At 71.6% G+C, this 55,666-nt stretch carries 56 protein-coding genes, 1 tRNA gene and 1 other RNA gene (2 of these 58 only partly in view); 23 read left to right on the forward strand and 35 right to left on the reverse strand.

Annotation, left to right across the window (positions count from 1 at the left end):
- Window positions 1–644, forward strand: the 3' portion of a protein-coding gene (locus GFH29_RS12845) for an IS30 family transposase (RefSeq protein WP_267128520.1). It extends 355 nt beyond the left edge of the window; the window shows 644 of its 999 coding nt (coding positions 356–999); its start codon lies beyond the left edge, outside the window; its stop codon occupies window positions 642–644.
- A 112-nt stretch (window positions 645–756) separates the two neighbouring features.
- Window positions 757–1,512: a DUF427 domain-containing protein gene (locus GFH29_RS12850; RefSeq protein WP_153324216.1), complete on the forward strand. Its 756-nt coding sequence runs from the start codon at window positions 757–759 to the stop codon at window positions 1,510–1,512.
- Window positions 1,513–1,591: 79 nt separating this feature from the next.
- On the opposite strand, the gene GFH29_RS12855 is transcribed toward GFH29_RS12850, so the two are convergent.
- Both GFH29_RS12855 and GFH29_RS12860 read right to left on the reverse strand, forming a co-directional pair.
- On the reverse strand, window positions 1,592–2,659 hold the full coding sequence (locus tag GFH29_RS12855) for a DUF2776 family protein (RefSeq protein WP_153324218.1): 1,068 nt from the start codon (window positions 2,657–2,659) through the stop codon (window positions 1,592–1,594).
- Between the two features lie 96 nt (window positions 2,660–2,755).
- Window positions 2,756–3,361 carry a TetR/AcrR family transcriptional regulator gene (locus GFH29_RS12860; RefSeq protein WP_153324220.1) on the reverse strand — a complete coding sequence of 202 codons (606 nt, stop codon included), beginning with the start codon at window positions 3,359–3,361 and terminating at the stop codon, window positions 2,756–2,758.
- A gap of 161 nt (window positions 3,362–3,522) precedes the next feature.
- Between GFH29_RS12860 and GFH29_RS12865 the strand changes: the two genes are divergently transcribed.
- Window positions 3,523–5,697, forward strand: a complete 2,175-nt coding sequence (locus tag GFH29_RS12865; protein WP_153324222.1) for an ABC transporter permease — start codon at window positions 3,523–3,525, stop codon at window positions 5,695–5,697.
- A 66-nt stretch (window positions 5,698–5,763) separates the two neighbouring features.
- On the opposite strand, the gene GFH29_RS12870 is transcribed toward GFH29_RS12865, so the two are convergent.
- Window positions 5,764–6,345: a pyridoxamine 5'-phosphate oxidase family protein gene (locus tag GFH29_RS12870; protein WP_228387472.1), complete on the reverse strand. Its 582-nt coding sequence runs from the start codon at window positions 6,343–6,345 to the stop codon at window positions 5,764–5,766.
- Window positions 6,346–6,383: 38 nt separating this feature from the next.
- A complete protein-coding gene (locus GFH29_RS12875; RefSeq protein WP_153324223.1) occupies window positions 6,384–7,256 on the reverse strand; it encodes a calcium-binding protein in 873 nt (290 codons plus the stop codon).
- 210 nt (window positions 7,257–7,466) lie between these two features.
- On the opposite strand from GFH29_RS12875, the gene GFH29_RS12880 reads away from it, so the two are divergent.
- Window positions 7,467–7,757 carry a DUF1540 domain-containing protein gene (locus GFH29_RS12880; protein ID WP_153324225.1) on the forward strand — a complete coding sequence of 97 codons (291 nt, stop codon included), beginning with the start codon at window positions 7,467–7,469 and terminating at the stop codon, window positions 7,755–7,757.
- 65 nt (window positions 7,758–7,822) lie between these two features.
- Here GFH29_RS12880 and GFH29_RS12885 read toward each other — a convergent pair.
- The 3 genes from GFH29_RS12885 to GFH29_RS12895 form a co-directional block, all read right to left on the reverse strand.
- Window positions 7,823–7,898 (reverse strand) — tRNA-Gly (locus tag GFH29_RS12885).
- Between the two features lie 69 nt (window positions 7,899–7,967).
- Entirely contained in the window at window positions 7,968–8,585 is a 618-nt protein-coding gene (locus GFH29_RS12890) for a GNAT family N-acetyltransferase (RefSeq protein ID WP_153324227.1), read from the reverse strand.
- A gap of 10 nt (window positions 8,586–8,595) precedes the next feature.
- The gene (locus GFH29_RS12895) at window positions 8,596–9,852 is read right to left on the reverse strand and encodes a lipase family protein (protein WP_228387473.1); all 1,257 of its coding nucleotides are present in this window, start codon (window positions 9,850–9,852) and stop codon (window positions 8,596–8,598) included.
- Window positions 9,853–9,954: 102 nt separating this feature from the next.
- On the opposite strand from GFH29_RS12895, the gene GFH29_RS12900 reads away from it, so the two are divergent.
- Entirely contained in the window at window positions 9,955–11,400 is a 1,446-nt protein-coding gene (locus GFH29_RS12900; RefSeq protein WP_153324228.1) for an NUDIX domain-containing protein, read from the forward strand.
- 139 nt (window positions 11,401–11,539) lie between these two features.
- Here GFH29_RS12900 and GFH29_RS12905 read toward each other — a convergent pair whose 3' ends face one another.
- Window positions 11,540–12,046 carry a hypothetical protein gene (locus GFH29_RS12905; RefSeq protein ID WP_153324230.1) on the reverse strand — a complete coding sequence of 169 codons (507 nt, stop codon included), beginning with the start codon at window positions 12,044–12,046 and terminating at the stop codon, window positions 11,540–11,542.
- Window positions 12,047–12,209: 163 nt separating this feature from the next.
- Between GFH29_RS12905 and GFH29_RS12910 the strand changes: the two genes are divergently transcribed.
- Window positions 12,210–12,905: a response regulator transcription factor gene (locus GFH29_RS12910; RefSeq protein ID WP_267128521.1), complete on the forward strand. Its 696-nt coding sequence runs from the start codon at window positions 12,210–12,212 to the stop codon at window positions 12,903–12,905.
- Window positions 12,906–12,921: 16 nt separating this feature from the next.
- On the opposite strand, the gene GFH29_RS12915 is transcribed toward GFH29_RS12910, so the two are convergent.
- The 12 genes from GFH29_RS12915 to GFH29_RS12970 form a co-directional block, all read right to left on the reverse strand.
- A complete protein-coding gene (locus GFH29_RS12915) occupies window positions 12,922–13,290 on the reverse strand; it encodes a hypothetical protein (RefSeq protein WP_153324232.1) in 369 nt (122 codons plus the stop codon).
- Window positions 13,287–13,937, reverse strand: a complete 651-nt coding sequence (locus tag GFH29_RS12920) for a signal peptidase I (RefSeq protein WP_194289088.1) — start codon at window positions 13,935–13,937, stop codon at window positions 13,287–13,289. The genes GFH29_RS12915 and GFH29_RS12920 overlap by 4 nt, the downstream gene beginning before the upstream one ends.
- Before the next feature lie 205 nt (window positions 13,938–14,142).
- Entirely contained in the window at window positions 14,143–14,763 is a 621-nt protein-coding gene (locus GFH29_RS12925) for a TasA family protein (RefSeq protein ID WP_153324236.1), read from the reverse strand.
- 62 nt (window positions 14,764–14,825) lie between these two features.
- On the reverse strand, window positions 14,826–15,494 hold the full coding sequence (locus GFH29_RS12930) for a TasA family protein (RefSeq protein ID WP_153324238.1): 669 nt from the start codon (window positions 15,492–15,494) through the stop codon (window positions 14,826–14,828).
- Window positions 15,495–15,852: 358 nt separating this feature from the next.
- Window positions 15,853–16,479 carry a TasA family protein gene (locus GFH29_RS12935; protein ID WP_153324240.1) on the reverse strand — a complete coding sequence of 209 codons (627 nt, stop codon included), beginning with the start codon at window positions 16,477–16,479 and terminating at the stop codon, window positions 15,853–15,855.
- Window positions 16,480–16,836: 357 nt separating this feature from the next.
- Window positions 16,837–17,463 (reverse strand): TasA family protein, encoded by a 627-nt coding sequence (locus GFH29_RS12940; protein ID WP_153324240.1) that lies wholly within the window; start codon window positions 17,461–17,463, stop codon window positions 16,837–16,839.
- Window positions 17,464–17,834: 371 nt separating this feature from the next.
- Entirely contained in the window at window positions 17,835–18,452 is a 618-nt protein-coding gene (locus GFH29_RS12945; protein WP_153324244.1) for a TasA family protein, read from the reverse strand.
- A 165-nt stretch (window positions 18,453–18,617) separates the two neighbouring features.
- Window positions 18,618–21,596: a bifunctional [glutamine synthetase] adenylyltransferase/[glutamine synthetase]-adenylyl-L-tyrosine phosphorylase gene (locus GFH29_RS12950; RefSeq protein WP_153324246.1), complete on the reverse strand. Its 2,979-nt coding sequence runs from the start codon at window positions 21,594–21,596 to the stop codon at window positions 18,618–18,620.
- Window positions 21,593–21,982, reverse strand: coding sequence for a hypothetical protein (locus GFH29_RS12955; RefSeq protein ID WP_153324247.1), 390 nt, complete (start codon window positions 21,980–21,982; stop codon window positions 21,593–21,595). The genes GFH29_RS12950 and GFH29_RS12955 overlap by 4 nt, the downstream gene beginning before the upstream one ends.
- 37 nt (window positions 21,983–22,019) lie before the next feature.
- Window positions 22,020–23,357, reverse strand: coding sequence for a glutamine synthetase family protein (locus tag GFH29_RS12960; RefSeq protein WP_153324249.1), 1,338 nt, complete (start codon window positions 23,355–23,357; stop codon window positions 22,020–22,022).
- A 96-nt stretch (window positions 23,358–23,453) separates the two neighbouring features.
- The gene (locus GFH29_RS12965; RefSeq protein WP_153324250.1) at window positions 23,454–25,496 is read right to left on the reverse strand and encodes an NAD(+) synthase; all 2,043 of its coding nucleotides are present in this window, start codon (window positions 25,494–25,496) and stop codon (window positions 23,454–23,456) included.
- A gap of 60 nt (window positions 25,497–25,556) precedes the next feature.
- The gene (locus tag GFH29_RS12970; protein WP_153324252.1) at window positions 25,557–26,315 is read right to left on the reverse strand and encodes a class I SAM-dependent methyltransferase; all 759 of its coding nucleotides are present in this window, start codon (window positions 26,313–26,315) and stop codon (window positions 25,557–25,559) included.
- A 104-nt stretch (window positions 26,316–26,419) separates the two neighbouring features.
- On the opposite strand from GFH29_RS12970, the gene GFH29_RS12975 reads away from it, so the two are divergent.
- The 6 genes from GFH29_RS12975 to GFH29_RS13000 all read left to right on the forward strand — a co-directional run bounded on the left by GFH29_RS12975 (window position 26,420) and on the right by GFH29_RS13000 (window position 31,553).
- Complete coding sequence (locus tag GFH29_RS12975) at window positions 26,420–26,932, forward strand: VOC family protein (RefSeq protein WP_153324253.1); 513 nt, start codon at window positions 26,420–26,422, stop codon at window positions 26,930–26,932.
- Window positions 26,933–27,034: 102 nt separating this feature from the next.
- Window positions 27,035–27,892, forward strand: a complete 858-nt coding sequence (gene panB / locus GFH29_RS12980) for a 3-methyl-2-oxobutanoate hydroxymethyltransferase (protein WP_153324255.1) — start codon at window positions 27,035–27,037, stop codon at window positions 27,890–27,892.
- Window positions 27,893–28,077: 185 nt separating this feature from the next.
- Window positions 28,078–28,998, forward strand: coding sequence for an ABC transporter ATP-binding protein (locus GFH29_RS12985; protein ID WP_153324256.1), 921 nt, complete (start codon window positions 28,078–28,080; stop codon window positions 28,996–28,998).
- Window positions 28,995–29,795 (forward strand): ABC transporter permease, encoded by an 801-nt coding sequence (locus tag GFH29_RS12990; RefSeq protein ID WP_153324258.1) that lies wholly within the window; start codon window positions 28,995–28,997, stop codon window positions 29,793–29,795. Before GFH29_RS12985 ends, GFH29_RS12990 begins: the two co-directional genes overlap by 4 nt.
- Window positions 29,796–29,820: 25 nt before the next feature.
- Window positions 29,821–30,942, forward strand: a complete 1,122-nt coding sequence (locus tag GFH29_RS12995; RefSeq protein ID WP_153324259.1) for a sensor histidine kinase — start codon at window positions 29,821–29,823, stop codon at window positions 30,940–30,942.
- A complete protein-coding gene (locus tag GFH29_RS13000) occupies window positions 30,939–31,553 on the forward strand; it encodes a response regulator transcription factor (protein ID WP_153324261.1) in 615 nt (204 codons plus the stop codon). Before GFH29_RS12995 ends, GFH29_RS13000 begins: the two co-directional genes overlap by 4 nt.
- A 68-nt stretch (window positions 31,554–31,621) precedes the next feature.
- Here GFH29_RS13000 and GFH29_RS13005 read toward each other — a convergent pair whose 3' ends face one another.
- On the reverse strand, window positions 31,622–32,005 hold the full coding sequence (locus GFH29_RS13005; protein WP_153324262.1) for a DUF6281 family protein: 384 nt from the start codon (window positions 32,003–32,005) through the stop codon (window positions 31,622–31,624).
- A 149-nt stretch (window positions 32,006–32,154) separates the two neighbouring features.
- Here GFH29_RS13005 and GFH29_RS13010 point away from each other — a divergent pair, with 149 nt between their 5' ends.
- Both GFH29_RS13010 and GFH29_RS13015 read left to right on the forward strand, forming a co-directional pair.
- Window positions 32,155–33,372 (forward strand): PQQ-dependent sugar dehydrogenase, encoded by a 1,218-nt coding sequence (locus GFH29_RS13010; RefSeq protein WP_153324264.1) that lies wholly within the window; start codon window positions 32,155–32,157, stop codon window positions 33,370–33,372.
- Between the two features lie 25 nt (window positions 33,373–33,397).
- Window positions 33,398–33,811, forward strand: coding sequence for a VOC family protein (locus GFH29_RS13015; RefSeq protein ID WP_153324266.1), 414 nt, complete (start codon window positions 33,398–33,400; stop codon window positions 33,809–33,811).
- A gap of 13 nt (window positions 33,812–33,824) precedes the next feature.
- Here GFH29_RS13015 and GFH29_RS13020 read toward each other — a convergent pair whose 3' ends face one another.
- Both GFH29_RS13020 and GFH29_RS13025 read right to left on the reverse strand, forming a co-directional pair.
- Complete coding sequence (locus tag GFH29_RS13020) at window positions 33,825–34,097, reverse strand: hypothetical protein (protein WP_153324268.1); 273 nt, start codon at window positions 34,095–34,097, stop codon at window positions 33,825–33,827.
- A 3-nt stretch (window positions 34,098–34,100) separates the two neighbouring features.
- Entirely contained in the window at window positions 34,101–34,304 is a 204-nt protein-coding gene (locus GFH29_RS13025; protein WP_153324270.1) for a hypothetical protein, read from the reverse strand.
- Between the two features lie 24 nt (window positions 34,305–34,328).
- Here GFH29_RS13025 and map point away from each other — a divergent pair, with 24 nt between their 5' ends.
- Both map and GFH29_RS13035 read left to right on the forward strand, forming a co-directional pair.
- Window positions 34,329–35,177, forward strand: coding sequence for a type I methionyl aminopeptidase (map, locus tag GFH29_RS13030; RefSeq protein WP_153324272.1), 849 nt, complete (start codon window positions 34,329–34,331; stop codon window positions 35,175–35,177).
- 150 nt (window positions 35,178–35,327) lie between these two features.
- Window positions 35,328–35,870, forward strand: a complete 543-nt coding sequence (locus GFH29_RS13035) for a hypothetical protein (protein ID WP_153324274.1) — start codon at window positions 35,328–35,330, stop codon at window positions 35,868–35,870.
- Window positions 35,871–35,885: 15 nt separating this feature from the next.
- On the opposite strand, the gene GFH29_RS13040 is transcribed toward GFH29_RS13035, so the two are convergent.
- Entirely contained in the window at window positions 35,886–36,329 is a 444-nt protein-coding gene (locus GFH29_RS13040) for a tetratricopeptide repeat protein (protein ID WP_228387474.1), read from the reverse strand.
- 52 nt (window positions 36,330–36,381) lie between these two features.
- Here GFH29_RS13040 and rnpB point away from each other — a divergent pair.
- Window positions 36,382–36,792: RNase P RNA component class A (gene rnpB, locus GFH29_RS13045), an RNA gene on the forward strand.
- Window positions 36,793–36,996: 204 nt separating this feature from the next.
- Here the strand turns inward: rnpB and GFH29_RS13050 are convergent.
- The 5 genes from GFH29_RS13050 to GFH29_RS13070 all read right to left on the reverse strand — a co-directional run bounded on the left by GFH29_RS13050 (window position 36,997) and on the right by GFH29_RS13070 (window position 45,145).
- Entirely contained in the window at window positions 36,997–42,933 is a 5,937-nt protein-coding gene (locus GFH29_RS13050; RefSeq protein WP_153324275.1) for a DUF4011 domain-containing protein, read from the reverse strand.
- Between the two features lie 211 nt (window positions 42,934–43,144).
- Window positions 43,145–43,429 carry a hypothetical protein gene (locus GFH29_RS13055; RefSeq protein ID WP_153324277.1) on the reverse strand — a complete coding sequence of 95 codons (285 nt, stop codon included), beginning with the start codon at window positions 43,427–43,429 and terminating at the stop codon, window positions 43,145–43,147.
- Window positions 43,426–43,845 carry a hypothetical protein gene (locus tag GFH29_RS13060; protein WP_153324279.1) on the reverse strand — a complete coding sequence of 140 codons (420 nt, stop codon included), beginning with the start codon at window positions 43,843–43,845 and terminating at the stop codon, window positions 43,426–43,428. Before GFH29_RS13060 ends, GFH29_RS13055 begins: the two co-directional genes overlap by 4 nt.
- 20 nt (window positions 43,846–43,865) lie before the next feature.
- Window positions 43,866–44,294: a MarR family winged helix-turn-helix transcriptional regulator gene (locus GFH29_RS13065; RefSeq protein ID WP_153324280.1), complete on the reverse strand. Its 429-nt coding sequence runs from the start codon at window positions 44,292–44,294 to the stop codon at window positions 43,866–43,868.
- A 158-nt stretch (window positions 44,295–44,452) separates the two neighbouring features.
- Window positions 44,453–45,145, reverse strand: a complete 693-nt coding sequence (locus tag GFH29_RS13070; protein ID WP_153324281.1) for a DNA-binding response regulator — start codon at window positions 45,143–45,145, stop codon at window positions 44,453–44,455.
- A gap of 265 nt (window positions 45,146–45,410) precedes the next feature.
- On the opposite strand from GFH29_RS13070, the gene GFH29_RS13075 reads away from it, so the two are divergent.
- From GFH29_RS13075 to GFH29_RS13085, 3 genes are all read left to right on the forward strand, one after another.
- Window positions 45,411–45,767: a hypothetical protein gene (locus GFH29_RS13075; RefSeq protein WP_153324282.1), complete on the forward strand. Its 357-nt coding sequence runs from the start codon at window positions 45,411–45,413 to the stop codon at window positions 45,765–45,767.
- A 167-nt stretch (window positions 45,768–45,934) separates the two neighbouring features.
- Window positions 45,935–46,231 (forward strand): hypothetical protein, encoded by a 297-nt coding sequence (locus tag GFH29_RS13080; RefSeq protein WP_153324283.1) that lies wholly within the window; start codon window positions 45,935–45,937, stop codon window positions 46,229–46,231.
- 127 nt (window positions 46,232–46,358) lie between these two features.
- Complete coding sequence (locus GFH29_RS13085) at window positions 46,359–46,766, forward strand: hypothetical protein (protein ID WP_153324284.1); 408 nt, start codon at window positions 46,359–46,361, stop codon at window positions 46,764–46,766.
- Between the two features lie 15 nt (window positions 46,767–46,781).
- Here GFH29_RS13085 and GFH29_RS13090 read toward each other — a convergent pair whose 3' ends face one another.
- The 5 genes from GFH29_RS13090 to GFH29_RS13110 all read right to left on the reverse strand — a co-directional run bounded on the left by GFH29_RS13090 (window position 46,782) and on the right by GFH29_RS13110 (window position 52,931).
- On the reverse strand, window positions 46,782–47,435 hold the full coding sequence (locus GFH29_RS13090; RefSeq protein WP_153324285.1) for a GntR family transcriptional regulator: 654 nt from the start codon (window positions 47,433–47,435) through the stop codon (window positions 46,782–46,784).
- A gap of 93 nt (window positions 47,436–47,528) precedes the next feature.
- The gene (locus tag GFH29_RS13095) at window positions 47,529–49,103 is read right to left on the reverse strand and encodes a rhodanese-like domain-containing protein (RefSeq protein WP_153324286.1); all 1,575 of its coding nucleotides are present in this window, start codon (window positions 49,101–49,103) and stop codon (window positions 47,529–47,531) included.
- The gene (locus GFH29_RS13100) at window positions 49,100–50,473 is read right to left on the reverse strand and encodes an LLM class flavin-dependent oxidoreductase (RefSeq protein ID WP_228387475.1); all 1,374 of its coding nucleotides are present in this window, start codon (window positions 50,471–50,473) and stop codon (window positions 49,100–49,102) included. The genes GFH29_RS13095 and GFH29_RS13100 overlap by 4 nt, the downstream gene beginning before the upstream one ends.
- A gap of 70 nt (window positions 50,474–50,543) precedes the next feature.
- Window positions 50,544–51,317, reverse strand: a complete 774-nt coding sequence (locus GFH29_RS13105) for a hydroxyethylthiazole kinase (protein WP_153324287.1) — start codon at window positions 51,315–51,317, stop codon at window positions 50,544–50,546.
- A gap of 159 nt (window positions 51,318–51,476) precedes the next feature.
- Complete coding sequence (locus GFH29_RS13110; protein ID WP_153324288.1) at window positions 51,477–52,931, reverse strand: MDR family MFS transporter; 1,455 nt, start codon at window positions 52,929–52,931, stop codon at window positions 51,477–51,479.
- An 89-nt stretch (window positions 52,932–53,020) separates the two neighbouring features.
- Here GFH29_RS13110 and GFH29_RS13115 point away from each other — a divergent pair, with 89 nt between their 5' ends.
- Together GFH29_RS13115 and GFH29_RS13120 are read left to right on the forward strand one after the other, a co-directional pair.
- Window positions 53,021–53,617: a TetR/AcrR family transcriptional regulator gene (locus GFH29_RS13115; RefSeq protein ID WP_153324289.1), complete on the forward strand. Its 597-nt coding sequence runs from the start codon at window positions 53,021–53,023 to the stop codon at window positions 53,615–53,617.
- A 70-nt stretch (window positions 53,618–53,687) separates the two neighbouring features.
- Window positions 53,688–54,263: a GNAT family N-acetyltransferase gene (locus GFH29_RS13120; RefSeq protein WP_153324290.1), complete on the forward strand. Its 576-nt coding sequence runs from the start codon at window positions 53,688–53,690 to the stop codon at window positions 54,261–54,263.
- 22 nt (window positions 54,264–54,285) lie between these two features.
- Here GFH29_RS13120 and GFH29_RS13125 read toward each other — a convergent pair whose 3' ends face one another.
- On the reverse strand, window positions 54,286–55,176 hold the full coding sequence (locus GFH29_RS13125) for a helix-turn-helix domain-containing GNAT family N-acetyltransferase (protein ID WP_228387476.1): 891 nt from the start codon (window positions 55,174–55,176) through the stop codon (window positions 54,286–54,288).
- 318 nt (window positions 55,177–55,494) lie between these two features.
- On the opposite strand from GFH29_RS13125, the gene GFH29_RS13130 reads away from it, so the two are divergent.
- Window positions 55,495–55,666: the 5' end (the start) of an STAS domain-containing protein gene (locus GFH29_RS13130; protein ID WP_153324291.1), read on the forward strand. The gene runs 245 nt beyond the window's last position; only the first 172 of its 417 coding nucleotides appear in the window; its start codon is at window positions 55,495–55,497; its stop codon lies beyond the right edge, outside the window.

Below are 55,666 nucleotides of genomic sequence, written 5' to 3' on the forward strand. Positions count from 1 at the left end.
CGTTGTATGTCCAGACCCGCGGGAGCCTGCGCAAGGACCTGGCCGCGCAGCTGCTGACCAAACGCCGCGCACGCAAGCCGCACGCCGACCCCGACGGGCGCAGGAAAGGGCTGTACCGCGAGGCCTTCACCATCAGCCAACGCCCCGCCGAGGTCGCTGACCGGGCCGTGCCCGGGCACTGGGAGGGTGACCTGATCCTCGGTGCCGGCAACCGCTCCGCGGTCGGGACCCTGGTCGAACGCTCGACGCGGTTCGTGCTCTTGCTGCACCTGCCCGGTCGCCACGACGCAGAGTCAGTGGCCCAGGCGATGATCCGCGAGATGGGTCAGCTGCCGGTGCATCTGCGTCGTTCGCTGACCTGGGACCGCGGCAGCGAGCTGGCTAACTACCGCGATGTCGAGGCCGCCTTGGAGATGCCGGTCTTCTTCTGTGACCCCCACTCGCCCTGGCAGCGCGGGTCGAACGAGAACACCAACCGACTCCTCCGGTTCTGGCTAGAGAAGGGCAGCGACCTCTCAACCCACAGTGCCGACGACCTCGCCCGCATCGCCGCGACCCTGAACAAGCGACCCCGCCCTACCCTGGACCTACGGACCCCAGCCCAAGCGCTGGCCGAGCTGCTCGCCAACCCGGCAGCAGCATGACCGTTGCTTCCACCGATTGACCTCGCCGCCCCGGACCGGTGTTTTTCCCAGCAATTGCGCCGAAAGACACCTCCCCCACGCCCGTGCCACGCTGGAGGCGAGGAGGCACACGATGACGGTGCGGACCGAACCGATCGACAAGTGGGTGCGCGCCTACCTCGACGACCAGGTGGTCGTCGACAGCCGGCAGCCGCTGCTGTTCTGGGAGGACCGCTTTCCCGTCCCCGGCTACGCGTTCCCCCGCCACCACGTCCGCACCGACGTCCTGCGCCCGGCGAGCGACGAGCCGCGCGGCAAGCACCCGTTCTTCGGGCCCCACGGCCCGGTCTCGCAGTGGTACGACGTGGTGCTCGGCGACCGCACGGTCCCCCACGCCGCCTGGGTGCGCGACGACCCGGCGCTCGCCGACCTGCTGATCCTCAGCTGGCAGCCCGGGGTCCTGGACCGCTGGACCGAGGAGGACGAGACGGTCCTCATGCACCCGCGCGACCCGCACAAGCGCGTCGAGGCGCTCGCCAGCAGCCGGCACGTGCTCGTCGAGCTCGACGGCGTACGCCTCGCGGAGAGCAGCCGCCCGGTGCTGCTGCTCGAGACCGGCCTGCCGACCCGCTACTACCTGCCCCGCGAGGACGTGGCCCTCGACGCGCTGGAGCCGACTCCTACCCGCAGCATCTGTCCCTACAAGGGCACCACCGACAGCTACTGGAGCCTGCCCCGGCACACCGCCGCGACCGACGTCGCCTGGTGCTATGCCGACCCGCTGCCTGCGGTGGAGAAGATCGCCGGCCGGATCGCCTTCTACAACGAGCGGGTCGACCTCACCGTCGACGGGATCACCCAGCAGCGGCCGACGACGCCGTTCAGCTGAGGTCGCCGGTCGCCGCCCGGGTCCACCGGCCCGCCCCGGCGCCGACACGCTCGCGCTGCTCCACCCGAGCGCCGCCTCCTCACGAGTCGGAGGACGACGTACCGCTCTCCAAGATGGAGACGATGGAGTACAGCGAGAAGCAGATCGCGCCGAGCCCGACCAGCACCCTCGCGGCGATGAAGACGTTGGTGTCGGTGAGCGCCGCCTGGAACACGAACGCGGCCAGGAACAGGCACGCAAGCGCGGTGCCGATCGGGAGCAGCGGCACCCGGTTGGCCAGGGCGAAGGTGTGGCGCCAGACCAGGGCGAGCAGGCCGACCTTGCTGAGGATGCTGAAGCAGACCAGGCCCAGCCCGATCATCACGAACCCCGGGGTGCGGTAGTACGGCTCGCGGTCGAGCACGAGCAGGACGACACCCCAGACCAGGCTGAGCGTGCCCATCGCGATCACCAGCCCGGGCCATAGCGATCGGTCCCGCGGGCCGTAGTCGTCCTGGATCTGGCGCAGGATGCTCAGCACCAGCCCGATCAGGCTGGTGCAGATCATCGCGAGCCCGGCGACGACGTGACCCACCGTGAAGCGAGCGGGCGACGTGGTCATCGCCAGGTTGACGATCGCGAACCCCCAGGCCACCACGGCCAGCACCACCGGGATCGCTGCCATCACGGTGACCGCGGAGCGCGGAAAGGCACCCGCGGGCGGGGTCCGCTCCCCCACCGGCAACCGGGAGTTCGCCGGGATCAGGGAGAACTTCGTGGACGCCGTCGCGACCGTGGCCACGCAGCCACTGATCAGCCCGATCCCGAACACCACGTGCCCGGCGACGTAGTGGTCGTTCTGGCCGGCGCCCGACTCCCCGGCGAACACCGAGACGCCGTAGCCCACGGTGATCGCAGCGACCAGGTAGCCGAGCGCCGGGTAGACGACCCGGTCCACGGCGTTGAACCGCCCGATCAGCTGACGGATGATCGTCGCGGCCGTGCAGAACAGGCACAGGCAGATCGCGCCGAGCGCGGTCACGACGCGTCCCGCGACGAAGTTGCCGGGCTGGTCCCCCGCGTTCGCGACGTAGAGGCCGAAGCCGACGCACACCCCCATCATCGCGAGCGGGATGGCACGGAAGATGACGCTCACCAGATAGTTCACGCGACCACGACCCTCAGCCGGATTGCTGGATGGAGTGACCGGCCAAGGCGGCGCACCGGCCCATCCAGTGAAACACAACCGGCCGGGCCGCCCGGCTCAGTGCGTGATCGGCGCCTGGAGCATCCCGGCGATCGCGTCGCTGAGGAAGTCGGCGGCCGCCCTCCACTCCGTGGTGTCCCCGCTCTCCTGGACCCGTTCCTCGATGCGGGCACAGACCGTGGCGACCATGTGCCCCATCAGCGAGGCACGAGCCCGGACGATCCCGTGATCGAGGTGGGACAGCCGGGCCTCGATCGAGTCATAGACCTGCACCCCGGCCCGGATGAGGTCGTCGGCGTCGCCGAGCATCTCCGCGATCGCGGGGTCGTGGAAAGCCTGGTCCAGGAACCGGGCCCGCCAGCTCGGGATGGGCAGCTGCGCGAGCACCGTCGTGAGCGGCACGACGAGGGACCGGATGTCGTCCACCAGGGAGTCGGACTCCGCGATGGCGGCCTCGCGCAGCGGATCCAGGGCGCGCTGGTGACGCTCGATGAGGGCCCGCAGCAGGCCGGCCCGCCCACCGAAGTAGTAGCCGACCGCGGAGTGGTTGCTGTTGCCGGCGACCTCGGCGATCTTGCGGTCCGACACGTGAGCGATGCCCTGCTCGGCGAAGAGCCGCTCGGCGGCGTCCAGCAGGGACTGGCTCGCGTCGACTCGGGGCATTTGGGGGGCTCCTCCCACCGACCAGTGACGACGGTTACGGTACGGACTTTCCCCGTTTTACGCCATCTGACTTACTCTGGACGGGTGGGTCGCTCCAGACCCCGCTGACTCGCGACCGTCCGCCCCTCCCTCGCGGCCGGTCGCCCCCGAGGAGACGCACGTTGAGCGCAGGACCCGTCGCGACCACCGAGAAGTACCCCCCGCCCCCGCCCGAGACGCCGGCCGAGCGCAAGGGCCGCATCATCGCCCTGTTCGTGATGCCGTTCTTGATGGTCACGATGATGTACGCGACGTACATGGGCACCATGCACGAGCCGACACCCCGTGACCTGCCGGTCGCGGTCGTCGGTCAGGGCGAGGCGGCGACCGCGTTCGCCGAGGGCCTCGAGGCCGGCTCCGACGGCGCGCTCGACGTGCGGGTGGTCGCGGACGACGACACCGTCGAGGACCTCATGCTCGAGCAGGAGATCGTCGGCGCGATCACGATGCCGGGCCGCGACAACGTCGCGGCCGTCCACCAGGCGATGGGCGGCGGCGCCTCGCAGGCCTCCCTCGTCACCCAGCTGCTCTCCCCCGCCGCGGTCGCCGAGGGCTGGCAGGTCGAGACCGTCGACCACGCGCCCCTGACCGAGGGCGACGGCACGGGCACCCTCGTGCTGTTCGCCGCGATGGGCATGATGCTGGCCGGCTACGTGCCGCTCAGCGGACTGATCTCGGGCACGCCGAACCTGCTGCGCGTGCGCCGGTTCCTGCCGCTCGCGCTCGGCTGGGGTGTGCTGACCAGCTCGCTGATCTGGCTGATCCTCGGCCCGATCGTCGGCGCGGTGTCCGGGCACTACCCGCTGTTCCTCGGCATCGGCACCCTCGCCGTGGTCGCCGTGACCACCGCGCAGCTGCTGTTCACCAAGGTGATGGGCCCGTTCGCGGTGCTGCTCGGCATGCTGCTGTGGGTGGTGCTGGGCATGCCCGCCTCGAACCTCGCCATGTCCGTCGACACGATGCCGGGCTTCTTCGGCTGGCTCCACGGCGTCCTCCCGCTGCCCGCTGCCGGCGAGGCGCTGCGCTCGGTGCTCTACTTCGAGGGCAACGGCGTATGGCGTCACGTCCTCACCCTCGCCGTGTGGCTGGTCGTGTCGCTCGCCCTGGCCACGCTCAAGGAGCGCAAGTCCGGCGAGCTCGTCGTCGGCGGTCCGCTCTACACCGCCCCGGACGCTCCCCTGCCTGCGCTCGCCGGTGGCCCGGTGGCCCGCTACCGCACCCGGCTGGTCGCGGTCGCGCTCTTCCCGCTGGCGATCATGGTCACGGTCGTCACCGTCATGGGCATCTCCATGCACAAGCCGGACGTCTCCGGCCTCCCGGTCGCCGTCGTCGCCCCCGAGGCGCAGGCCCAGCAGGTCATCACCGCCCTCGAGGAGAGCATGGGCGACATCACCGACCTGCGGGTCGTGGAGTCGGTCGAGGAGGCCAACGACCTCATCATCGACCAGGAGCTGGTCGCCGCCTACGTGCTGCCGACCGCGGCCGGCGAGTCGCCGACCCTGCTGACGGCGAGCGGTGCGGGCATGAGCCAGCAGACCGTCGCGACCCAGATCTTCAGCGCGGTCGCGGCCGAGGGCGGCGCCGAGCTCGTCGTCGAGGACATCGCCCCGCTGAGCGAGGACGATGTCAACGGCAGCAACAGCCTCTACGTCGGCATGTCGTGGATCATGGCGGGCTTCCTCTTCTTCGCCGTGATGCGCGGCGGTGCCCCGGACCTGACCCGCACCCGTCGCCTGGTCCCGCTCCTCGCGGGCTGGTCGGTCGGCATCTCGGTGTGGCTGTGGTTCCTCTTCGACGTCCTGATCGGCGCCGTCAACGGCCACGCGCTGGCGATGATCGGGTACGGCGCGTTCACGGTCTTCGCCGTGGGCTGGGCGAGCGCGGTGTTCACCCGCCTGTTCGGTCTCGGCGCGCTGGTCCCGGTGATGATCGTGGTCATGCTCGCCGGCGTCCCGGCCTCCGGCGGTGGGCTCTCGATCTACATGGTCCCGGAGTTCTTCCGCCCGCTCGCCGACATCCTGCCGCTACCGGCAGCCGTCGACATCGCCCGCTCGCTGGTCTACCTGGACGGCAGCGGCGTGGGCGGCAACCTGCTGGTGCTGGCCATCTGGGGCGCCGCCGGCCTCGCGCTCAACCTGCTGGTCGTCGACCCGTGGGTGAACCGCGCCTCCGCACGACCGCCCGCCCCGATGGGTCCGCGGTACCGCCCGGAGCGTCCGAAGAAGTCGGCGGACAGCGACAGCGACGACACCGACGCCCGTCCGGGCGACACGGCGCTGGAGCCGGCCGGGGTCTGAGCACGTAGCACCACCACGAAGGGGCGGGGCCCAGCGGCCCCCGCCCCTTCGGCGTTCCCCGTGGCGTTAGAACCTCCAGCGCGTCGCGCCGTACGGCTCGACGACCTCGACGCCGTGGGCGGACGTGGTGTCGATGCCGAACACGTGCCAGGGAGGCGGGCCGGCCGACTGGGCGCTGTACGCCGCGGTGAGGGCGCCCGCGGTGGCGTCCACCTCGCACGGCCAGCCCTCCTCGGCCCACCGGGAGGCGAGGCGCTCCAGCAGCGCCGGGTCCCGCACCAGCGCCGCGCGGCCCTCGAGGACCAGGTCGAGCTCGCGCAGGCTGACCGCGAGCACGCAGCGCGGGTCACGGGCGAGGTTGCGCCCCCGGCGGGTGTCCAGCCCGGTGACGAACCAGAACCGCCCGTCCCACCAGATCGCACCCACCGCGTTGGCGTGCGGGCTCCCGTCGGCGTTGAGGCTGTGCAGCCAGCAGGTGTAACGCCGGGGGCCGCGGTTGCCCGACCGGGTCCCCGGGTCGTTCGCCGCGGGTTCCAGGTCGGACTCCAACCGCTCGCGCACCGCCTCCCAGCTGATGGTCGGTGAGTGGTAGAGCTCCGCGAGGTTGATGGTCTCCATGTCTGGGTGGACCGCACCTGCCTCGCTCATTCATCGCCGCGACGCCCGACCACGAGGACGCGGCCGGCTCAGCGGCGGCGGACGACCTCGGTCGTGAGCAGCCGGTCGCGGCCGTCGGTCCAGACCGTGTCGCGCCCGTTGCCGCCGAGGACGAAGTCGCGGCCGCTGCCTCCCCACAGCCGGTCGTTCCCGTCGTCGCCGCCGACCCGGTCGTCCCCGGCGTCGCCGAACAGCCGGTCCCGGCCGTCCTGGCCGATGAGCTGGTCGCGCCCGTCGCCGCCGTGGATCACGTCGTTGCCCGAGCCGGCCCGGATCCAGTCGCGCCCACCGCCGCCCCAGACCCGGTCGACGCCGGTGTGGCCGTTGAAGAAGTCGTCGCCGGCGCCGAAGCGCACCCGGTCGTTGCCGGCGTCGCCGAGCACCGTGACCGCGAACGAGGCCGGCAGCGTGGAGGCGTCGACGTGGTCGTCGCCCAGGCGCGGCCAGATCTCCAGCAGCACCGGCTTGCGGGAACTGGACTCGGGCAGGCGGCAGGATGCGCTGACCCCGCGGCGTACCTTGATCCGCTTGCAGGCGCCGGGCAGCCGCTTGAAGCGCTGGGTGCCGGTGTCGGTGATCCTGATCCGGTTGCCGTGCTGCCGCAGGGTGATCCGGTTGTCCTGCTGGCCGGTCTCGTAGCGGTAGCCGTGGGCGGTGCGGGTGAGCCGCGCCTGCTCCTTGAGCGGGATGAACGGGAACTGGCCCATCAGCTCGGTCGTGTAGTCGTACGGCGGACCGGCGGTGCCCACGCCGTCCGGCGGAGTGGGGGTGGGCACCTGGTCGGCTGCGGCCGCTCCCGGCACGGCGACCAGCACGGAGCCGGCGGTCACGGCGGCGAGCAGTCCGAGGGCCCGGCCACGGATTCGCGTGCGGGTCGCGGGCACGGTCAGACGTCGGGGCATGCGTTGCTCCTCCAGAGGCTGGCCACTCCTCTGAGCCGGGGCATACCCGTCCGGAGCGCCCCGCCCCCTCCGCCGCAGAGGTGGCCCGACCGGCCACGGTAACCGGGTGGTCCGCCGTACCCAAGGTGAGGGAAGCCTCTCCTGCCTGGACAGCACCGGACCGGGGGCGCACGGTGGAAGACCCACCCCGCGAACCCCGGAGGTCTCCCGATGAGCACCATGGCCGATGTCGGCACCTGCAGTGTCGAGACCTGCTCGTTCAACCACGACGGCTGCACGGCGGACGCGATCACCGTCGGAAGCACCGGCGATCACGCGACCTGCGCGACGTTCATCTCGCTCGGCGTCAGCGGCGGCCTGCCCACGGTGCGCGCCCATGTCGGGGCCTGCCAGCGCGCCGACTGCGTCCACAACCACGATCTGCTGTGCCACGCCGACTCGGTGACGATCGCCTGGGGCGGGGACGAGGCGGACTGCATGACGTACTCGCCGGGGACGTGACCGGCGCCCACGACGACCCCGAACAGCACAACAGCCCCCAGCCGACCGGCTGGGGGCTGCTGCTCTGGAGCGGACGACGAGACTCGAACTCGCGACCTCAACCTTGGCAAGGTTGCGCTCTACCAACTGAGCTACGTCCGCAGGTGCGAGGTCAATCATGCACCATGTGCCCCATCCGCCCCACATCGGGGGCACCCAACCACGGTGCGCTCAGTAGCCGAGCCGGTCGAGCACGGTGCGCAGGTCCGGGTCGTCCGCCGGACGGCCGTAGCCGTCGGGCCCCCACAGCGCGCGGGTCCAGTCCACGACCTGGCTCATCGTCGGCCCGGACGCCCCGGGCCCGGCCGCGATCACGAGCAGCTCGAGGTCGACGAGCCCCGACCCGCGCGCCAGGTCCGGGGCGGCGTACCCGGTGCAGGCGGCGAAGGCGCCGGCGCGACGGTAGAACCGCATCCGCCGCGCCGCGTCGCCGTACGCCGGGTCGGCGGCGGGACTGTCCTCGGGCTCGACCTCGAGGACCAGCCAGTCGTCACCGCGCTCCCCCGCCGCCGCGACCGCGTCGTCGAGCAGGGCGCGCCCGACTCCGCCGGAGCGCACGTCGGGGTCGACCGCGAGGTAGTCCAGGCAGGTCGCCGCGAGCGGCAGCGAGCGGAGGACCGCGCAGCCGACGACCTGCTCGGCCTCGACGGCGACCCTCAGCCGCGCCGCCCCGGACTCCAGCTTCTCCTGCAGCCGGGGCCGCGGCACCCGGAGCTCGGGTGGGAACGAGAGCTCCAGGAGCCGCGCGGCCGCGCTGAGATGACGCTGGTCTCCGGCGACGATCTGCACGCCGCCATTGTCACAGGCGACCGCACGAGGAGGCGGCCGGCAGCGAGAGGAACCGCGCCTCCAAGAACGCGTAGACCTCGGTGGCGTTGTTCAGCATCCCGCCGACGTGCAGGGGCGTGACGTTGGGGCTGAGGCGCACCTTGGCGCCCTTGGCGCACCAGTCGCGCGCCAGTTGTTCGCCCACAGCGAACGGCACCACGTCGTCGAGGCGGCTGTGGGTGATCAGCACCGGCGCGGAGGGCGTACGCCGCCCGATGCGCTGGTCGTCGATCATCGTGCGGAACGGCTCGCGCTCGATGAGGTCGGCCAGCGAGGCCCCGTCGGCGGTGTAGTCGGCGGAGCTGGTGAAGGCGCTGCCGAAGAGGTCGAAGACGCAGTTGTCGGCCATCTCGGCGTACATCTCGCGGCCCGCGTCGTTGAGGTAGGGGCCCATGTCGATGTCGTAGCTGGCGGTGAGCCCGATGATGGCGTACCAGCTGAACTCGGAGAACAGGCTGTCGTCGATGGCGCCGGGCAGCTGGGTGAGGTCGGCCGGGGCCGCGCCGGCGACGGTGCCGCGGACCTTCAGCTCGGGGGCGTACGACGAGGCGAGCTCGGCGGCCGACGCCGCGGCCGCGCCGCCCTGGGAGTAGCCGTAGAGGCCGACCGGGTTGTTGCTGCTCAGGCCGGAGCCGGGGAGGCGCTGCGCGGCGCGCACCGCGTCGAGGACGGCGCGGCCCTGCGACTCGCGGTCCATGTAGGTGTGCATGCCGGCGGTGCCGAGGCCCTCGTAGTCGGTGAGCGCGACCGCCCAGCCGCGGGCCAGCATCCCGGCCATGAAGATGCTCTCGTACTCGAAGCCCTCGCTGAGCTGGCGCGAGGGAGCGCAGGTGTCGCCGATGCCCTGGGTGCCGGCGGCGTACCCGATCACCGGGCGGCGCCCGGGGCCGATCCACGGCGCCTTCGGCACCAGCACCGTGCCGGAGACAGCGTGCGGGGTGCCGGTGCGGTCGGTCGAGCGGTAGAGCACCCGCGTCGTGCTCAGGGCGATCCGGGCGCCGCCGGCCGGGTCGAGGGTGAAGCGCATCGGCTCGCTGCGCACCAGGTCGCCGTCGGCGGCCGGGAGGGTCGCGGGGGCGCGGTAGAAGGCGGGCAGCTCCTCCTCCGCGAACGGCGCCTCGGCGGTCGGCGCCGCGGCGGCGTGAGCGGTCGTGGCGGGCAGGGAGACGAGTGGGACCAGGACGGCGGCCGCTGCGGCGGCCACCATCCTCCCGAGACGGATCGACACTGGCGGGCTCCTTCTGAGGGGGACGGGCCGGCACAGCAGACCACGTGACGCCCGTCACCGACAAGGGTCCTGGGGGCGCGGCCACGTAAGGTACGAGCGGCCATGCACACCCATCCCTCGCCCGCTCAGAGCCCCACGCCCACGTCCGAGTCCCCGTCCGGTGAGCGCCGCCTGCTGCTCGCCGTGGACGCGCCGTCGCTGTTGCACCGCCACCACCACGCGCGGGCCCACACCGACCTACGCGACCGACACGGCCGACCGGCCTGGGCGCTGCACGGGATGCTGCGCCAGATCCTCGAGGCCATCGACCTGTTCGCCCCCGACGCCCTGATCTTCGGCCTCGACGACCGGGTGACCTCGCAGCGCGAGCGGTTCTACCCCAGCTACAAGGCCGGGCGCGCGGCGAAGGACGCCACCCTCGTCGACCAGCTCGACCGCGCCGGGGCACTGCTCGACGCGCTCGGGTTCCTCACGCTGACCCCGCCCGGACTGGAGGCCGACGACGTCAACGCCTCCGCCGCGGCCTGGGCCGTCGAGCACGACTGGCGCTGCGTGCTCATCACCTCCGACCGTGACTCCTTCGCCCACATCAGCGAGCACACCCAGGTGCTGCGGCTCATCAACGGCGGCATCTCCGCCTCGCCGCTGCTGAACCCCGCCCGCCTGCAGGCGCTGTACGGCGTGGCCGCGCACCACTACCTCGACTTCGCCGCGCTGCGTGGCGACGCCAGCGACAACCTGCCGGGGGTGCCCGGGATCGGCGAGAAGACCGCGCCGCTGCTGCTCTCGCAGATGGGCTCGATGCAGGCGGTCTGGGCCGACATCGACCACTGCGGCGGCGCCAATCTGGTCGCGACCCTCGACTCCTACTGCGAGGAGCACGGCCTGCGCCGCATCGGGTCCACGCTCCTGAAGCGGCTCACCGCGCCCGGCGCCCGCGAGCGCTACCAGTTCAACCTCGCGATCATGTCCGGGCGCACCGACCTCGACCTCGGGCTCACCCCCGACGTGCCGGGCTCGCGCGGGCTGCTCCCCCTCGACCACGACCGAGTGGCACGCGTCGTGGACTTCCTCGGGGTCGGGTCGACCACGGCGCTGGCGCTGCGAGTGCTGACCGAGCCGCCGGCGTCGGCGCCTGAGCCGGAGCCGGAGCCGGAGCGGATCGTGGTGGCGGGCATGTGCGTGCGCGACGAGCGGGGTCAGCTGCTGGTGGTGCGCAAGGCGAGCAGTCAGTTGTTCCAGCTGCCGGGCGGCAAGCTCGAGCCGGGCGAGACCCCGCTGGCCGCCGGGTTGCGGGAGACCCGCGAGGAGGTGGGTCTCGAGCTCACCGGCGTCCAGGAGCTGGGCTGCTTCGAGGCACCGGCTGCCAACGAGCCCGGCGCGATCGTGGAGTCCACGATCTTCACCGCCTCCACCAGCGGTACGCCGGTCGCGGCCGCCGAGATCGCCGAGGCCCGCTGGATCGACCCGGCCTCCCCCGACGTCGCGCTCGCGCCGTTGCTGGAGCTGCGGGTGCTACCCGCGCTGCTGGCCGACGCCGTCGGCTGAGCCGCACGCGCGGCGCGTGACGGGGCGCACGGGTTTCGCCGCGGACGGGGCTGGGCAAATTTGTCCAGACACCCTGTCGCGCCGGTCGGCGTCGCAGTCCGTATCCCGGGGATGGACTGAGCGCCGGCCCGGCGGGGGGTCAGAGGTTGCCGGACCCCACGAGTGTCCGGCAAGTGATCTGCCTGATGTAGGGGGCACTCTCCCAGCCGCTGTCCAGTTTGACGGTGATCCGGAGGGTCCAGACGTCGTTGGGTGTGGGGTCGCCGACCCCCCGCGGGTCCCTCAGCGTCGTAGGAGTCCGCTGCGAGGGCAGGCTCCGCGAGGTCACCGTATCGACGACAGTGGGCTCGTCTTGCCCGTTACGGACGTTCGACAAGGTGTAGACGTAGGACCTCGTCCGGTCGGGGCCACCATCAGCGAGGCCGGTGACCTCCACAATCGGGGCCCGCACAATCGACCAACGAGCGCAATCGTAAGTCCCCGTGACGCCGCTGGGCGCCACCATCGTCGCCGTCCCGACGCTCATCACCGGCGCAGCGCTCGAGGACCCGAAGGTCGCAAACGCCAGCTGCGGACCCAGGACCAGTCCCGCGACGACCAAGACGAGCGTCATCGCCCGGCGTAGGCGGTCGGTCAGCGGGGTCATGGTCACCTCTCGGCAGCGGCGCGCACCCGGTGGTGCGGCCTGATGGGTCCACTCTGACCGGCGGTCCTCAAGTCGCCCGTGGGTCGTGCTCAAGGAATTCTCAAGGTCTGGCACGATGTGGCGAATGGGGAGCGTTGCGGGGGTAGAGCGTCAGGCACTGGTGGTGGAGGACGACGAGGACATTCGATCGCTGATCGAGTTCACGCTCTCCACCCAGGGGTTCGCGGTGACGGCAGTGGGGTCCGGGATCGAGGGCGTCGAGCACGCCCGCGAGCACGACCCGGACCTGGTCACCCTCGACCTGGGACTGCCCGGCATCGACGGCATCGAGACCTGCCGCCGCATCCGCGAGTTCAGCGACGCCTACGTCGTGATGATCACCGCCCGCGACGAGCAGATCGACCGGCTGATCGGCCTGGAGACCGGCGCCGACGACTTCATCTCCAAGCCCTTCGACGTCCACGAGCTCAAGGCGCGCGTCAACGCGATGTTCCGTCGGCCGCGCCGCGGCCCGGAGCCCGCCGCGACCGTCGCCCCGGTGAACGGCACCGGCCACGAGGTCCTCGAGCACGGACCGCTGCGCGTGGACGTCGACGGTCGTCGGGCGTTCCGTGACGGCCAGGAGCTCTCGCTGACCCGCACGGAGTTCGACCTGCTGACCGAGCTGATGCGCACGCCGGCCCGGGTCTGGACCCGCGAGGCGCTGCTGCGCTCGGTGTGGGACACCGAGTGGGCCTCCGACACCCACCTCGTCGAGGTCCACATCGGCAACCTGCGCCGCAAGCTCGGCGAGGACAAGGCCACGAAGTTCGTGCGCACCGTGCGCGGGGTCGGCTACCGCATGGAGTCCCCGGTCTGAGACCGGAGCGCGTGACTCAGCCGTCCGCCCGCTCGAGGTAGCTCCCGAGGGCATCGCGGCAGCGGTGGGCCGCGGCGTGCAACCGCGGCAGCTCAGCGGCAGCGTGGGCGAGGTCGTGGCGGCGTACGTCGTCCTCGACGCGCGAAGCGAGATCGAGCAGCTCGAGCGCGCCGATGGTGGCGGCCGAGGCGCGCAGGCTGAGCGCCGCGTCCATCGCGGCGTCGGCGTCGGCGCTCTCGAGGGAGGCGGCGATCCGGTGCAGCCGGCGCTCGAGCAGGCCCTCGAACCGGCCGACCAGCGAGGCGACGAACGCCCGGTCCCCCAGGTCGGTGACCAGGCGTTCGAGAACTCCGACGTCCAACGCGGTGTCGTCCATGACGGTCACGGCGCGCCGTCCTCGTCAGGGTCGGTCTCCTCGGAGACCTCGGACTCGTCGTCGGGGCGACCCCAGATCTGCAGGAAGCCGAGCGCGATCATGCCGCCCACGGCGATCCACAGCACGCCCTTGCTGACCCATGGGGTGTGCAGCACACGGATCGCCTTGCCGATGTGGGGCACCACCTGGTCGACCACCCACACCGTCTCGCCCTCGATGATGGCGGTCCACGGGTCGGCGCCCTTGTTGGCGTCACCCTTGGTGCGCATGGCGATGCTGCCGTCGACCTTGGTCACCTCGACCACGCGGTGCGTCTCGACGCGGTGGTCCTCGACCGGGATGCGGTAGGTGACGACGTCCCCGACCTCGAGCTCGGTGGCCGGCACCTCCTTGATCACGATGACGTCGCCGGGGGCGATCATCGGCTCCATGCTGCCGGTGAGCATGGTGGAGGTGCGGTAGCCCAGCAGGTGCGGACCGATCGCGAGGAACAGGAACCCGACCAGCGCGATCAGCAGGATCACGGTCACCAGGGCGTTGAACGTCCCGCGAATCACCCGGCGGAGGCTGCCGGCGTTCTCGGTCTCGGACGGCGTGGCCGCGGGACGCTCGGTGCGGCGGTGGCTGCCGGGGTGGACCGGTGCGGTCGTGCTCACGGCGTACCTCCTGGGGTGTGGTCGGGTGGAGCTGTTCTCTCGATGGACAGAACTCTGCCGCTTCGACCTCAAGCCGGGACCCTGCGGACCCGGGCCTTTCCCTCAAGGAAGCCGCAAGGTGATCCGCGCCTCAGGCGCCGAGACGGCAAATGACCACGACCCGGCCGCCCACCCGCAGGTGGACGGCCGGGTCGTGGCCGTGTGGTCAGAGCGCCTTGCCGCCGCGCTGCACGGCGTCGAAGGTGAACTTCACCTTGGCGCTGGCGTTCTTGTACTCGTTGCCGGCGGTCTCCGCGAGCTTGAGGGTGATCCGGAGGTACGACGTGGCGACGGCGTCGTCGTTCAGGGCGGGCAGCGCGTCCTTAAGGTCGAACCTGCCGAGCGCCGACCTGCTGGCGACGAGGTCGATCCTGCTTCCCTCGCAGATGAGCTCCGCGGTGCCCGTCTTGTCGACCCACGGGGTGCTGCACGCGTCGACGACGAGCAGGGGCCCGTTGGTCGGGTCGGTCACCGCACCCTTCACCTCGCTCACACCAGTGGTCAGCGTGAGAGACCCGAATCCCTCACTGTTCGCAGCACGGGTCAGGGTGACACGGCGCTCGATCCAGTCCCCGGGGACGAGACCGCGGACCGGCTCACTGAGCGTCGGGTTCGGCCCGTTGAGGTCGATGGTGCCGGTCGCAACCGACTGGTCGGCCGTCGTGGTGTCGGTGAAGGCACCGAAGGTGCCGAGACCGGCCACGGAGGCGGCCCCCGCGAGGAGGGCGACCGAGGCAACGACCTTGGTCGCAGTACGACGGCGGCCGGGTCGGGTGGTCGTGCTCATCGGGTGCTCCTCTTGTCTGGTCGGCCGGTGTCCGGTCGATGCGGTGTGGGTGGGACCGGTGCTCACTTCGGCTGGCCGGCGCGCTGGAGCGCGTCGAACGTGAAGGTGAGCGTGTTGTTCAGGCCCTGGAAGTCGTTGTTGGCCTCGGTGGGCAGCGTCAGGGTGATCCGCAGGAAGGACCGCTGCTCGGAGTTGAGGCGCGCCAAGGGGGCGACGAGGTCGAGACCGGTGCCGATGACGGCACGCTTCGCGATCACGGACGTCGGGGTGACCGAACAGTTCCAGGTGTTGCCCGACGCCGTCCATGCCGTGGGGCACTGCTCGACGGTCAGCTGGAGGCCGTTGGTCGAGTCGGTGACGAGCTTGTTCTGGGCACCGGCGGTGGTGCTGAGCTTGACCGAGCCGAAGGTCTCGCCCCCACCGCGGGTGAGGGTGATCGCACGCTGCACCGTGTCTCCGGGAACCAGGCCGGCGGCCGGCATGTTCATGCTGGCCGCGTCGGCGCCGAGCTTGACGGTGCCGGAGGCGACCGCCTGGCTGGCCGTGGTGGTGTCGGTGAAGGCGCCGAAGGTGCCCAGGCCCGCGACCGACGCGGAGCCGGCGACCAAGGCCACCGAGGCGACCAGCTTGGTCAAGGTCGAGTGGCGCGACGGCTTGCGTGCGGGCCGGCGGGCCGGCGTACGACGGTCGCTGTGGCGAGGAGCGGCGTGGCGCCCGGTGCTGCGGCTCATGACGACTCCCTCCTGATGACTTCTGGGTGCCGCCCTCCCGGGCGACGTTTCTTCTTCGATAGACAGAACTCTGCCGTCCCGGCCTCAAGTCGACCCGTGGAGAACCACGCCTTTACCTCAAGGAACTCGCAAGCCCCCCGACCTTCGCCGAGTCGGCTCTTGTGGCGGCGCGAGTCGGCGCTTGTGGCGGAGCTGCGCACAGGAATCCTGAGGGACGCGCAATTGGCGCCGACTCGGCAAATGGCAACGACCCGGCCGGCCACCGCGAGGGTGGACGACCGGGTCGTAGCTGGCCCGGACGAGCAGGAGACGGGGCACCCGCCCGCCCGGTGGCTGAGTGGTGAGCTGCGGCCAGATGTCAGATCGCCTTGCCGTCACGCTGGGTGGCGGTGAGGTCGAACTTCACGGTGGTGCTGAGGCTCTTGAAGTCGTTGTCAGCGGTCTCCGGGAGCGTCAGGGTCACGCGAAGGTGGGACTCCTTGCCCACCGCGTTCAGCGCCTCGGCCACTCCGGCGAGCGTGCGGTCCGCGCCGAGCACCGCTCCCGGGGCCAGCGGCGCGGGCAGGACAGACTCCGTGGGGCAGGTCATGGTCTTGGTAGCAGCGTTGACGTTCCACTTGACAGCGCACGCGTCGATGGCGAGCTGCAGACCCTTGGTCGCGTCGCTGGTGAGCAGGTTGGACTGGGCCGCGGTGGTGGTGAGCGTGACCGTCTTGAAGTCGACGCTGTCCGCGGGGCGGGTCAGGGTGAGGGGGCGCTGGATGGAGTCACCGGGGACCATGCCCGCCACGGGGTCACTGATCTGGGCCTTGAGGTCCACGAACTCGACCTTGCCGGTGGCGACCGTCTGGTCGGCGGTGGTGGTGTCGGTGAAGGCACCGAAGGTGCCCATACCGGCGACCGACGCGGCACCCGCGAGGAGAGCAACCGATGCGATCACCTTCGTGGCAGTGGCACGGCGGGCGGGGCGGGTGATCTTGCGCATCGGGTTCTCCTTGGTCTGGTGCCAGCCGGATATCGGCTGGCGTTCTCTCGATAACCAGAACTCTGCCGCCCACGATTCAAGGCAAGGACCGGAAGATCCACGCCTTTGCCTCAAGGAAGGTGCAAGCGTTTCCAGGAGATCCTTCACGCAATCCCGAGAACCCCTCCTTCGGCGCCACAAGCGCCGACTCGGCGCACCATTGGCGCCGACTCACTGCACCATTCGGGCCGACTCGGCAAATGGCAACGACCCGGCCGGCCACCGCGAGGGTGGACGACCGGGTCGTAGCTGGCCCGGACGAGCAGGAGACGGGGCACCCGCCCGCCCGGTGGCTGAGTGGTGAGCTGCGGCCAGATGTCAGATCGCCTTGCCGTCACGCTGGGTGGCGGTGAGGTCGAACTTCACGGTGGTGCTGAGGCTCTTGAAGTCGTTGTCAGCGGTCTCCGGGAGCGTCAGGGTCACGCGAAGGTGGGACTCCTTGCCCACCGCGTTCAGCGCCTCGGCCACTCCGGCGAGCGTGCGGTCCGCGCCGAGCACCGCTCCCGGGGCCAGCGGCGCGGGCAGGACAGACTCCGTGGGGCAGGTCATGGTCTTGGTAGCAGCGTTGACGTTCCACTTGACAGCGCACGCGTCGATGGCGAGCTGCAGACCCTTGGTCGCGTCGCTGGTGAGCAGGTTGGACTGGGCCGCGGTGGTGGTGAGCGTGACCGTCTTGAAGTCGACGCTGTCCGCGGGGCGGGTCAGGGTGAGGGGGCGCTGGATGGAGTCACCGGGGACCATGCCCGCCACGGGGTCACTGATCTGGGCCTTGAGGTCCACGAACTCGACCTTGCCGGTGGCGACCGTCTGGTCGGCGGTGGTGGTGTCGGTGAAGGCACCGAAGGTGCCCATACCGGCGACCGACGCGGCACCCGCGAGGAGAGCAACCGATGCGATCACCTTCGTGGCAGTGGCACGGCGGGCGGGGCGGGTGATCTTGCGCATCGGGTTCTCCTTGGTCTGGTGCCAGCCGGATATCGGCTGGCGTTCTCTCGATAACCAGAACTCTGCCGCCCACGATTCAAGGCAAGGACCGGAAGATCCACGCCTTTGCCTCAAGGAAGGTGCAAGCGTTTCCAGGAGATCCTTCACGCAATCCCGAGAACCCCTCCTTCGGCGCCACAAGCGCCGACTCGGCGCACCATTCGCGCCGACTCGGCGCACCATTCGGGCCGACTCGGCGCACCATTCGGGCCGACTCGGCAAATGACAACGACCCGGCCGGCCACCGCGAGGGTGGACGACCGGGTCGTAGCTGGCCCGGGCGGGCAGGAGACGGGGCACCCGCCCGCCCGGGGGCCTGGTGCGGCCAGGCGTCAGCGGGCCTCGCCGGCGCGCTGGGTCGCGTCGAAGGTGAACGTGACGGTGGCGTTCTTGTTCTTGAGCGCGTTCTGGTCCGCCACCGTGTTCGGCAGGGCCAGCTTGACCCGCAGGTACGCCTCGCCCTCGGCGTTCACCCTGGTGACCGAGTCGGTCAGCGCGCGGTTCTGACCGACGACGTCGGTCTCCGCGATGACGGGGGTGGTCGTGCCACCGGTGCACGTCCAGGCCTTGCCGTCCTCGGTCCACGGCACGGAGCACTCGTCAACCGTGAGCTGGAGCCCCGTGGCCGCGGCCGTCAGCCCCGCCTCGCCGACCGCGGTGGTGGTGAGCTTCAGCGACTCGAAGGTCTCACTGTCCTTGTCCCGGATCAGGGTGACAGGGCGCTCGATCCAGTCGCCCGGGACCATGCCCTCGACGTCGGCGCTGAGCTGGGCCTTGAGGTCTACGAACTCGACGGTGCCGGTGGCGACCGCCTGGTTCGCGGTGGTGGTGTCGGTGAAGGCACCGAAGGTACCGAGACCGGCGACCGACGCGGCACCCGCGAGGAGAGCAACCGATGCGATGACCTTCGTGGCAGTGGCACGGCGGGCGGGGCGGGTGATCTTGCGCATCGGGTTCTCCTCGGTCTGGTGCCAGCCGGGTGTCGGCTGGCGTTCTCTCGATAACCAGAACTCTGCCGCCCCCGATTCAAGGCAAGGACCGGCAAAACCCCCTGCGTTGCCTCACGTTGTCTCAAGGAAAGGTGAAGCACCCGAGGGAGGGCGGCCGAGGGCGCCTCAGTCCTCCCAGAACACCCGGTCGACCACGGCGCGCGCCTTGCGGGTGCAGCGCAGGTGGTCGTTGACCATCTCCTCCGACTCCCCCGGCCCGTAGCCGAGGATGTTGGCCACCCCGACCCGCTCGCGGGTGTCGCGCGGCAGCTGGTCGCTGGGCTTGCCGCGCACCAGGGTCGCGGCGTTGCGGGTGCGCGACACCCGCCGCCAGGCGTGCTCGAGCACCTCGGCGTCCCCGGCCTCGATCAGTCCTGCCTCGAGTGCGGCCGACAGCGCGGAGAGCGTGCGCGGGGTGCGCAGCCCGGGGACCTGCCCGGCGAAGCGCATCTGGATCAGCTGCACGGTCCACTCGATGTCGGTGAGCCCGCCCGGCCCCAGCTTGAGGTGGGTCTGCGGGTCAGCGCCGCGCGGCAGCCGCTCACGGTCGACGCGTGCCTTGATCCGGCGTACCTCCAAGACGTCGTCGGCGCTGATGCCGGCCTCGGGGAAGCGCAGCGGGTCGATGAGCTCGGTGAACCGGCGGCGTACGTCGGGGTCGCCGACCACCGCGTCGGCGCGCAGCAGCGCCTGGGCCTCCCACACCTTCGACCAGCGCGCGTAGTAGGCGGCATAGGAGTCCAGGGTCCGCACCAGCGCGCCCTGCCGGCCCTCGGGGCGCAGGTCGGCGTCGACCTCGAGGGCCGGGTCCGAGCCGGGCGCGCCGAGCAGCCGGCGCAGCTCGTTGGCCACCGCCTGGGCGTACGACGAGGCCTGCTGCGGGTCGGCGCCGGGCACCGGCTCGTGCACGAACAGCACGTCGGCGTCGCTGCCGTAGGACAGCTCGAAGCCGCCGTAGCGGCCCATCGCGACGATCGCCATCCGGGTCGGGGCCTCCTCCAGCCCGCGCTGGCGTCGTACGGCGGCCTCCACCACCCGCAGCGTCGACTCGAGCGTGGCGTCGGTGAGCCGGGTCAGCCCGTCGCCGACGTCGGCGACGTCGGTCAGCCCGAGCACGTCTCCGGAGGCGATGCGCACCAGCTCGCGGCGCCGGATCGCGCGGATGCGGCGCACCGCTTCCTCGGGGTCCTCCTGACGGCGCGCGGTCGCGACCATCTCGGCGGTCAGCGCCTCGGCGCCCGAGGGCACCAGGTCGCCGGCCAGCATCCGCACCCCCTCCGGCTCGCGCTCGAGCAGGGCGGTGACGTAGCGGGAGGTGGCCAGCAGCCGCGCCAGGCGCTGGGCGACCTGGCCCTCGTCGCGCAGCGTGGCGAGGTACCACGGCGTCGAGCCCAACGACTCGCTGATCCGGCGGAAGCCGAACAGCCCCGCGTCGGGGTCGGCGCCCTCGGCGAACCAGTCGAGCATCGCGGGCAGCAGCGTGCGCTGGATGTTGGCGCGGCGCGAGACCCCGCTGGTGAGCGCCTCGAGGTGGCGCAGCGCGGCGCGGGCGTCGATGTAGCCGAGGGCGCGCAGCCGCTTCTCCGCGGCCTCGGGCGAGAGCCGGACCTCATGGCCCGGGATGGACGCCACCGCCGAGAGCAACGGGCGGTAGAAGAGCTTCTCGTGCAGCCGCCGGACCTCGCGGCGGTGGTGCTCGAAGACTCGGGCGAAGCTCGCCGCGGGGTTCTTCATGAAGCCCAGGCTGCGACCCAGGCAGCGCAGCGCCTCCTCGTCGTCGGGCAGCACGTGGGTGCGCTGGAGGCGGCGCAGCTGGATGCGGTGCTCCAGGGCGCGCAGGAAGGCGTAGGCCTCGTGCATCGCCTCGCCGTCCTCGCGCCCGACGTACCCGCCGCGGGTGAGCTCGGCGAGCGCGCTCAGGGTCGTGGGCACCCGGATCCGCTCGTCGGCGCGCCCGTGCACCAGCTGCAGCAGCTGCACCGCGAATTCCACGTCGCGCAGGCCCCCGGAGCCCAGCTTGATCTGGCGCTCGGCCTCCTTGGCCGGGATGTGGTCGATGACCCGGCGCCGCATCGCCTGGGTGTCCTCGACGAAGTGGTCGCGCTCGGCGGCGCTCCACACCATCGGCGCGACCATCTCGACGTACGCCGCGCCGAGGTCGAGGTCGCCGGCGACCGGGCGGGCCTTGAGCAGGGCCTGGAACTCCCAGGTCTTGGCCCACCGCTCGTAGTAGCCGCGGTGGCTGGCCAGGGTGCGCACCAGCGGCCCGGCCTTGCCCTCGGGGCGCAGCGCGGCGTCGACGGGCCAGATGGTGCCCTCGCCGGTGTGGTCGGAGCAGATCCGGATCAGGTTGCTCGCCAGCTGGGTCGCGGCGCGCAGGGCAGCCGCGTCGGGGGCGCCCTCGACCGGCTCGTGGACGAAGATCACGTCGACGTCGGAGACGTAGTTGAGCTCGTGGCCGCCGCACTTGCCCATCGCGACGACCGCCAGGCGCACCAGGTCAGCCGGCTCCCCCACCCGCTGGCGGGCGATGGCGAGCGCGGCCTCGAGGGTGCCGGCGGCGAGGTCGGAGAGCTCCGCGGCGACGTCGTCGACCCCGACGCCGTGGGCCAGGTCGCGGGCGACCAGGCGCAGCAGCAGCCGGCGGTACTCCACCCGCAGCGCGTCCACCGCCTCCGCGTCGGGCACGCCGGCCACCGGGGAGTCGGCGTGCGGGTCGGCGCCGACGACGCGCAGCAGGCTCTCGCGCAGTGCGTACGCCGGGGGGCGGGTCGATCCCAGCAGCGGGTCGGTGAGCTCGTGCCAGTGTTCGGGGTGGTGCACCAGGTGGTCGCCGAGGGCGGGGCTGGCGCCCAGCACGGCGAGCATGCGCATCGCGGTGCCCTCGTCGTCGGCGAGGGCGTCGAGCAGCGTGGCGGCGTCCGGCGCCGCCTCGACCAGGCGGGTCAGCCCCGCGAGCGCCTCGTCGGGGTCGGCGGCCAGGCCGAACACCGAGAGCAGTGGGTCGGCCGCCTCGCCCAGGGCACGCAGACGCTCCAGCGCCACCTCGGTGTCGACGAACCCGAGCCGCAGCAGCGCGATCCTGCCGGTGGTCGGGCGGATCACGGGGTCACCGTCCCGGGCAGCAGCGCGAGCGCGAGCAGCGCCAGACCGCCGAGCGGCATCACGAACGCCACCCCCAGGCCCAGCAGCGGCACCGCGAGCACGATCAGCGCCACCCCGAGCAGCACGCAGGCGACCCGCGTCGCCCGGTCGCGGCCCTCGAGCCGGCGCAGCCCGAGCACGCACAACCCGAGGAGCACCAGCCCGACCAGCGCCCGGGCGAGCACGAGCGGGAGCCGGTCCTCGACCTCACGCCCGTCGGCGAGCACCTCCGCCAGCGCGCCCAGCGTCACCAGCGCCGACGGGAGGAACGCCGCCCACAGGGCGACGTGCAGCGCCCGGGCGCGGCGCGGTGAGTAGAGCACCGCGGCCGTCCCGTCGCTGTCCACGTGAAGTCCGTGCCCCCTGCTTCGACCCGTCGCGCTCTCAGAGCACCGGCAGCATCTGGTCGCGCTCGAAGGCGGAGACCTGGCCGCGGTACTGGTCCCACTCCGCGCGCTTGTTGCGCAGGAAGTAGTCGAAGACGTGCTCGCCCAGGGTCTCGGCCAGCAGCTCGGAGTCCTCCGCGACGTTGATCGCCTCGGACAGGCTGCGCGGCAGCGGCTGGATGCCGAGCGCCTTGCGCTCGCGCCCGCTGAGCGCCCACACGTCGTCCTCGGCCTCGCGGGGCAGCTCGTAGCCGCCCTCGATCCCCTTCATGCCGGCGGCCAGGGTGACCGCGAAGGCGAGGTAGGGGTTGCAGGCGGCGTCGACGGTGCGCAGCTCGACGCGGGTGGACTGGCCCTTCTCGGGCTTGTACATCGGCACCCGGATCATCGCCGAGCGGTTGTTGTGGCCCCAGCAGATGTAGGAGGGGGCCTCGCCGCCGGTCATCATCCGCTTGTAGCTGTTGACCCACTGGTTGGTGACCACGCTGATCTCGCTCGCGTGGCGCAGCACACCGGCGATGAACTGACGCCCGGTCTGGGAGAGCTGATATTGCGCGCCGGCCTCGTAGAAGGCGTTCTGGTCGCCCTCGAACAGCGAGACGTGGGTGTGCATGCCCGACCCGGGGTGGGTGGTGAACGGCTTGGGCATGAACGAGGCCCAGATGCCCTGGTTGAGCGCCACCTCACGGATGACGGTGCGGAAGGTCATGATGTTGTCGGCGGTGCTCAGCGCGTCGGCGTAGCGCAGGTCGATCTCCTGCTGGCCGGGGCCGGCCTCGTGGTGGCTGAACTCCACCGAGATGCCCATCGACTCGAGCATGTGGATCGCCTCGCGGCGGAAGTCCGCACCCATCGACTGCGCGGTGTGGTCGAAGTAGCCGCTGCGGTCGACCGGCTCGGGCTCGGCGCCCGGCACCGGGGTGTCCTTGAAGAGGTAGAACTCGATCTCGGGGTGGGTGTAGAAGGTGAAGCCCTTGTCGGCCGCCTTGCTCAGGGTGCGCTTGAGCACGTGACGCGGGTCGGCGTACGACGGGGAGCCGTCGGGCATCTCGATGTCGCAGAACATCCGCGCGGTGCTGGGCGAGTCACCGCGCCACGGCAGGATCTGGAACGTCGTGGGGTCGGGCTTGGCCAGCATGTCGGCCTCGTGCACCCGCGCGAAGCCCTCGATCGCCGAGCCGTCGAAGCCGATGCCCTCGGAGAAGGCGCCCTCCAGCTCCGCCGGGGCGACCGCGACCGACTTGAGGAAGCCGAGCACGTCGGTGAACCACAGCCGGACGAACCGGACGTCTCGCTCCTCAAGAGCGCGGAGAACGAAGTCTTCCTGCTTGCCCATGACCGCACCCTATCCACGTGTACGGACAGTCGGCGAAGGTGCCCACCTGTGAGCCGGCGCGGCCCGGCCGGTGCCTGGCCGGTGCTCGACGAGCGCTCAGGACGGGGGCACCGACTCCAGGTCGGCCAGCCACGCGGCCGGGCTCGCGTCGGAGGGCATCCGCCAGTCCCCGCGCGGTGACATGGTGCCGCCGGCGCTGACCTTGGGCCCGTTGGGCAGTGCGGAGCGCTTGAACTGGGAGGCGAAGAAGCGCCGGACGAAGACCTCCAGCCAGCGCCGTACCTCCCCCAGGTCGTAGGCCACCCGCTTGTCCTCGGGGAAACCGGGCGGCCACTCCCCCGCGTCGGCGTCGTGCCAGGCGTGCCAGGCCAGGAACGCGACCCGGCTGGGCCGCATGCCGTAGCGCAGCACGTGGAAGAGCGTGAAGTCCTGCAGCGCGTAGGGGCCGACCGTGTCCTCGGTGCTCTGCGGGCGCTCGTCCTCCCGGCTCGGCACCAGCTCCGGGGAGATCTCCTGGTCGAGGATCTCCTGGAGCACCTCGACGGTCTCGGCGTCGAACTGGTCGTGGCCGATCACCCACCGGATCAGGTGCTGGATCAGGGTCTTGGGCACCCCGGCGTTGACGTTGTAGTGCGACATCTGGTCGCCCACGCCGTAGGTGCACCAGCCCAGCGCGAGCTCGGAGAGGTCGCCGGTGCCGAGCACGATGCCGCGGCGCTGGTTGGCCAGGCGGAACAGGTAGTCGGTGCGCAGCCCGGCCTGGACGTTCTCGAAGGTGACGTCGTAGACCTCCTCGCCGCGGGCGAACGGGTGCCCCATGTCATTGAGCATCTGGCGCGCGGCCGGGGTGATGTCGATCGTCTCGTAGGTGGTGCCGAGCGACTTCATCAGGCGTACGGCGTTGGTGCGCGTCACGTCGCTGGTCGCGAACCCGGGCAGCGTGAAGGCCAGGATGTCGCTGCGCGGGCGGCCCAGCCGGTCCATGGCGTTGGCGGCCACGATCAGCGCGTGGGTGGAGTCCAGGCCGCCGGACACCCCGATGACGATCTTCGGGTCGCCGATGGCCCGCAGCCGCTGCTCGAGCCCGGAGACCTGGATGTTGTAGGCCTCGTAGCAGTCCTGGGCGAGTCGCGCGGGGTCGTCGGGCACGAACGGGAAACGGTCCACCCGGCGGCGCAGCCCCACGTCGCCGGTCGGCGGCGAGAGCCGGAACTCGACGCGGCGGAAACCCCGGCCCGTGGAGCGGCCGGCGAGCGAGCGGCGGTTGTCGTCGAAGGTGCCGGTGCGCAGCCGCTCCAGGCGGATCCGGTCCAGGTCGACGTCGACGACGGTGCGCCGCGCGCCGTCGGGGAACCGCTCGGTCTCCCCCAGCAGCTCGCCGTGCTCGTAGACCATCGTCTGGCCATCCCACGACAGGTCGGTGCTGGACTCGCCCTGCCCGGCCGCGGCGTACACGTAGGCGGCGAGGCAGCGTGAGGACGCCGAGCGGACCATCAGCCGGCGGTCCTCGGCGCGGCCGACCGTGATCGGGCTGCCGGAGAGGTTGGCGAGCACGCTGGCCCCGGCGAGCGCGGCCTCCGCGCTGGGCGGGACCGGCACCCACATGTCCTCGCAGACCTCGGCGTGCAGCACCAGCCCGGGCACGTCGACGGCGTCGAAGAGCAGGTCGGACCCGATCGGGACCTCCTCGCCGGCCAGCACGACGGTGCCGGTGACGTCGTCGCCGGGCGCGAACCAGCGGCGCTCGTAGAACTCCCGGTAGGTCGGCAGGTAGGACTTCGGGGCCACGCCCAGGACCCGGCCGCGGTGCACCACGACCGCGGTGTTGAGGACCCGGTTGCCGTGGGCCAGCGGGGCGCCGACGACCAGCACCGGGGTCAGGTCGACCGAGGCGCTGACCAGCTCCTCCAGGGCGCCCTGCACGGCGTCGAGCAGCGGGTCCTGGAGGAACAGGTCGTCGAGGGCGTAGCCGGACAGGCACAGCTCGGGGAAGACCGCCACCGCCACGCCGTCGTCGTGGCAGGCCCGGGCCTGCTCGAGCACGTGCGCGAGGTTGGTCGCGGGGTCGGCGACCCGGACCGGCAGGGTGACGGCGGCGACGCGCGCGAAGCCGTGGGCGTAGGCGGAGTAGAAGTCCACGCGGGTGAGTTTCGCACCCCCGGCCAGTGCCCGACCCCGGGCGACCACCCTGGACGGGACTCAGGCCTGCGCGAGGATCGACCAGGCCGAGGCGAGCACGTGGAAAGGTCCCTCGGGCAGCCGGCGTCGGCACTCCTCGCGCAACCGGTCGGCGGAGTCGCCGCGGCAGCTGGCGACGTGCGCGCCGGCCGGGCCGACCCCCAGCGTGTAGGGCTCCCACCAGTCCTCGAAGGACTCGTGGCGCACCCGGACGGTGAGCCGGTCGGCGGCGGTCACCCGCAGCCCCGCGGCCTCGACCAGGCGGGGCAGGTCGTCCTTGGCGGTGCCCGGCAGCGCGGCCTCGCCGCGCACGTCGGGCTCCAGGGCCCGCACGGCGCTCCAGAACGCCGAGACCGGACCGCTGTCCCCGGCGTGGTCCCACACGCAGGCCGCGAGGGTGCCGCCCGGGCCCGCGACCCGCGCCATCTCCCGCAGCCCGGCGACCGGGTCGGGCAGGAACTGCACCACGAGCTGCGCCAGCACCAGGTCGTACGACGCGTCGTCGAACGGCAGCCGGCTGGCGTCGCCGCGGCGTACGAGCGCCCCCGGACACCGCTCCGCGGTGGCGTCGACGAAGGCGGGCACCGGGTCGACGGCGGCCACGTGGGCGGGACCCAGACGCTGCACGAGCCGCTCGGTCAGGGCCCCGGGGCCGCAGCCGACGTCGAGCGCGCGTTGTCCGGGCTCGGCCCCGCCGGCCTCGACGAACAGCTCGGCGAGCGGTTCGGAGTAGCGGCCCATGAACTGGTTGTAGGCCTGCGCGGACACCTCGAAGGACACACCTGGCTCCCGGGACTCGGCACCTGTGTCGGGCGATGAGTTCGCCTCGTCGATCCAGTCTGACTCCCAGCGCATCCCGGCGCCACCACCCTCCTGGAGGAACGATGTCCGCTCCTGCTTCCCCCACGGCCCCCGCGACCGTCGTCATCAGTCCGTGCCTGTGGTTCGACGACGGCCTGGAGGCGGCGATGGACTTCTACACCGCGGTCTTCCCGAACTCCACGGTCGGCGACGTGCTGCGCCGCTCCGACCCCGACGGCGGTCAGGGCGGCGTGGTCGCCGCCGACTTCACCCTCGGCGGCGTGATGTTCCGCGGCATCAACGGCGGCCCGCAGTTCCGCTTCAGCGAGGCGGTCTCCTTCCAGATCGACTGCGCCGACCAGGCGGAGGTCGACCACTACTGGGAGCGGCTCACCGACGGCGGGGAAGAGTCGATGTGCGGCTGGCTCAAGGACCGCTTCGGCGTCTCCTGGCAGGTCACCCCGCGCCGCCTCTATGAGCTGCTGCGCGACCCGGACCCGGCGCGCGCGTACGCCGCCCAGGAGGCGATGCTGCAGATGCGCCGGATCGTGGTGGCCGATCTCGAGGCCGCCGCGGACGCCGCGGCACCCGCGTGAGGGCCCTCACGGTGATCGCGCCGGTGGGACCGGTCTAGCCTGAGGGCCGTCCGGGGACTCCACGAGGGAGCCTCGAGACGTCACAGGAAACGGAGCTCGACGATGAGCGAAGAGACCGCGCCGTACGGCAGCGGCGCGGCGGCCACCGAGACCGCCGCCACCCCCCGCAAGCGGATCCGCACCCACCACCTGCGCGAGCTCAAGGAGCGCGGCGAGCGCTTCGCGATGCTCACCGCCTACGACCAGTACACCGCCCAGGTCTTCGACGAGGCCGGCATCGAGGTGCTGCTCGTCGGCGACAGCGCCTCCAACAACGTCTTCGGCAACGAGACCTCGCTGCCGGTCACGGTCGACGAGCTGATCCCGCTGACCCGCGCGGTGTCCCGCTCCGCGCGGCGCGCGCTGGTCGTCGGCGACCTGCCGTTCGGGTCCTACCAGGCCTCCCCGGAGCAGGGCTACCTCACCGCGGTGCGGTTCATGAAGGAGGGCGGCGCGCACTGCGTCAAGCTCGAGGGCGGCGCGGAGATGGCCCCGGTCATCACCCGCATGGCCCAGGGCGGCATCCCGGTCATGGCGCACATCGGCTTCACCCCGCAGAGCGAGCACACCCTCGGCGGCTACCGCGTGCAGGGCCGCGGCGAGACCGCCCAGCGCATCCTCGCCGACGCCCGGGCCGTCGAGGCGGCCGGTGCGTTCGCCGTGGTGATGGAGATGGTGCCCGGCGACGTGGCCGCGGAGGTGACCCGCGAGCTGTCGATCCCCACCATCGGCATCGGCGCCGGCAACCAGTGCGACGGCCAGGTGCTGGTGTGGCAGGACGCCTTCGGACTGCGGACCGGCAAGATGCCGCGCTTCGTCAAGCAGTACGCCGACGTGCGCACCGCCCTGCTCGACGGCGCTCGCGCATATGCCGAGGACGTCCGGGCCGGGACGTTCCCCGGGCCCGAGCACACCTTCTGAGCCGCCGCGGGGTGCGCGTAACTCCGCAATTGCGCCGGGAAGCACCTCCTACCCACCGGTAGCAGTACTTTTCCGCGCAATTGCGCGGAAAAGCGCACCCCGCGCACGCACCCATGACATCCGTCATGGCCAGGTCGTGACGTCCGGGCGAGGGCGCCGGGCCGCAGCGGCCCGAGGGTGGAGCCATGACTCCCACCAGCACCCTCACCCGGACCGCCGCAGTCCGCCTCGAGGGCGTCACCAGGTCCTTCGGCGCCGTCGAGGCGGTCCGCGGGATCGACCTCACCCTCCAGCAGGGTGAGGTCGTGGCGTTCCTCGGGCCCAACGGCGCCGGCAAGACCACCACCATCGACATGCTCCTGGGACTCACCCAGCCGACCACCGGGACCGTCCGGGTGCTCGGGCACACGCCGCGCGAGGCGATCGCGCGCGGACTGGTCTCCGCGGTGATGCAGACCGGCGGGCTGCTCAAGGACCTGACCGTGCGCGAGACCGTCGCCTACGTCGCGAGCCTCTTCGCCCGGCCCCGCCCCGTCGAGGAAGTGCTCGCCGACGCCGACATCACCGCGATCGCGGACCGCCTGGTCGCGAAGTGCTCGGGCGGGGAGCAGCAGCGGCTGCGCTTCGCGATGGCGCTGGTGCCCGACCCGGCCCTGCTCCTGCTCGACGAGCCCACCACCGGGATGGACGTCGAGGCCCGGCGTACGTTCTGGGCGGCGATCCGCCGCGACGCCGCCCGCGGGCGCACCGTCCTGTTCGCCACCCACTACCTCGAGGAGGCCGACCAGTACGCCGACCGCATCGTGCTGGTCCGCGAGGGGCGGATCGTGGCCGACGGCAGCGCCGCCGAGATCAAGGCGCGCGCCACCGGCCGGACGGTGCGCGCGACGTTGTCCGCGCCCGATCCCGACGCCCTGCGCACGCTCGGTGCGCTGCCCGGCGTCACCGGCGTCGAGGTCCGCGGGGAGAGCGTGCTCGTGCACACCACCGCCAGCGACACCACCGCGCGCCACCTGCTCACGCACACCGCGGCACGCGACCTGGAGATCACCGCCCACGGACTCGAGGACGCGTTCCTCAGCCTGACCGGGGAGGCGGCCCGATGAGCACGATCGACACCTCCGTCGACATCGCTGTGGACATCTCTGGGCGACGGGTGCCCCGACTGGGCGGGTTCAGCCTCACCGTGCTCCGCATCGAGCTGCGCCGGATGCTGCGCAACCGCAACACCCTGGCGTTCGCGCTGCTGCTCCCCGCGGCGCTGTTCCTGTCCTTCGGCTCCACCGAGGGCTGGGAGGAGAGCGTCGGCAACGGCAACGTCGCGGCGTACATCATGGTCTCGATGGCCCTGTACGGCGCCGCGCTGACCGCCGCGTCCGGCGGCACCACGGTGGCGATGGAGCGCTCCCTGGGCTGGTCGCGCCAGCTCAGGCTGACCCCGCTGCACCCCGGGGTCCACGTGGCCACCAAGGTCGTCCTCGCGCTGGTGCTCGGCGCGGTCGCGATCGTCGTGGTCAACCTCGTCGGCGTCGTGCAGGGCAAGCCCGCGATGCCGCTGCGGATCTGGCTCGCCTGCGCGCTGCTCAGCCTGCTGTGCACGCTGGTGTTCGCCGCGCTCGGCGTCCTCGTCGGGTTCCTGGTCCCCGGGGAGAACGCCATGCAGATCCTCGGCCCCGGCCTGGCGGTCCTCTCCTTCCTGGGCAACGTCTTCATCCCGATCGAGGAGGGCACCACCGTCTACGCCGTGGCCCAGTGGACGCCGATGTTCGGGGTCGCCGAGATCAGCCGCTACCCCCTCACCGACGACCTGGCCTGGACGGCGGTGCTCAACGCCGCGGTCTGGCTGCTGCTCCTCGTCACCGGCGCCGCCTGGCGGATGAGCCGGGACACCGCCCGGGTCTGAGCCCGCCGTGACTACGCTCGCCCCCGTGCCCCTGACCGAGCCGCGCCGGCCCGCCCTGCTGGACCACCTCGGTCCGGTCTTCGCCGCCCTGTGGCTGTTCTTCCTGCTCGACCCGCTGCTCGAGGCCTGGTCGCAGCGCGACGAGGCGGCCGGCCTCGTGGGGCTGCTCGCGACGATCGTGTTCGCCGCCGCCTACATGACCCTGTGGCTGCGGGTGCGCACCGAGCCGCACCGCTTGGTCGAGAACCCCCCGGCACGGGAGGCGGCGGCGTACCTCGTCGTCCTCGTGGGCCTCGCCGTCGTCATGCTCGTGTGCCTGGGCGAGCCGGGCATGTCGGCAACCGTCTACCTCGGCGTGGTGGCCGTGATGGTCCTGCCGCTGCGGGCCGCGGCAGCGCTGGTCACCCTGCTGGTCGTGGGTGCCGTGTCGGTCGGGACGCTCGCGGGCTGGGGCAGCCAGGCAGGCATCATGTTCGCGATCGTCTCGACGGCCCTGGCGATCCTCGGGATGCGGGCGGTGCTGCGCAGCAACCAGGCCCTGGTGCAGGCGGAGCAGGAGAACGCCCGGCTCGCGGCCGATCACGAGCGCAACCGCCTGGCCCGCGACCTGCACGACATCCTGGGGCACTCCCTGACCGTCATCACCGTCAAGGCCGAGCTGGCCCAGCGGCTGCTGGACCTCGACGTCGACCGGGCCCGCACCGAGCTCGCCGACCTCGAGCGCCTCAGCCGCGACGCGCTCGCCGACGTACGCCGCGCGGTCGAGGGCTACCGCGAGCTCACGCTGCCCGGCGAGCTGACCCGGGCGCGCGCGGCGCTGGCCGCCGCCGAGATCGAGGCCCGGGTGCCGGGCTCGGCCGAGGAGGTGCCCAGCGAGCTGCGCGAGCTCTTCGCCTGGGCGGTGCGCGAGGGCGTCACCAACGTGATCCGGCACTCCGGGGCCCGCACCTGCGAGGTGGCCCTCTCCCCCACCTGCGTGGAGGTGCGCGACGACGGGGCCGGGCCTGCGGCCGCGTCCCCGGCCGGGCTCACCGTGTCCGACGGCACCGGCCTCGCCGGCCTGCGCGAGCGGGCGGCCGCCGTCGGCGCCACCGTGCGGGTCCGCGCCTTGGAGCCGGGGTTCTGCCTGCAGGTGGCCCGACCGTGAGCGGGAGCATCCGGCTGCTGCTCGCCGACGACCAGGCGCTGGTGCGCGGCGCCCTCGCCGCGCTGCTCGGCCTGGAGCCCGACCTCGAGGTGGTCGCCGAGGTCGGCTCCGGCGATGCGGTGCTGGCCGCCGTGCTCGAGCACCGCCCCGACGTCGCGCTGCTCGACGTGGAGATGCCGGGGCTCGACGGGATCGCCGCGACCGCCGAGGTACGCCGGGCCGCGCCGGACACCCGGGTGCTGATCGTGACCACCTTCGGGCGGCCGGGCTACCTGCGCCGGGCGCTGCAGGCCGGCGCCGCCGGCTTCGTCGTGAAGGACACCCCGGCGGCCCGCCTCGCCGACGCCGTACGCCGGGTGCACGCCGGCCTGCGCGCCGTCGACCCGGTGCTGGCCGCCGACACCCTCGTGGCCGGGGACTCCCCGCTCACGCCGCGCGAGAGCGACGTCCTGCGCGCCGCCCGCGACGGCGCCTCGGTGGCCGTGATCGCCGCCCGGCTGTTCCTCTCCGAGGGCACTGTCCGCAACCACCTCTCCGCGGCGATCGGCAAGACCGGCGCCACCAACCGGGCCGAGGCGGTGCTGACCGCCGACGGGCACGGGTGGCTCTGACTGGGTGTGCCCTCGTGAGCGCCGCGGGCGCGGTGGTGCTGTCTCCCGCAGCCGATGAACGGTCGTTCTCAATCGCGGCGAAGGTCCCGATAGATGCGCTCGCGTTCGGTATCGGGGACGGAGTCGGCAACGAAGACCGCGAAGGAGTTCTTGTCGAGGCGGACGCCCACGACATCTTCGGGCGGGTACCCACGAAACGCCCACGTGGTGACCTGCTGTGGGTGCTCACCGAACACGGAGCCAGCGGCGTCCTCGCCCACGTCGTCGCAGTCCGCCTGGTCGGCAACAGAGTGTCTGCTGGCTTTCCGCTCGGTGTAGCCGTGAGAGGTGTAGACGATGCCGTCAGCCCTCACCTGGGCGGAGCAGTCACCGGAGGTCTGGGACCCGCCCGCCGAGCAACCGGACACGGCGAAGGCGAGCGTCAGCGGGACGGCTACGACGGCGATCCTCATGGTCTCACTCTCCTCCCAGGTGCCTTCGACGCGCTGATTGCCCTCGTGGTTCCCCAGCGCACGCATCAAGCCGCGCCGCGGATAGCTGCTGCTGTCTGCGCTCGTGCCGGACCCGGGTGTCGACCGCGGACGTCGGGATACCTTTCCCCATGCGTCGGCCCGCCCTCGTCTCGATCCCGTCCGCGCTCCTGCTCGGCCTCGGTCTGCTCGCGCCGGCCTCGGCCGGCGTCGCCCCGGTCCCCGGGCTCGAGGAGACGCCCCGCGCCGCGACCAGCGCCGCGACCGCTCCCGCGCCGGCCCCGGCCGCCCGCAAGGCCCCGGCCCTGCGGGTGCGCACCGTCGTCGGCGGCCTGGACATCCCCTGGGACGTCCAGCCGATCGGGCGCGGGCGGCTGCTGGTCACCGAGCGCAACACCGCCCGCCTCTGGGTCGTCTCCGACGGCGCCAAGCGGCGGGTCCGGTTCCCCAGCGGCCAGGTGTGGCGCTCCGGTGAGACCGGCCTGATGTCGCTGGAGGTCGACCCCGGCTTCGCCGACAACCGCCGCTTCTACACCTGCCAGGGCGACCGGCCCGCGGGCGGGCGCCCCGAGGTCGACGTCGTCGCCTGGCGTCTGGGCCCCGGCGCCCACCGGGCGACCCGGGTGCGCACGCTGCTGTCCGGGATGCCGGCCACCGCGGACGGTCGTCACGGCGGCTGCCGGCTGCTGGTGCTGCGCGACGGCTCGCTGCTCGTCGGCACCGGGGACGGCACCGTCGGGAGCAACCCCCGCGACCTCGCGTCGTACGGCGGCAAGACGCTGCGCCTGCTGCGCACCGGCGCCCCGTGGCCCGGCAACCCGTTCGTGAGGGCGAAGAAGAAGGCCAAGCGCTACGTGTTCACCTACGGCCACCGCAACGTGCAGGGTCTCGCCCAGCGCCGCGACGGCACCCTGTGGTCGGTCGAGCACGGCAGCTACCGCGACGACGAGGTGAACCGTCTGGTCAAGGGCGGGGACTACGGGTGGAACCCGGTGCCCGGCTACAACCAGTCGGTGCCGATGACCGACCAGTCCCTGCCCGGTCGTCAGCGCGCCGCCCGTTGGCGCTCGGGACCCTCGACGATCGCGACCAGCGGCGCCGCGTTCGTCCCGGCCCGCGGCTGGGGCGCCTACGCCGGCAATCTCGCCGTCGCCGCGCTGGCCGGCGAGCGCGTCGTCTTCCTCCGCTTTGACCGCAGCGGCAAGCTGGTGCGCACCCGGACCCCGCAGGAGCTGCGTCGCTACGGCCGGCTGCGCTCGGTCACCGTCGCACCCGGCGGCTCGCTGCTGATCACCACCTCCAACGGCGGCAACGACAAGGTGCTGCGGGTCTCGCCGCGCCGGCGCTGAGGATCGAGACCAGCGAGGAGGAGCGATGGCGGACGTCCCGCACCTGCTGCACACCGTGCTCGACACCACCGACGTACGCGGGCTGGCGGAGTTCTACCGCGAGCTGCTCGGCCTGCGCTACCGCGCCGGGGACGAGCCGCCGACCGACGGATCCCCCACCGACCCGGACTGGCTGGTGCTGGTCGACGAGCACGACGTACGCCGGCTGGCCTTCCAGCAGGTGCCGCGCCTGGAGCCGACGACCTGGCCGAGCCACGACGTACCCATGCAGCTGCACCTGGACCTGACCGTCCCCGACCTCGACGCCCTCGGACGCCACCGCGCCCGGGCGGAGTCCCTCGGCGCGCGGCTGCTGCTGGACCGCACCGACGACCCCGAGGAGCCGCTGGTGGTGCTGGCCGACCCGTCCGGGCACCCGTTCTGCCTGTTCGTGGCCTGAGCCGACGGCTCGCTCAGGCGTTCCAGTCGAGCAGCACGTCCCCGGCCAGCACCAGGGCGTACCAGCCCACGACCGCGACCACCGCCAGCACCACGACTCCGCGCGGGCGCGCGGTCCACCAGCGGCAGGCGGTCACGAACAGGGCCAGCCAGACCGCCAGGAGCAGCACGACTCCCCACCACGGGGCGACCAGGCCGCTGGCGGCGTAGAGGAAGAAGGCGGCCGCCATCCCGGACATGCCGACGAAGGGCCACGGGGAGACCGCGCGCGAGGCGGGCGGGGCCATGCCTCAGGTCTCGTCGGTGTCGGGCCCCGCGTCGTCGTTCCAGTCGGGGTCGTTGTCCCAGGAGTCGTTGCGCTCCTCGACCCGCTGCAGGGCCTGCGAGGCCTCGGCGGCGGAGGCGTAGGGCCCCAGCCGGTCGGCGTTGCGGCACCCGTCACGTCCCTCGACCGTGCGGTGCTTGAGGCAGAACCAGAACTCACCGTCGCTCATGGCCAGAACCTACACTCACCGACCGTGACTCCTGTGGCCCCTGCGACCGTCTCCCCCCGCCGACCCGTGCCCGCCCACATCCCGCGGCCCGAGTACGTCGACCAGCCCGCCCCCGCGGCGTACACCGGCGGCGAGGTCAAGGACGCCGACACCATCGAGCGGATGCGTCGCGCGGGACGCCTCGCCGCGCAGGCCCGCGAGCTGGTCGGCTCCCACGTGCGGCCCGGGGTCACCACCGACGAGCTGGACCGGATCGGCCACGAGTTCCTCTGCGACCACGGCGCCTACCCCTCCACGCTGGGCTACCGCGGGTTCCCCAAGTCGCTGTGCGCCAGCGTCAACGAGGTCGTGTGCCATGGCATCCCCGACAGCCGGGTGATCGAGGACGGCGACATCGTCAACATCGACATCACCGCGTTCCTCGACGGCGTGCACGGCGACACCAACGCCACCTTCCTCGCCGGGGACGTCGACGAGGAGAGCCGGCTGCTCGTCGAGCGCACCCGCGAGGCGCTGCGCCGCGGCATCAACGCGGTGCGCCCGGGCCGGCGCATCGACGTGATCGGCCGGGTGATCGAGTCCTACGCGAAGCGCTTCGGCTATGGCGTGGTCCGCGAGTTCACCGGGCACGGCATCGGCACCGCGTTCCACTCCGGCCTGATCGTCCCGCACTACGACGAGTCCGGCTACGACGACCTGATCGAGGTCGGCATGACCTTCACCATCGAGCCGATGCTCAACCTCGGCACCCACGAGTGGGAGATGTGGGACGACGGCTGGACCGTCGTCACCCAGGACCGCCGCCGCAGCGCGCAGTTCGAGCACACCCTGCTCGTCACCCCCGAGGGCGCCGAGGTGCTCACGGAGGTGTGAGCGCGCCGCCCGCCCGGCTGTAACGCGGGGTTATTGACGCTCCACACGCGTCCTGCGGTTGCGGAAGCGTCAACACCGCGTGCGAAGACGTCGTACGACGCGCCGCGCGCCACCCTTCGCCCAGGCCGCCCACCGTGGGAGGGTCCGGCCATGAAGACACGGGGGACGGCACTGGCCGGCGTACTGCTCACCACGATCACGACCGCCGGGCTCGGCGTCGCCACGGCTCCCAGCGCCCATGCGGCCCGCGAGGTGGTGGTCGACGAGGCCGGGGACACCACGAAGAACCGCCTCGACATCACCCACGTCACCCTGCGCAACAACGACCGCCGCATCGTCGCGCGGGTGGAGTTCGCCCGCGAGGTGGCCGGCGACCTGATCGTCAGCGTCGACCCCCGCCGGGACACCGGGATCCGCCTGATCGCGGAGCGCAAGCGCGACGGCTCGGTGCGCTCCTCGGTGCTGCCGGGGGCCTTCACCGACCGCGAGGGCGATGACGCCACCGAGCCGACCTGCACCGACCTGAAGGTGCGCTGGCGCGGGACGGTGGCCCGGCTGGCGCTGCCGTCGCGCTGCCTGCACGACGGCGACTACGGCGCGCTCCGGTTCAGCGTGCTCACCGAGAACGGTGGCGACTCCGACTACGCCCCTGAGACCGAGACCGGTGCGACCGGCTGGGTCGCCCGCGGCTGAGCCGGTACGCCGGCCTCAGGCCAGGTCGTCGTACGAGCGCTCGCCGATCTCGGCGAGACGCCGCTCCACCCGCAGCACCGCGGTCTCGTGCTCGGGCTCGCCGCTCATCGCGGCCGCGAGGCGCAGGTGCGGCAGCGCCTCGGCGAAGCGCGACTGACGCTCCAACGCTCGACCCAGCGCGTGGCGCGCCCAGTCGTCGTCGGGGTTGTCGGCGACCAGGGACTTGAGCTCCTCCTCGGCACGCCCGAGCTGGGCGCGGATCAGGAAGGCCCACGCCCGCAGCGAGCGCAGCCCGGTGTTGGTGGGCTCCTCGGCCAAGGCCGGCTCGATCACCTCGAGGGCCTCCACCGGCGCGCGGCGCGACAGCAGGTCGTGGGCGGTGCTGTACGCCGCCTCGTGGCCGCGCTGGCCCGGGAACACCACCGGCGGGGCCTGGAGCTCCTCGAACGACTCGTCCATGCGACCAACCTAGACGGGTGTGATCGTGGATGTGAGAGGCTGTGCCCGCGGATGGGCTGGCCGGGCGACCGCGCCGTACTCCTCGGAGTACGTCGAGGAAGGTCCGGGCTCCACAGGGCAGGGTGGTGGGTAACGCCCACCCGGGGTGACCCGCGGGACAGTGCCACAGAGAACAGACCGCCTCCGGGCTCGGGCAACCGGGCCGGGGGGTAAGGGTGAAACGGTGGTGCAAGAGACCACCAGCGGCTCGGGCGACCGAGCTGGCTAGGTAAACCCCACCCGGAGCAAGGTCAAGAAGCCGCGGTTTCGCACCGCGGTGCGCGTGCGTTCGAGGGCGGCCCGCCCGAGCACGCGGGTAGATCGCTGGAGGCTGTCGGCAACGGCAGTCGTAGATGGATGGTCGCCACCCGGACGCCCGCAAGGGCCCCGGGGACAGAACCCGGCCTACAGGTCAGCCCGTCCGCACAACAACCTGGGCCCCAGTGTCCGAGACCGATGACGTCACCGCTCGCACTTGGCTGCCGTCTAGGGGACGTCGCGACCGGGCGCGACCAGGCAGGATCGCACGCTCTCGGTCGCGCAGGGAGCCGGCCCGGTCGGACGAACGATCCGACCGATCCGACCGAGCCGACTCGGGCCGATCCCAGGACGGGGCGGCCGCGGGGCGCTACCCGCCTGCCCGGATCAGGTCAGCGTTGTCCCGGACCAACAGCTGGTCCCGCAGCGCCATCTCGAGAGTCGATCGGAGCAGCGCGACGGCTGGCGCAGTCCGCCGCTTCCAGCCGAACTGGGCGAGCGTCTCGACGTAAAGATCGTCCTCGGTGATTCCCCAGGCCGCCCGGCTGATCGCGACCATAGCATTCACGACCTCCAGAGGATGGATCTCATCCAGCACGCGCGGATCGTCACTGCCCGCCGTCCGGAAGCCCGCGAAGGTGCTCAGGTCGGCCGGGGCACTCCACGCGAACCCGAAACTGTCCCGCTGCGCTGCAGGTACCAGTCTGCTGATCGCTTCGATCCGTGCCGCAGACACGCGGGACAGGCCGAATGCGGTCGCCGTCAACTTGCCCAACCGGGGAAGTCGGACCGGGGACTCCTCCTCCAGGATCGACGCGATCACATTACTGACGTAGGTCCGCGCGCGCGGATCGTCGAGGTTGTCGAGCCAGCTGACGTCTCCGGCCTGCCTCGGGGTCCAGCGACGGTATGGCGTGGCTCCGTCCAAGGTGTCCGTCATCGCAGTGATACGCGGCTTCGCCGTGACGGTAGATGCTGCGTACGGCGGGCTCGCAGTCCCGCCAGCTGCGGAAGGAACCGAAACTGTGCCGGGCGCCGAAGCCGCGGCTGGCAATGTCACAACGGGGTCCGGAGCGGGGGTTGGATCTGGGACCAGCGCTGGCGTCGCCTCTCCGGCACCTACGCGCCGGACGGCGTCGACGAGTCTGTCGAGCACTGCCTCCCGGTCGCGCAGCCATTCGGGAAGCCAGACCCGCTCAACGCTTTGCCACCGCATCATCTTTCCGAGCACCGCGACCGGGAGCCCGTCTCGGTCGCCGACCGTCCTTCGCCGAGCCCAGCCCTCGCCATCGAGCAGCACAGCGACCGCCGGCTGGTCCGGCGTGGCGGCGGAAGCCAGCGCCAAGTCGATCTTGAAGTCGGAGAGCCCCAGGTCCGTGCTGACGGCCAGCCCTCGACTGCGCAGCGCGGTGGCGAGTTCGTCGCGGTGCCGGTCCACGACCGCTCGCGAGGAGGTGCTGGCAAGGGCCTCGGTCCCTCGTTGTGCCAGTTCGAGGTAGTTCTTCAGGTGCTTGATGCCGAGATGCTTCGTGTCGTCAGCGCGCAAGTCCGACGGGTCGAACGAGCAGTAGATGATCACCTGCTGCCGAGCTCGGGTGACAGCCACGTTGAGACGGCGCTCGCCCCGCTCGAGGCCGAGAGGCCCGAAGTTGAGAGGCAGGACACCCTTCTCGTTCTTGCTGAAGGCGACAGAGAAGAGAATCACGTCCCGCTCATCGCCTTGGACGTTCTCGAGGTTCTTGACGAAGAGGCCCTCGCCGTTGGTGGTGTCCAAGGCTTCGATGATGCGCTCGTCGCTCCCGTCACGAAGCAGGGTCTCGATGAGGGTCCGCTGCTGCGCGTTGAAGGTCACGACGCCGATCGACGGCAGGCGTTCAGGCGACAGGGCGAATCGTCGCCGGATCTCCTCGACGATCGCCGCCGCCTCCTTCGGGTTGGTGCGCAACGACTTTCCTCTTCCGCTACGGAGGAACGTGCCGCCGTCCACTCGGACGAAGCTCAGCCCCGCCGTCGGACGACCATGCGCGTCCAACACCGGCGGCGGCGTCGGGAAAGACGACAGCTTGCTGTCGTAGTAGTGCTCGTTGCTGAAGGCGATGAGTGCCTCGTCACGGCTGCGGTAGTGCCACGTCAACGAGCGAGCAACGAGTCCTGTGTTACGCGCCTCGTCCAGAATGCTCTCGTCGTCAGGAGCGAGCTGGTATCCGTCGAGCTGCTGGGCGACATCCTGTTCTTCAACCAGCGACTCCGCGACGGAGGTCGGGGGCATCTGCTTGCTGTCTCCCACGACCACCACGGCTTGAGCACGCCCGATCGCACCGACTGCGTCAGCGACGCGAATCTGAGACGCCTCGTCGAAGACGACGAGGTCGAACGACTGCGCGCCGACAGGGAAGAACCTTGCCACCGAGTCCGGGCTGACCAACACGCACGGAAGCAGCTGGGTGATCAGGTCGCCGTACTTGTCCAGGAGCGCCCGGACCTTCATCCCGCCGCGCTGCCGACCGAGCTGTCTGCGTAGATCGCTGATCTGTCCCCGCTCGGCGTTCGCTGAGAACGGTCGCGCCGCAACGATCTGCTGAGGGATAACGGTCCGAAGGTGGTCCCGGACCGAAGCAGAGGACACCGCGAAGCGCGCGACCGACATGTTGTGGGCGCCTGCGTCGAACACGTCCAACCCGGTCGCACTTCGCCGCTCGAGCAAGGCCGTCTCCGCGATCCCGCGCTCGAGAGCTCTGGCTGCCAGGTCTGCCGAGACTACGCCCTCTCGAAGATGTGCAGCCGCCTCCGTCAGGCCGACCGCATGCAGCGGTTCTAGCGCCTTCAGGTGTTCGACCCACCTGGTGAGCGCCACGCTGTGCTCGGTGCCGGACTCACGCGCCGCAGTGCCTTGCAACCAGGTGCGCAGCAGCGGTGCTCCATTCAGCCAGCTGGCGAGGTCGGCACCGGGTGCCGAGCGGCGGAGGAGGTCGAGCGCTAGCACGAGCTCGGCCACGTCTTCCTGGGTGGCCGTCGCGACCGTCACGTCGGCTTTGATGAACGAGCGCAAGGCTTCGGCAAACGGGTCTCTCGCGACCTTGTCCGGGTCGATCGCGCTCGCCACCGAGATCAGCCACTCCATCTGGCCTTGAAGTTGCTCCATCGTGGTCGGGTCCCACGGGTTCCAGCGCACCGGCGCGCGCAACCCGGGCAAAGCATGGACGTCAGGCGACAGCTGGGCGGACCGGTTGCGGGTCTCGAGCAGCGCCTCGACCAACGGCAGAGCCTCCTTGCGTTTCGGCGCCGCCGACAGGTGCGGTGTGAGCGGAGCCAGAGCTGCAGCGAGCCGCTTGCTCCGCCCGAAGAACCCCGATTCCACGGCGGCTGCGACCTCGGCCCGGAGGTCCTCCAGCGGCAGGTCGAGCGCTTGCGGATTCGCCCGGTCCAGGCCGGGGTGGGACGCCGCCGTGAACGACGCGAGCAACTGCTCGTACCGGGCCCGACGTTCCGCCCAGGACCGGGTCCGGACCTCGTCGAGGTCATGCAGGCCGACAGCGGGACCGGTGATCACCAGGTGCAGGACCTGGAGATCAGCGGAGGACGACGCGGCGTTCAGGACGCCACCGAGAACACCCGGCGTCTCGGCAAGACGCTGCGAGGTCGCATCGGCACGGCGTACTGCTGCCTTGAGGTCGTCCACCACAACACCGGGGCGCTGGACGAACCCCCACGGGTGGTGCGGGCGGGGACCAGCCAGATCCGCGGTCTCGTTGAACCGGCCAAGGCGATGCCTCAGGTCAGCAGCAACCTCTCCGGTCAGTCGTGCGAGCGCTTCGGTCGGGACGGGAAGCGCTGGCGTCTCCTCCCCCAGCGCCAGCGCCTGCGTTCGAGCGGAGTAGTACGACAGACCGGAGGGGTTCGTCTCGTGCAGGCGCTTGGCGTAGAGATCCAAGGCACGTGCCGAGGTCTGAAGGTCCTGACGCTGAACGTTGAATCCCTGCTCGTCCGTGACCGGGGCGAGGTCGAGCGCCTGCAAGATCTGGGCACGGACAGCGGCCGGCTTGCTGGACTTGTCATGCAGGTCCAGACAGAACGGGCTGAGCCCGATCGAAGCAAGGCGGGCGCTCACGACGTCGAGGGCCGCGCGCTTTTCCGCGACGAACAGCACGCGCTTCCCGTCAGCGATCGTTCGCGCGAGCATGTTGGTGATCGTCTGCGACTTGCCGGTGCCCGGAGGTCCCTCGAGGACGAAGGTCTTTCCCGCGACGGCAGCGGCGATCGCCTCGAGCTGCGAGCTGTCGGCCGGGATCGGGCAGGTTGCGTCCAGCTCGTCGAGGTCACCGAGATTCCGGACAGCGGCAGGGTCGCGGTAGGCCGTCCCAGGGGTCTCGATCATGTGCCTGACCAGCGGAGCCTCGGCCAGCTGTTCCCAGCTCTCGTCGAGGTCCTTCCACAGCCGGAACTTGGCGAACTGCAAGATCGCGAGGTCCGCCGTCTCGTCGACGTGGAATCCGAGTCCGTTCTCGGCGATCGCCTTTCGCACGGCGTCGAAGGTGGCAGCCAGGTCGATCCCGTGCTCGTCCTCAATCGGATTCTCGAGGCCGGGAATGGACAGCTTCTCCTCCTGCCTCAACTTCTCGATCAGACAGAAGTTCGGCGTGCTCGCACCGGCCTCGTCCAGGATCAGCTGGTAGTGCCCCGCACGCCGGCCGGCGACCAGAGTCACCGGCACCAGGATGAGCGGCGACCTTACAGAACGGCGTACCCCACCCTGCTTGGGAGCTATGGACCAGTTCAGCGAGCCGAGCGCCAGATAGAGGTTGTTGGCGCCGGTCTCCTCGACGATGGTCTTCGCCTTGTACGCCAAGCCCCGGAACCGTGCCAGGTAGCCATCGCTGCTGACCGGAGTGAACAACTGTCCCTTGGCGAGGAATTCGTGTAGCTGGTCCTGCGGCAGGTGCGCCCCGAACTGGACACCCCGGGCCTTCTGGATGTGGTCATGGCCATCCGACGGCAGCAGCGTGACCGGCTTGCCGGCGTTGAGCAGGTCTTCGACGTGAGGCAGCGCGCCGTCCGGTACCGCGAGCGCGACAGTGCCTGTCTCCGTGAAGTTGATCAGCTTGTTGCGCAGGCTGAGGTCGAGCAGGTTGTTCTTCCACCGCTGGACCCGGGGCGGGATCGCGCGGCCGCGCGCATCGATGCCTGCTTGGTCCTCTGGTTGCGCGCCCTCCGATACGAAGTGCTGTCCGGAATGCATCTCCGAGCGATACTCGACGACCTCGACGACGCCGTCGGCGCGGTGACGGGTGGCCGGAAGCGGAAGGATCCTGCTCTTCCGACAGGCGTAGACATCCACGACGCCATCGACCTGGGACAGGTCGCCGGACAGGTAGGTGATGACCGCCTTGCGGTGGTCTTCGTGGTCGAAAGAGGCACTGGTCTCACCGCCGGCGACGCGAGTCGTCTCCAGGATCCGCATCGAGCCGATATCGATCAGGTTCTTCAATCCCGAAACATCGACGGTGGCGGGCATCCCGATGTTCATGGGCCTGAAGTCATCGAGCGCGCTGCGCCAGACCCCGAGGAACGCATGCCCCCGGAGCAGCCAGAGGGTGCTGTTGATGCCGACGGACTCAAGCGCGGCCGCGAGGACGACGGTGGTGTCGAGGCACGTGCCGGCCCGCCCGACGAGGACCTCCTCCGGGGTGCGGATCTTCTGCTCGTGTGACCAACTCGCGGGCGGGTTGCTGTACGCGATCCCTCGACCCCGCGCGGCGTCCCAGATCGCCTCGACGATCTCGTCGACCCGCTTCTCCCCAGCCTGGTAGCCCTGGGTCGCCGAGCTGCCAGTACGTTCCTCCAGCAAGACCCGCGCCTCGGCGACGAGCGCGGTGACAGCAGGGTCGTTCGGCATGACATAGGAGCCCAAGAGCTCGTGGGTGAGTTCCGGCTGATCCTCGACGTAGCGCCACGAGCGCGGACTGACGACGTCGATCGACTGCGTGACCTCGCCGAGGGTCTGCCCCTCGCAGTCGACCTTGACGGTCACCTCCCCGACGCGGTCTTCCTCGACGGCCCACATCGCAGCCGCTTCGAGGCTCACCGACGGCGCAAAGGACCCCGCCCCGTCGACGACAGCAAGCTCTACCTCGTAGGGGCGGCTGAGCAGGGCGCCGCGGTCGGTCAGCGTGATGGACACCGAGACGGTGTCGAGGTCGTCGGGCAACCCGGAGACCTTGACACCCTTCACGAAGTCCACGGAGTTGTGCGCCATCGCGAAGCTCACGAACTCCCACGTCCGGACGTCGATGCGGACCTGACCTGCCACGAGCTGCCTCCACGGGTGCGACGGCCCCCGGTCGACGGCCGGAGAACAGGCTTACACAGGCAGCCCCACGGCAGAGGACGTTTCGTCGCGTCGATCCTGAGAGGCGGGCCATATCGACGGGGGGTGGACCCAAGGCGTTGCCCGGGCGTTCCTCGGCGACGGGGACCACGCCGAGAGCAGCTCTGACCGGTCTCGACCCCCGCCATCCCGGCTAGCGTGGGCATCTCCGGAGGTGAGCGGCCGCCTCGCGGCGTACGTTCAGCAGCGTCAGCAGCCCGCCGATCGCGGGCACCAGAGCTCCGGCTCGGGTGCGTCCGGCCAGGCCACGGCCCAGCAGCGCGGTCGTCGCGACGGCCAGGTACGTCGCCCCGTGCGCGGGACCCAGGACGCTGGTGACCGCGTCGTCGTGGACGGTGGCGAGGTTGCCCAGCAGGACGGCCACGGTGACCAGCTCCAGCACGGAGAGCACCGCGAGCGCGCGCAGGAGCGGGCTCACCCGTTGCTCGATCCCGGGCGGGTGATCATCAGGACCACCACCAGGCTCCACAGCAGATTGAAGACGCCCGCCTGGATCCCGAGCGTCCGCAGCCCGGTGGCGGCGCCGTCGCCCTGAAGCGCCTCGCGCTGACGGGGCACGATCTGCAGGGCCAGCAGCCCGCCCGCGATCGCGGTGAGCACCATCGCGACGACCACCCAGACCTCCGTCGTCCGCCCCTGTACGGCGGCCAGGGCGAGGCCGACCAGGGGTACGGCGAGCGCCCACCCGCCGTACGCGCGGGTGACGCGGTGCAGCACGCCGGCGACATCCGGGTCGGCGCCGGCGTAGCGCGGGAAGAGGCTGCTGGTGACGGCGACCGGGCCGACGAAGAGGATGCCCGCCAGGACATGGACGGACAACAAGAGAGACTCCATACCTTCAGTCTAACTGAAGGTCAGCCCTGTTCGTCCACGATCCCGCGCCACTCGGCCGCCAGCGCCTCGGTCAACCCCGGGTGCCGCCCCGCGAACTCCTCGTCCAGCCGAGCCACCACCTCAGCGGCGCGGGCCAGCAGCTCCTCCCCCGCGGCCGTCACCCGCAGGGTCGAGGCAGACCCGGCATGCGCCGTCCCGTCGTCCACGAGCCCGGCGGTGACGAAGGCCGCGACGGCGGTGTGCGCACTCTGCACGGTGATCCGCGAGCGCCGGGCCAGCTCGCTGAACGAGATCCCCGGGGTGCCGCGGACATGACCCAGCAGTCCGTACTTGCGGGTGGTCAGGCCCAGCGGCTTGAGCGCCTCGGCGTACGCCGCGTCCCAGACCCGGGCGACGGTCAGGAGCATGACGGTCGGGCTGAACGGCGGCGATCCAGGCAGGTCGGACATGAACGGAAGGCTAGTTGTGAGACCCGGGGAGGACCTAGGTGAGTCACTTCCCGGCGGTCGCCATCAGGTACGGCGCTCGACGCGTGCGAGGAGGGCGCTCGAGGTGAGAAGAGCTTGCCGACGGACTCGGGGCCGTTGCGGATGACGCGACGAGTTTTCTAGCGCTCAGGTCCCCGGAAGCGGCGACTGGTGCGCAGCACGAGGTCGGAGTCGATGGTACGCAACGTGTCCGGCTGGAACCCGTTCTGCATGCCCCACAGAACCGCCTGCGAACGCCGGGTGACCCCGATCTTCTGGTACGCCGTACGGATGTAGGTCTTCACCGTGTTGATGCTCAGGAACACCCTCGCGGCGATCTCTTGGTTGCTCAGCCCCTGAGTGATCAGCGCGATGACCTCCGCTTCGCGCGGTGACAGCCCGGCCGAGCGTCCGGGCCAGTCGCCGTCGCCCTCGACGCTCGACTCCTCGTCGCCGGGGAGGATGACGATCTCGCCGCGGACGACCCGCTCCAGGGCTGCCACGATCTGCGGCCCGGTCAGCACCTTGGACAGGTAGCCCCGTGCGCCCGCTGCGATCGCCTTCCGGATCAGCTCGTGATCGAGGTTCCAGCTGTAGACCACCACATAGGCGTCGCTGTCGCGTACGAAGTCCTCGAGGTCGATCCCGGTGCCCTGCACCTGGGCGAACGTGTCGTACAGCACAACGTCGACGTCCGAGACAACCGGCGTCGACGCGCCGGTCTCGACCACGTCGATCCGCTCGTCTGCCAGGAACGCCGCGACCCCCGCCACCACCACCGCGTAGTCGTCGACGATCGCGAGGCGTAACGGGCGCTTTGGGTCGTGAGTCACGGGCCAAACCCTAACCCAGCCGTCGCCCAGCGGGGATCTGTCGGCAGCGGGACTCCCATCCGGCCGCGCGGGCTGTCTCGCAGGTCGTACGCGGAGACACCACGCCACGCCTCGGGGTCAAAGCAGTCTCAGTGCGGCTCAGCCTGGTCAGGCCGAGCTGGAGGACGGTCGGTCGCCGCCGGGCGCACGCACGTCCGGCCACCCGTCGGGCTCCATCGCCCTGCGCTCCGTCGCTCAGGACCCCTCACCAGGGCAGAATGACCCGATGTCGACCACACGCCTGCGGACAGCGGGCCTGGCCTCCTACGTCGCCGCCGCCTTCGCGGCGGCGGTGTTCCTCCTGTCCTACGCCTACGGCTTCTTCCGGCAGAACCTGGTCTGGGACGTGGAGGAGGAGTGCGAGATTTACGCCGGCGTGCCCTTCGACCTGGACCACTACGCCTCGCACTCGGACGCGCCGTGGTGGACGTTCACCAACCCCTGCAACGCGGGGTACGACCTCGTCCCGTCCTGGGTGACCCCGACCGCCTGGGCGTCCTTCACCCTGTGCGTCATCCTCACCGTCACCGCGATCGGGCTGACGTTCGTCGCCTCGATGCGTGCAGCAGCCGCAACCTCCTGACTCACCCCCACGGGCGGGAGTGTCGCCCGGAGCGGGTGGTCACTTGGGGTTGCCGCTCACGGCTCGCGACCCGCTCCGAGCCACGAGGCGGAGTCCCCTACCGGCCGGGGACCCGGTGGGACCAACAGGGGTCCGCCGGTGCCCGGCGACACAAGGAGCACACCCACATGAGCACCACTGCTCACCGCACCGTCAGCACCGACGCCACAGGGGCGCGTCGCATCAGCACCGAGACCAAGTCCTCCTACAAGACGACCGAGCTCATCGCGTACGTCGCCACCGTCGTCGGCGTGCTCATCGCCGCCGCGGTCGTGGACGCCGGTGACTTCGGCGCCCAGGAGGCCTGGTTCTACGTCACGCTGCTGACCATCGGCTACATGGTCAGCCGCGGCCTCGCCAAGTCCGGGAGCCGTGACTACTTCGACGACCGCGCGGACCACGCGGGCACGAACAACCACGCCTGACCCTCGCGCAGCGGCCGAGCGCCCCTGTCTCCGTCCGGAGACAGGGGCGCACTCGCGCCTGAGCCAGCTCCGCGAATCACACCGTGTGGGTGAGGGCCGCGGACGGCGCGCGGAGGACGCTGGTGGGATGACACCCAGACCACTGCTCGGGCTCGTCTGCGTGGCGACGCTCCTGCTGACGGCGCCGACCGCGTGCAGCGACGACGAGTCCTCCGACCTCTGCGCGACGCTGGACTCCCTGGACGCGGCGATGGTCGACGTCGACGACGTCGACATCGACCAGGACGTCCTGGCGCGTCTCGAGGCGGAGACCGGGGACGTGCGGACCGACCTGGAGGAGATCCGCGCCGAGGCGTCGGAGGACTACTCCACCCAGATCGACGCCGTCGAGCAGGCGCTCGAGAACCTCACCAGCAGCCTCGACGCCGCGGGCACGTCGCCGACAGCCGCGGCGAGGGCGGAGGTGGGGACAGCGGCCGAGGCGCTCGACCAGGCCGTGGACGACCTCGACGACGCCCTCGACGACACCTGCTGATCCCCCGCGGGCGGTTCAGTCGCGCTCGGGCTGCTCGGCGATCTTCGCGACCAGCTGGCTGATCCGGTTGTCCCGGTCGTGGGCGAGGTGCTCGAGCATGTGCGCGCGCGCCTGCTCGCCGTCGCCGGCGACGATCGCGGCCAGGATCTTGTCGTGCTCCGCCATGGAGCGCGCGAGGCCCTCGTCGGACTCATCGGTCTTCCACGGTGCCGCCAGCTTGATCTGGGCGCTGAGGGTGTCCACCAGCGTGGAGATCGTCGTGTTGTGCGCGGCGTCGCGGACGCAGTCGTGGAAGAGGTTGAACAGTCGACGCTGAGCCGCGGGATCGGACTCGCGGCGCGCACGGTCGGCGAGCTCCTGCAACCGGGCCAGGTCCATCGGGCTGCGCCGGGTGGCGGCCGCGAACGCCGCGCTCGACTCCAGGATCCCGCGGACCTCGAAGATCTCCAGCATCTCCTCGTCGGGGCGCTGGCGAACGGTGAACCCGCGCGAGGTGGAGACCAGCAGACCGTCCCGCTCCAGCAGGGCGAGGGCCTCACGGACCGGGGTCCGGGATACCTGGAACTCCTCGCTCAGCGCCTGCGGGATCAGCGAGACGTCGCGGGAGTAGTGGCCCTCCAGGAGGCGCGCCCGCAGGGCCGCGTAGACGGTGTCGCGCGCGCTAGGCACCTCTCCCCCTCTCCCCCGCCACCGGCAGGTACGCCGTCAGTCGGGTGGGAGTCTTCCAGACCCTGCGACCCACAGCACACGGTGTCTGCTCGATCACAGGCAGCCCGGGCAGGGACGGGCCAGCCCGACCAGGTCGGTCCCGGCCAGGTCCGTGTAGTCGTCCAGCACGCGTACGGCCTGCGCGCCGAACGTGTGGCTGCCGGTGGCGAGCCCGACGAACGGGATGCCGAGCTCCGCGGCGGTCCTCTCGTCCCAGGCGCCGTCCCCCAGGATGACCAGGTCCAGCCGGTCGTGCCCGATCCGCTGCACCACGCCGGCGATCGCCGCCCGCACGATCTCCTCGCGGCTGTAGTGCTCGCTGGCGGTGGACAGCACGACCTCGGCAGCATCGACGCCGACGAGCCCGAGCTTCAGCTCGGCCATGCCCCGCAGCGACCCGGTGGCGAAGGCCATGTGCACACCGGGCAGTGCGGCGAGCTCCTCGACGACCCGTCGGGCACCGGGCACCTCGACGATGGGGTGCTGGGCCACGTGAGCCTCGAGCGCCTCGCGGTACTCGACGTCCAGCTGCCCCAGGAGCTCGGCGCTCGCCGGGGTCCCGACGGTGGCCTCGTGGACCTCGTTGATCACACAGGAGTCGGTGTAGTGCGTGTAGGTCCCGAACGCCTTGATCGTGGCATCCAGCCCGCGGCGGGCCAGCACCTCGGTGATGATGGCGTTGTGCTGTCCGTCGGAGTGCAGCAGGGTGCCGTCGATGTCGAAGACGACCAGGGTCTCCCGGCCCGCGTGCGAGCCCTCGCCGATCTCCATCGGCAGCTCGGTGCGGGCGCGCCACTCGTTGAGGGAGGCGTCGTAGACCCGCGGCAGCGGCAGGCCCGCCTCGACGAACGCCAGGGCGAGGCCGGCGGCGTTCACGCCCCCGCCGCAGTACGCCACCACCGGCGTGCCGGCGTCGATGCCGAGCCCGGCAGCGAGCGCCCGGGTGCGGGCGGGTGAGAGCGTCCCGTCCTCGTCGAGCACGTCGGGATAGGGCAGGTTGACGCTTCCGGGGATGTGTCCGGATCGCTCACGGGCCTCGTCGCCGAGGAACTCCGGCCTCCGCAGCGCGCAGACCAGCCGTACGTCCGAGCCGGCACCCAGCGCCACCTCGCGGACCTCGTCGAGGTCGGCGAAGATCCCGGCGTCGACCGCGGTGAACCCCGCGCCGGGCGTCGGCTCGGGGCCCGGACCGGTCTCCACCTGACCACCCGCCGCGAGCCAGGCGGCGTACCCGCCGTCGAGCAACCGGACGTCCGCGAAGCCGTAGGAGCGGAGCACCAGCCACAGCCGTGCCGCGTAGGCCCCGCTCAGCTGGTCGTAGACGACCACTGTCGAGTCCGGACCGATCCCGGCGGCCCGGGCGGCCGCCTCGACCTGCGCGGGCGTCGGCCGGGTGAAGCCGAACTCGCCGTCGGGGTCGGACCACACCGAGAACAGGTCGGCGAAGACCGCGCCGGGGAGGTGACCGGCCAGGTAGGTCTGCTCGCCGTCGCTGAAGACGGTGCGCCCGTGCTCGTCCTCGCCGCGGGTGATGCTCGCGTCGAGGACGACCAGGCCGGCCTCGCCGAGGTGCTCGAGCAGCCAGTCGGCGGAGACCAGCGGGGAACCGGGGGTGGCCGGGGAGGTCACTCGGCGGCCCGGCGCTCGGCCAGCGCAGAGGCGGCCCGGTTGCGCCACTCGCCCCGCTCGGGACGACGCAGGCCGAGGTTCTCGCGCAGGGTGGACCCCTCGTAGGAGGTGCGGAACAGCCCACGACGCTGCAGCTCGGGCACCACCTCGGCCGCGAAGTCCTCGAACGCCGCCGGCACGTGGGTGGCCTGGATCATGAAGCCGTCAGCCGCCCCGCTGTCCATCCACAGCTCCATGGTGTCGGCGATGTCGGAGGCCGAGCCGATCATGTTGCCCTCGGTGCGCGCGCCGTACCAGCGACCGATCTCGCGGATGCTGAGCTTCTCGCGCTCGGCGAATTCCACGACCTCGCGGTAGTGGCCCTCTACCCCCACGACCTCGAGCGACGGCAGCGGGCCGTCGAGGTCGTACTTCGTGAGGTCGACGTTGACGTGGTAGGCCAGCCGCGAGAGCCCGGCCATGTGGTCGACGAGGTCGAAGAACGCCTCGTGCTTGGCCATCGCGTCACGGACGTCGGTGCCGACGACGGTGGTGGCGGCCGGCAGGATCAGCAGCTGGTCGGGGTCGCGGCCGTGGTCGGCGGCGCGCTTCTTCATGTCCTGGTAGAAGGCGATGCCCGACTCCAGCGACTCGTGGCTGCAGAAGACCACGTCGGCCCAGCGGGAGGCGAAGTCGCGGCCGGCGGGCGAGGCCCCGGCCTGGATCAGCACCGGGTAGCCCTGCGGGGTGCGGGGCACGCCGAGCGGACCCTGGACCTGGAAGTAGGTCCCCACGTGGTCGATCGCCTCGACCTCCTCGGGGCGCCCGAAGACGCCGCTCTCCTTGTCGCGCACGAGGGCGTCGTCGGACCAGGAGTCCCACAGCCGGGTGGTGACCTCGAGGTGCTCCTCGGCACGGGCGTAGCGCTCGGCACGCTCCGGGAGCTTGTCCTGGTTGAAGTTCTGCGCCTCGGCGTCCTGGAAGCTGGTGACGATGTTCCAGCCGGCCCGGCCGCCGCTGAGGTGGTCGAGGGTGCCCAGCTGACGGGCCACGTTGTAGGGCTCGTTGTAGCCGGTGGAGATGGTGCCGGCCACGCCCAGGTCGGTGGTCACCGCGCTCATGATCGAGAGGACGGTCATCGGGTCCAGCCGCGGGCTGCCCGAGCCGTAGCGGATCGCCGGCTCGAAGGAGCCGCCGAGGCTGCGCGGCACCGCGAGCGCGTCCGGGACGAAGGCGAGGTCGAAGCAGGCGTCCTCGAGGACCTTGGCGATGCGGATGTAGTGCTCGGCGCTCAGGAAGCCGTCGCCGGCCTCGGGGTGGCGCCAGCCGACGGTGCCCTGCGGGCCGGCGTTCATGAAAGCGGCCAGATGCATGGACTTCTTGGTGGACACGGTGAATCTCCTCAGGGGGCGAGGTCGGGGCAGGCAGGTCGGGGCGGGGCGCCGGTCGTGCGGCGGGGGGTCAGAGCGTCGAGAGCTCGTCGAGGAACGCGGCGGCGAAGGACCCGGTGCCGGCGGAGCGGGCGCCCGCCCGGGCACCGGCCTCGGCGTAGACGACATGCGCGGCGACCGCGGCCTCGAACGGGTCGGTCACCGCGAGGAACGCGGCGCAGGCGGCACCGAGGCTGCAGCCGGTGCCGGTGACGCGCGGCATCAGCGGCGATCCGCCGGGGACGGCCACGGTGCGGGTGCCGTCGGAGATGTAGTCGGTCTCCCCCGAGACCGCGACCACCGCACCGAGGCGGGCGGCCAGCTCGGCGATCACGTCGAGCACGGCGCTGGAGGCGAGCGTGGAGTCGACCCCGGAGGCGCCGCCGACCCGGCCCGCGAGCGCGGCGACCTCACTGGCGTTGCCGCGGACGATGGCGGGCCCGAAGGCCAGCAGCGAGGCCATCACCTCGTCGTACGCCGGGGCGCCCGCACCCACCGCCACCGGGTCGAGCACCCACGGGGTGCCGGCCGCGGCGGCGCTCGCAGCAGCATCGGTGAGGTCCTCGGGCGTGGCCGAGGACATCAGGGACGCGCCGTTGATGAACATCGCGCCGGCACCCGCGGGGAACGCGCTGGTCCATCCGGGAGCCGCACCGAACGCGGGGCCGGCGCCGAGGGCGAGGAGCACGTTGGCGCTGAGGCCGGCGGCGACGAAGTTGGTGAGGCCGTAGACGAAGGGCGCCTTCTCGCGGACGGCGTGTACGTCGGCGCGCACGGTCGTGTCCGCCCAGACCTTGATGTCCATGTGGTTCGTGCTCCTCGAAGACAGGTGAATGAGCCGGTCGGCCCCGGGCCAGCCGCCCTCGCTGCAGACTAACGCATGCAACTGTATGCAATCTGATGCAGTGACGGCTGGTCGGGTTCGGGCCCTCTGCCCCGGCGCGTGCGCCGGGGCAGAGGGGCCTCAGGAGTGCGCGGGCGCGGCGGGCCGGCGTACGGCGAGGGCGATCAGGACCGCCACCGCAGAGATCACGCCGCCGTACATGAAGGCGTTGTGGATCCCGTCGGCGGTGGCATCGACCAGCGAGAGGCCGTTGTCGGCCCCCGCGACCTGGCCCCGGGTCATCACCGTGATGAAGATGGCGGTGCCGGCAGCGCCGGCGACCTGCTGGAGCGTCGAGACGATGGCGCTGCCGTGGGCGTAGAGGTGCTGCGGGAGCGAGCCCAGGGCCGAGGTCATCAGCGGGGTGAGCATGAGCGCGAGGCCGACACTGAGCAGCACGTGGACGGCCACGACCGTCCCCTGCCCCGTGCTGGTGTCGAAGGTCGTCATCGACCACAGCGCGACGGAGGCGATCGCGGCGCCCGGGGCGACGAGCGGGCGGGGCCCGACCCGGTCGAAGACCCGGCCGACGAACGGCGCCAGCAGGCCCATCGTCAGCCCGCCGGGCAGCAGGATCAGGCCGGCGTCGAGCGTGGAGAGGCCGAGGACGGACTGGAGGTAGAGCGGGAGCAGGATGAGCGAGCCGAAGAGCGCCATCATGCTCACGGCGACCAGGACGACGGCGATGGAGAAGGTCCGGCTGGCGAAGGCGCGCAGATCGAGCAGCGCGCGATCCCGCAGGGCCAGCTGACGCCAGACGAACACCGCGAGCGCCACGGCACCGATGGTCAGCGGGATCCACGGCGCGACCGGGGCGTGCCCGGCAGCCGACTCGCCGATGCTGCTGAGCCCGTAGACGAGGCCGCCGAAGCCGAGGGCGGACAGCGCGACGGAGAGCACGTCGATCGGGGACCGCACCGGCTCCGTGACGTTGCGGACCCAGGCGGCGCCGAGCACGAGGGCCAGGAGCGCGAACGGGAGCACGAGCCAGAACATCCACCGCCAGTCGAGCTGGTCGAGGATCACACCGGACACCGTGGGCCCGACAGCGGGGGCGACCGAGATGACGATGGAGATCGTGCCCATCATCCGGCCGCGACGATCGGGCTCGACGACGTTGAGGATCGTCGTCATCAGCAGCGGCATCACGAGCGCGGTGCCCACCGCCTGGATGACCCGGGCGGCGAGCAGGACCGAGAACGTCGGCGCCGCGCCGGCGAGCGCCGTACCGACCACGAACGAGACCATCGCGGCCAGGAAGACCTGGCGCAGGGTGAAGCGTCGCAGCAGGTAACCGGTCACCGGGATGACGATCGCCATGGTGAGCAGGAACGCGGTGGTGAGCCACTGCGCGCTCGTCGCGGCGACCGAGAACTCCCCCATCAGCTCGGGAAGGGCGACGCTCATGATCGTCTCGTTGAGGATCAGGACGAAGGCGGACCCGACGAGCAGTGCGATGAGTCGTCCGACGTGGACGTCGGGCGGAGGGGACGGACGCGGGTGGTCCGCGGGTGCCGTGGCGGCGGGCGAGGTCATGGTTCTCCTGTCGTGCGGCAGTGGATGCCGTGGTGGCAGTCTGTGCCAACGCGACAGCAAGTGCCGTTGTTCCCCGATAGGCTGGCGTCATGACCGAGGCCCTGCAGGACCGTCGGCGCCACCAGACCGAGCGCGAGATCCGCGAGGCCGCGCTCGCACTGTTCGAGGAGCGAGGAGTCGACGGGACCACGGTCGAGGACATCGCGCACGCGGCGGGTGTGTCATCGCGCACCGTCTTCCGCTACGCCGTGAGCAAGGAGCGTGCCGCGCTCCTGCCGGATCCCGTCATCGAGCGCACCTATGACGAGGCGTTGACCGCCCTGCGGCCGGGTGAGCCGCTCGTGCCGCAGCTGACGGCGGTGTCGCGCGACAGCCTCGCCGCCATCGAGAACGGCGGCCGCGACGGCGCCGGCCGCGACGCCCTGCGTCAGTGGCGGCTCGTCGCCCGGGAGCCGAAGCTGCTGCTCGCGGCGATCGCCGTCGACGAGGAGCGGCTGGCCCGCGCCCAGGCGACCCTCACCGAGACGCTCGGCCTGGACCCGCTGACCGCGCGCGTCGCACTGGTGGCCACGTCGGCAGTCGTCCGCGTCGCGCTGGACCAGTGGGCGGCGGATCCCGCAGGACCCGGACTGGCCGAGACGTACGACGCGGCCTGCGAGTCGTTGCGGCGCGAGAGCGCCGGCTGAGCTCACCCCGCGCACCGACCCTTCATCCGACCCGTCGCCACTGTCGGCAGGTCGTGGTGTGGTGGGTCACATGACCTGGGAGACGCATCCGTTGACGCCGGGCCGATTCGAGGACTTCGCCGACGTCGTCAACCGCAACCGGCGGGCCACGCACTGCTGGTGCCTGTCGCACCGGCTGCGTGCCCGCGAGATCGAGGAGCTGGGCGGCGGGAGCCGGGAGCAGGCCATGCGGGCGCTGTGCGAGCGCGAGCACCCGCCCGGCGTCGTCGCCTACCGCGACGGCGAGCCCGTGGGCTGGTGCAACATCGGCCCGCTCGCCGAGATCACCCGACTGGCCGGCTCCCGGCTGATCCGACCCGTCGACGACGTGGCGGTGTGGAGCATCGTGTGCGTCGTGGTCCGCGCGGGCCACCGGCGCCAGGGCGTCACGGCACAGCTGATCGAGGGCGCGGTCGCCTACGCCGCCGCGCACGGCGCGCCGGCCGTGGAGGCGCACCCGGTCGACCCGCCGGGGCGGATGGACCAGACGATGGCGTTCGTGGGAACCCGGCCGATGTTCGAGCGCGCCGGCTTCCGGGTCCTGGGCACCACCGACGCCGTGGCGAGCGGGATGCCGCGGTTGGTCATGCGGCGCGACCTGCGCTGAGCGGCCCCTCGCCCAGTCCCCCTCAGTCCCGCTCGCGCCGGCGCTCGAGGAGGACGGTGTCGCGCCAGACGCCGTCGAGCTGCGCGACGCGGGAGCGTACGGCGAGAGTGCGGTAGCCGGCGGCGTGGTGCAGGGCGAGCGAGGCCAGGTTCTCGGGGAAGATCACGGTCTGCAGGGTCCACAGGCCGCCGGCGTCGGCCTCGGTGACCTGGCGGTGCAGCAGCGACCTGCCCACGCCACGGCCGCGGGCACCCTCGGCGACGTACACGCTGCTCTCGCCGACGCCGGCGTAGCACGCCCGCGTCGAGACCGGGCCGACCGCGGTCCAGCCCACGACGCGCCTGGCGCCGTCGACCCGGGCCTCGGCCACCCAGCGGTGGCCGGGCAGCCACTTCGCCGCGAGGGCGGGGATGTCGGGCGCCTCGGTCTCGAAGGTCGCCTGGCGGGTCGCGATGCCCTCGGCGTAGATCTCGCGCACGACCGGGAGGTCGTCGTCGGTCATCGCCCGGGTCGTGACGTCGTCGGGCAGCTCGCCCAGGCGGGGCGGGAGGACGGCGGGCGTGCCCAGCACCAGGTCGGCGGGATGCGGGAGACCGGCGCAGCCGGCAGGGTTCGCGGTGACGGTCGCGGAGCCGTGACTCTCATCGACCACCACGAGCCCAGCCTCCGCGAGCGTGCGGACGTGCTCGGCGCAGGCGGTGCGGCTGATGCCCAGCGCGCCCGCCAGGTCGCCGACCGGCACGGCCCCGCCGGGGGCGGTGGAGACGGTGAGCAGCAGGCGGACCCGGATCGGGTCGGCGAGCGCGGCGAACCATCCGGCGTACGCCTCGGCCGAGGCGTCGATCAGGGAAGGGGGGACTCGTCCTGGGACCAGACGGTCGGGGGTGCCAGCGGTCTCGGCGACGGAGTCCACGGCACCGAGATTACATCGACCGCAATCGATGGTGTGCCATCGATCCGACGTCGCCGAGGTCGTCGTCGAGGTCGCGGGCGGCGCTCGAGGAGACCTTGGAGCGGTCCACCAGGCCGTGGGCTCGAACCGGTGGACCTCGGGCGGCCGCCAGGTGCACCCAGAACCGTCCGTTCGCGCTGGGTACCCCCAAGGAGCGGTCCCCAACCGCCGGTGCCAGCCCGCCGAACGCGAGGTTGATTCCGGCCGAAATGGGTACTCCGGAGCAAGGGTGCTTGAGCGACCGGGTGCCTTCGCGGGAAATTTCCCGGAAGGAACACGATGGACGTCTCCATCACGTTGCGACGCCGACCGACTCACACACTGCTCAGGCTGCGCGGTGAGCTCGATCTTGCCTCCCGGCCGCTTCTCCTCTACCGGCTCCTCGAGGCCCGTTCGTACGGCCCCCGGGTCTGGGTCAACGCCGACGATGTCGAGTTCATCGAGGCGTCGT

The sequence above is a fragment of the Nocardioides sp. dk884 genome, assembly GCF_009557055.1.
Lineage (GTDB): Bacteria > Actinomycetota > Actinomycetes > Propionibacteriales > Nocardioidaceae > Nocardioides.

Coding starts and splice junctions, on each gene's coding strand:
- GFH29_RS12905 (WP_153324230.1), bottom strand. CDS start 12,046: ATGACCCCGCTGACCGACCGCCTACGCCGGGCGATGACGCTCGTCTTG.
- GFH29_RS12850 (WP_153324216.1), top strand. CDS start 757: ATGACGGTGCGGACCGAACCGATCGACAAGTGGGTGCGCGCCTACCTC.
- GFH29_RS13065 (WP_153324280.1), bottom strand. CDS start 44,294: ATGTCCGACCTGCCTGGATCGCCGCCGTTCAGCCCGACCGTCATGCTC.
- GFH29_RS13105 (WP_153324287.1), bottom strand. CDS start 51,317: ATGGACATCAAGGTCTGGGCGGACACGACCGTGCGCGCCGACGTACAC.
- GFH29_RS12945 (WP_153324244.1), bottom strand. CDS start 18,452: ATGCGCAAGATCACCCGCCCCGCCCGCCGTGCCACTGCCACGAAGGTC.
- GFH29_RS12975 (WP_153324253.1), top strand. CDS start 26,420: ATGTCCGCTCCTGCTTCCCCCACGGCCCCCGCGACCGTCGTCATCAGT.
- GFH29_RS13015 (WP_153324266.1), top strand. CDS start 33,398: ATGGCGGACGTCCCGCACCTGCTGCACACCGTGCTCGACACCACCGAC.
- GFH29_RS12925 (WP_153324236.1), bottom strand. CDS start 14,763: ATGAGCACGACCACCCGACCCGGCCGCCGTCGTACTGCGACCAAGGTC.
- GFH29_RS12870 (WP_228387472.1), bottom strand. CDS start 6,345: ATGAGCGAGGCAGGTGCGGTCCACCCAGACATGGAGACCATCAACCTC.
- GFH29_RS12875 (WP_153324223.1), bottom strand. CDS start 7,256: ATGCCCCGACGTCTGACCGTGCCCGCGACCCGCACGCGAATCCGTGGC.
- GFH29_RS12960 (WP_153324249.1), bottom strand. CDS start 23,357: ATGGGCAAGCAGGAAGACTTCGTTCTCCGCGCTCTTGAGGAGCGAGAC.
- GFH29_RS13020 (WP_153324268.1), bottom strand. CDS start 34,097: ATGGCCCCGCCCGCCTCGCGCGCGGTCTCCCCGTGGCCCTTCGTCGGC.
- GFH29_RS12880 (WP_153324225.1), top strand. CDS start 7,467: ATGAGCACCATGGCCGATGTCGGCACCTGCAGTGTCGAGACCTGCTCG.
- GFH29_RS13025 (WP_153324270.1), bottom strand. CDS start 34,304: ATGAGCGACGGTGAGTTCTGGTTCTGCCTCAAGCACCGCACGGTCGAG.
- GFH29_RS13010 (WP_153324264.1), top strand. CDS start 32,155: ATGCGTCGGCCCGCCCTCGTCTCGATCCCGTCCGCGCTCCTGCTCGGC.
- GFH29_RS12985 (WP_153324256.1), top strand. CDS start 28,078: ATGACTCCCACCAGCACCCTCACCCGGACCGCCGCAGTCCGCCTCGAG.
- GFH29_RS13075 (WP_153324282.1), top strand. CDS start 45,411: ATGTCGACCACACGCCTGCGGACAGCGGGCCTGGCCTCCTACGTCGCC.
- GFH29_RS13115 (WP_153324289.1), top strand. CDS start 53,021: ATGACCGAGGCCCTGCAGGACCGTCGGCGCCACCAGACCGAGCGCGAG.
- GFH29_RS12930 (WP_153324238.1), bottom strand. CDS start 15,494: ATGAGCCGCAGCACCGGGCGCCACGCCGCTCCTCGCCACAGCGACCGT.
- GFH29_RS13120 (WP_153324290.1), top strand. CDS start 53,688: ATGACCTGGGAGACGCATCCGTTGACGCCGGGCCGATTCGAGGACTTC.
- GFH29_RS13035 (WP_153324274.1), top strand. CDS start 35,328: ATGAAGACACGGGGGACGGCACTGGCCGGCGTACTGCTCACCACGATC.
- GFH29_RS13060 (WP_153324279.1), bottom strand. CDS start 43,845: ATGGAGTCTCTCTTGTTGTCCGTCCATGTCCTGGCGGGCATCCTCTTC.
- GFH29_RS13080 (WP_153324283.1), top strand. CDS start 45,935: ATGAGCACCACTGCTCACCGCACCGTCAGCACCGACGCCACAGGGGCG.
- GFH29_RS12860 (WP_153324220.1), bottom strand. CDS start 3,361: ATGCCCCGAGTCGACGCGAGCCAGTCCCTGCTGGACGCCGCCGAGCGG.
- GFH29_RS12990 (WP_153324258.1), top strand. CDS start 28,995: ATGAGCACGATCGACACCTCCGTCGACATCGCTGTGGACATCTCTGGG.
- GFH29_RS12940 (WP_153324240.1), bottom strand. CDS start 17,463: ATGCGCAAGATCACCCGCCCCGCCCGCCGTGCCACTGCCACGAAGGTG.
- GFH29_RS12900 (WP_153324228.1), top strand. CDS start 9,955: ATGCACACCCATCCCTCGCCCGCTCAGAGCCCCACGCCCACGTCCGAG.
- GFH29_RS13040 (WP_228387474.1), bottom strand. CDS start 36,329: ATGGACGAGTCGTTCGAGGAGCTCCAGGCCCCGCCGGTGGTGTTCCCG.
- GFH29_RS13005 (WP_153324262.1), bottom strand. CDS start 32,005: ATGAGGATCGCCGTCGTAGCCGTCCCGCTGACGCTCGCCTTCGCCGTG.
- GFH29_RS13110 (WP_153324288.1), bottom strand. CDS start 52,931: ATGACCTCGCCCGCCGCCACGGCACCCGCGGACCACCCGCGTCCGTCC.
- GFH29_RS13085 (WP_153324284.1), top strand. CDS start 46,359: ATGACACCCAGACCACTGCTCGGGCTCGTCTGCGTGGCGACGCTCCTG.
- GFH29_RS12935 (WP_153324240.1), bottom strand. CDS start 16,479: ATGCGCAAGATCACCCGCCCCGCCCGCCGTGCCACTGCCACGAAGGTG.
- panB (WP_153324255.1), top strand. CDS start 27,035: ATGAGCGAAGAGACCGCGCCGTACGGCAGCGGCGCGGCGGCCACCGAG.